Genomic DNA, 57,671 nt, shown 5'->3' with positions numbered 1-57,671 from the left:
GCCGATGGCCACGCCGGCCATTTTCACGGGGTCACCGGGCTTCAGGTCCTGCACGTTATTGAAAAGCGCTTTGACCTGCTTGCCTTTCTTGAAGAAATCGGCCCCGCCTGCCATTTCGAGCAGAACGGCTCCGGCAATGAGAGCCAGGGCAAAAAAGATACCGAGACGGGTTTCCAAGGTGTTTTTCATAAGGGTCGCTTGGTCTTGCAGAGTTTCAGATCGGCATTCAGGAATTCCTTCACAAAGGTATCTTCGTTGCTGCGCACTTCATCCGGCGTTCCCACACAGACAATGACGCCCTGATGGATGATGGCCATGCGATCCGCGATGCCAAAGGCGAGGTCGCGATCATGGCTGACCACGACCGAAGTGACGCCAATGCGCTGGTTGAGGTTGTAGATTTCCTCGCCGATGACGACGGACATGACGGGATCGAGTTCGCTGGTTGGTTCATCGTAGAGGAGCAGTTGCGGTTCGATGACCAGGGCGCGGGCGATGGCCACGCGCTTTTTCATCCCGCCGGACAATTCGCTCACCAGGCGGTTGGCCATGCCTTCCAGACCCACGAGACCGAGTTTCTCCACCACGATCCTCTCGATCTCGTCCGGGGGCTTCAGCCGATGTTCCGAAAGGTAGAGTCCGACGTTTTCACCCACGGTGAGGGAATTGAGCAGGGCGCCGGACTGAAAGACCATGGCCAGGCGGTGCCTTTCGTGGATATTCGAGGCGAGGATGGAGACATCCTCGATCAGGATCTCCCCTTGATCAGGAACCTCCAGGCCGATGAGGTGTTTGAGCAGGACGCTCTTGCCGCTTCCGCTCGGTCCCATGACGACGAAAATCTCGCCGCGATCCACGATCAGGTTGATGTCCTGAAGCACGGAAGTTCGCCCGAATTGCTTGTGCAAGCCGCGCACCTCCACCTTGACTCCGGTGGCGGGCGAGCGGACAGGGGCGGGGTCGGAGAGGGTCATGGCTCGAAGTGCAGCAGGAGACGCGTAATGAAATAGTCGAGAATCAGGATCAGCACGATGGAATTGACCACGGCCTTGGTCACCGATCGTCCGATGCCGCGCGGCCCCCCGATGGTCTGCAACCCTTGATGGCAGGAAACCGCGCCGATGACGACGGCGAAGACGAAGGCTTTCAGCAAGCCGTGGGCGATGTGCTTCGCCTCGACCAATTCTCCCAGGTTGCTGAAGTATCCTTGAAAAGTGATCGCGATCTGTTGGTTGTAAACCGAAACGATCGCGCCTCCCATCCACCCCACCAGGATCGAGAAGATCACCAGCGTGGGCAACGCCAAGCTGATGGCGGCGATGCGGGGCAACACCAGGTAGTGAATGGGATTGATGTTCATGGTGCGCAGGGCATCGATCTCCTGATAGACGCGCATCGATCCGATCTCGGCGGCCATGGCGGAACCAATGCGGCCCGCGATGAGCACCGCCATCATGACCGGGGCCAGTTCCTTGCACATGGATAACCCCACCAGTCCGCCGATCGAACTGGAAAGGCCCCGTTCGACCAGCACCGGCCCGGTTTGAAGCGCGATGACACCGCCGATGAACATGGAGAGAATGCACGCCATGAGCAGGCTGGCGTTGCCGATCTCGAAAAGTTGCTCCGCCACCTTGCGTCGTTGGCGCCACAACTGGCCGCCCGCACCCAGCGTGCGCCAGAGCAAAAGCAGCATTTCGCCGATATTTTGGAACATGCGATTGGGTGACGGACCGAGTGAAGCAGGTCAGCGGCTCTCGGGCGCGGCTTCCGAGGCTTCCGAGGCTCCGGGACTCCAACCCGCCCAGCGCCAACCCGGCGCGCCAAGGCCGGTTTGATAGCGGACCAAACCGAACAAGAGCGAGACTTTTCTCTCGTCTCCGGAGCGCTCGTAGCGAAACAGGTTGTACAACCAGGAGGCGCGGACGGTCCGGGCCTTGGCGTCCTCCTCCCGCCGGTAAATCGACCAGACCGGCGACCAATTTCGTTCCACGCTCTTGTTCCCCGGCAGGTAAGACTCGATCAAGGCGGGGAACTGAAGCGCCGATTTCCCCTCGGCGTCGCGCCGGGCATGAAGCAGGGGCCACAGATCGGTCCGTCGCATTTCCGCGCCCGTGAGCTTGTTGCGCTCACGCAGATCGGAGTACGCGAACATCAACACGCGCGAACGTTCCCGTTCCAGTGCTTCCGTTTCAGCGTGGTCCCTCCGAAACAAGGGCCAGAGGTAGATTTCGCGGAAGACCGTGGGAGTACGGGTCCGGCTGAACAGCGGCCAGACCCGCACGGCGTTCTTCCCCTCGCCTTCGGCCCACACGATGAAGGGATAGAGCACGGCCTGCTCGCGATATTTTTTCTCGCGATCATGCGTGAGGGTGTAGCCGAACGGCCAAAACCAGGTGGTGGAATCGCGCTTGGCGGATCGCTCGAAGTTGAAAAGCGGAATCGCCGCCAGCCTGCGTTGGGGGTCGTTGGTTCCCAGACCCAGGTGTTGAGAAAAGAACAGCGGCCAAAGGGCCATGGACTTCTCGTGGCCCGGCACCACAACAGTCTCCCCGAATCCGTTCGTCCGGGTGGAAGGCTCTCTCCGCTCGTGGCCGAACAAGGGCCAGAATTGCCAGCCCCGAACATGTTCCCCGTGGCGATGATGAAAGAAGGGGAGGAGGAAGTTGTCCGTCACCACATCCTTCTTCAACGTGCGCACGTAAAGCGGGGCCAGGACGGCCTTGAACTCATCACGAAACAACCGTCCTCGGACCGTGCCGTAAAAGGGCAACAACGCCGTGTAGTTCTTGGAAGGGTCCGAGGATCGTTGCTGGAAATAAAAAGGGAAAATCGTGAATCGACGCGCCTCCTGATCCTCCGCCACCCCGCCCCCTGCCCAACTGATGAGCTGAAACAGATGGCATCGATACTCGAGTCCAAACCGGTCGATCGAAAAAAACGGGTAGAGCACGTCCCATTCCTCGCTGTCCGTTCCAGAATCCGCGACATGGGACACGAAGGGCGACAGCGACCATGCGCGCAACTCCCCCTGGAGTTTGTATTGAAAAAGAGGCCCGTCGATCCGTTCCGAAGGGACGGGAATCGGCGGGGTCGACGTGGGCGCGTCCACCGCCGCCCCGGAAAGCCGAAGCCACGCCACTCCCAAGAAAAAAACCAAGATTGTGAAACGCATAACGTGGCGGTCCTGTCTTCGCTTACCGGACCGGAGTCGTCAAGCCGACTCCCACGAAAGGAGAAGGGGCGCGGTAAACAACAAGAGCTGCCGAGCAAGGGAAAAGCACCAGGATTCCGTGATGTCTGAGTCTCAACCGCCGTGACAAAACTCGGTTCGAAGGCGATGAACGGGGAGCCCGGGGCGTTCGGGCTTGAGCCGGAGAGGGAAGATTGCGTTCAATCGTGCCGATGGCCGAACGCCCCCAAGACGACGCAGAGCATGAAGGATCGCTTCGGCTGCCCGGACCCGGACCGGAGGCAAGGCCGGGTCGGATCTCGCCCGAAACGGCGTCGCTCTGGCATCATTGGAACGATCTCGCCGCGGAAACCTTGATCTACGCGGCGCTCTTCCTGGCTTCCTGGGGGTTTGGCGCAACCCAGCGATGGTGCATTGATACGATCAACGCCCTGGGATGGGCGATCGGAGGCACCGGATTGGTGAGACGGCTCCTGTCGTGGGCGGCGGGACACTCGCCGCCGCGCTGGGGAGACCCACCGGTCAAGGATGAGAGCGAACCGCTCCCGGGAGCTTTCATCCTGCGAGCGGCGGTAATGAAGGCCATGGCCGGGCTCACTCTCGCGATTCTGGGTTATGTCGCGCTGGGACTGGCGAATTCCCGTGTGATCGAGGGCCAACTTGTAAAAGAGAGCGTGGCTTGGCTGCCGCACACCTATAACGCGCCGCAAACATGGTTCGCCTTGCACGAATACTTGGGATTGGCGTGCCTCTTTTGGGCCGCTTGGGATTGGATGCGCGGGAAGACCCGGGAAGAGCAAGAATCCTACTTCGAGAAGCTGCCCGAACGATTCAATGCGCAGGTCCCCATGATTCCCAGCCGCGCGGCGCGTTTTCTGGCGTTTCTGACCGCGAATGGAGGAACGCTGGCCGTGGCGAGCATTTTGCAGCGCCTTTCCGGGACGGGAGAATTGCTCTGGATCATGCCTTCGACCATCGGTGACGCGTCGTTTCATTTCGGTCCCTTCAATTACCGGGCGAATGGAGCGCAATACTTCAACCTTCTTTGGCCGGTGTGCCTGGCGTTCTGGTGGCTGTCCCGCGCCCGTCATCTGGCGGGAACGCAGCTCAATGAACGAACGGGTACGGGTGCATACGAGGTGCTTTTTCCGTTTGCCGCTCTCATGGGCGCCTGCCCCATCATATCCACGAACCGAGTGGGCGCGGTGCTCTTAATCATGGCGGCGCCCATCCTCTACGGGCTGCTGGCTTGGGATGCGCGCCGACGCAACAACCAGCATCGAACGAGCCTGCACGCGCTCTTCGCCTGTCTGCTCGCGTTGGGACTTTACCTGGGATGGATGCCACTGGAGAAGCGCTTGGGACGAGTCAGCCACGAATTGCGGGTGGATCCGGCTTGGGCCCAAAGGCAGGAACAGTATCGCTCCACCACGCATCTTATTGAAGATCACTGGATTTTCGGAACGGGACCGAGGGCTTATGAAACCGTGTATCGATTTCATCTGGCGCCGGGACAAGCGGCGTATCCCTACGCGCATTCGGACTGGATTCAAACCGTGGCCGAATGGGGGGTGACGGGCGGCATTCTGGTGTTCGCCTTGCTGGCGCTTGCCGTGTTGGGACCGGGCTGGATTGGCTTGGGCGAGCCCTTGTTGATTCAGGCAGCCTGGGCAGGCATGGGATTGGTTTTGGTCCATGCCCTGGTCGATTTTCCGATGCAGATTCACGGAATTCTTGTGACTTTCACGCTGCTCGCCGCCCTGACACTTTCCCTGCCACCACGCCATGAATCCGAATGATTCCTCCTCCTCCATGAGCGGGCTGATGCGCGGGCGCGCTTGGTGTATCGCCTGCGGCCTGGTCCTGCTGTGGGTCGCATGCGGATGCCGCGCCCCGCGTTCAAACTTCGTCGTGGGCTTGTATGGCGTGGACCGGATCGAAGATCTCTCCGTGGCCAAAGAGGCGGGGTTTGACGTGGTTGTCGGACCTGCTTCCCGCCCTTATTTTGACGCCGCCCACGAACTCGGGATGCGGGTGTTTGCCTTCCCGGGCACGAGTGCCGGACCCTCCTTCGACACGAACGCGGCGGCTCGTGCGGTCGCCTCGCTCGATCGCCACCCCGCCCTGTTCGCCTGGTATCTTGTCGATGAACCGGACTTCAACCACATCCATCCTGCCTGGGTCTTGGAGGCACGAAGAAGCCTGAGGCGGATGCGGGCGCGCGCTCCTCTCGCGGTGGTTTTCCAGCATGGAGCCGAAGTCAGCGACTATCGCGAAGCGGGAGATCTGCTGATGGTGGATCGGTATCCTGTGGCGTGGCAACCGCTGTCCGTGTTCGAACAGCACGTCCGGATGGCGCAGCGAAGCGCGGGGGGGAAACCGTTTTACGCCATCCTGCAGGCGTTCGATTGGAGCGCATTCCCACACTTGCTTCCGGGTGAATCGGGGTTTCGCGAACCGACGTTTCAAGAATTGAGATGCATGACCTATGGCGCGCTCGTGCAACGCGCCCAAGGCCTATTTTATTACTCCTACCGGGCGAACCGTTGGCAACTGGATCAGCATCCGGAGCTTTGGGCATCCTTGAAACGGATCGTGGCGGAAATCCGCGCCTGGCAGCCGCTATTCGAAGCCGAGCATGGCTGGTGGCCGTGGCGGCAATCCTTGATTTACGAAGAAGCCTCCCGACTCAATGAAGTTCAGGAAAGCCGTGTGAGTCTGGCATGGCTGAGGGTGTCCGAGGGGAACGAAGCGGTTCCCCCCGGCGAATATATTCTGGCGGTGAACAATACTTCGACCGAGGCCAAGTTTCGCATCAGCCCACCCGTGGTTTCCACAGCGAGAATGCCTGTGGTCGGATCGAAGGAAACCAAGCTCGTCCAGCAAGGATGGTTTTCAGACACGCTCGAAGGTTATGGAGCCCGCGTCTACGGACCGGTCCCAATTCACCCGATGTTTGCGCCCCGCATGCGTTGACGCCGCCCTCAACCTCAAGCGTGCACAATCAAATGAATGTCCTCCGGCAGAATGCGCGAGACTTCAGTGATGATGTTGCCGCGCAGCATCGTGATTAAGGACCCCCGCTTGGGCGAACCCAGCATGACACGCGAAACCCCCAGTGTCGCGGCAATATCGACGATTGTGTCGGCGGGAGATTCGCTGACGGCATAACAGTAGCGAACCGGACGATCGCCCGCCTTCTCCTTCGCGTAAGAGAATATCTTCCGCGCGTCCGCGTCGGAATGCCAAGTGCGGGTCCGATCCTGTTCGGTCAGGACTTTCTGCTCCCGCACGTAGAGCAAATAAAGGGGACGCTTGGTTTCCGCCATTTCTGCCAACGCGAAGTCCAGGGTGCGTCCAACGCCCCGGACCGCGCAGAGCATCGGGGGACCGTCGAAAGCCTCGGAAGGTTCCGAGGCGGACAGAGCGTCCTGTTCAGGCTGTTCCGGGGCGGTGGTCGGGGACGGACGGCGTTTCTGTTCCCACTCCTTGGCGATGCCGCGAAGGATCAATCCAATGGCCAGAATCGAGGCGGCGAACACGCGCGCATTGGGTTTGTTGATAAAGAGGGTGATCTCGATGGCCGCCATGACTGCGAAGGTGCCGAACATCAAGGCGCGCTCCCAAGTGCGAACCTGGGCTTTGCGATCCGTCGCCGTGGCAATGAGATTCACGGCGATGGCACCCACCACGCCCACCGCGTAGAGATCCGCCAGGCCGGAAACGTCGCTGACGAACATGACCAGCAATGCGGGTACGACCGTGGCCAGGACAATCGGCAACACCGGAACGCCGAACGCATTCAATTTTTGCATGCCCCTGGGAATCTCCCCGTCCCGCGAAAGCACGAATTGCAAACCGATGAGGGCGCCAATAGCCGTGTTCACCGCGGAAAGAAGAAGAAGCGCCAGCACGATGCTGATCACCGCGCCGAAGACCTGTCCGGCGGTGGGACCCAAAACATGCCCCACATACACGTTCCCCATGTAACGGAGCATGTAATCGCGCACGCCGGGATTCCCCGGAGCGTCCACTTGCGCTCCGGAGCCATGGTGGCCGCCGCTGTTCCCGCCCGGGCTGATGGTCAATCCATCCAGCCCGTGCATGGCGAGCCCAAGCAGCGCTGTGAACACGCAGACCTCGGCCATCACCCAAAGAATGGCCTTGGTCGAGGTCTGGGTGACCAGAGGCCGTTCGTCCGTCGAGCCACGGTTCAACTTCATCACCCCCGTCGCGCTGGCGATTGCCTCGACGCCGGACAAGGCCAAAATGATGCTGACGAAGCCGGCCCATACAACGCCCCAATCGTCCGGCAAAGGTCTGATATTCTGGACCGCCTTCCCGAAATGGGGAGCGGCGAAAAGGATCAGCAGACCCACCACGGCCACAGTGGGAATCGTCACCAAAAACGCCAGGCTTCCGGTGTGGCGGGGTCCGAAATAATTCAAAGCTCCGATCACGAGAATGGCGAGGCCGGCGAACTGATGGGGATTCGGCACCCCCAAATACTCGAAGGCCGACAACGCACTGAGCGCCGCCGTCACGATGTAATCCGCCAGAAGCAGAAACGCGCCCACGATCGACAGGATTTCCGACCGGTGCCGGACGCTCCCGTACACCCCCCCGCCGTCGGGATAAAGGCGGCAAATGGTGATGTAATTGATCCCCACCAGCGCGGTGAGAACACACATCGCGGCGATCAAACCAAAGGAACTGTAACCGGCGGCGGCGAATGCCAACCCAATGACGTAGGCCTTGCTGGTGCCCCAGTCGCCATAGAGGATCGCCGTAGCCCGGCGCGCATCCACATTGCGAGGACGCCTGGTGCTGCTGATGACGGACATCGATTGGCGGCGGTTCTAACCGGAAGCTCCGTCCTCCGCCATTCTAATTGTGAATGGAACGTCGCGTTCCGTGTATCCCGATGTTGTTGGTAGGGCGGGCCTGTCCCAGCCCGCCGCCCACGGGATGCAAAACATCATGCTCCGGCGGCGCGCCGGGACGGACGCGCCCTACCTGCATCACCGGCAACATCGGGATGCACCGCGTCGCGTTCGGTGTCTCCGCAAGTTGTCGGGGCGCGCCGCGTCGGGTGAAGAACGAAGCCATTCCATGCTCTCCACGCGCCAGGGAGCCACGGCCGCCTTGGATCTCCCGGCCGGCCAGGGACAATCTTCAAGGCAGGGACTCGGCGCGCAGCAAAAACCCCAACAGATCCGCGAAGTCCTGAATCGTCAACCCCGCCTCCAACCCTTCCGGCATCAACGATCGGCCCGAAGCGCGCATGGAAACGACCCACGCTCGCGCCACCGAAATGTCCGGCCCTCCTCCGTGGCGCAGGGTGATGCGCGTGTCGGATTCGCTGGCGATCAACCCCGCCACGGTTTCGCCATTCGTCATCACGACCTCGTAGGATTGCGCATCGGGCGTCACTTGACGGCTGGGGTCCAAAATATCCACCAGCAAAGCCTCGGGCGACTTGCTGGCCAATGAGGTCAGATCAGGTCCCACCCTCCTGCCCTGCCCGCGCCAAACATGACATGGGAAACAGAGGTTCCGCGCCAACTCGAGACCGTGGCCGGGCTTTCCCTCAAGCGCAAGCGCAGGCATGAATCGCTTCACGACTTGCTCCCGGTCGGGATCCGCCCCGCGGGGCGACGGAGCCGGGCGGGACAGGGCTGGTTGTTTCACACGATCAAGCCACGGAACCGGACTGCGACTCGTCGCCAAGGCCGCGGCCACGAGGATCCAACGGTCCGAGTCAGCCATCGCAACGGCATCCGCAATCGCCTTTTCCTTCTCATCGCTTTCCGACACACGTTGGGATTGGAGGATCGCCCGCAAACGCACGCGAGGATCCGGGTCACGCATCAGCTCCAAAACCCGTTCCGCTCGCAAACCCTGCTGCAAACTTTGCTCGCGCACGCGAGGATGAGACGACCTGCTGGCGACAAGGAGATCGTCGGGCGTCAGCAAGCCCAATCCATCGAGGGTGTGAAGGGCGTGAACCGCCGACCGGGCGCTGCCCGACCCTTTGAGCAACAGGCGAAGGCTTGCGGACGATCCCGCCGCACGCCGCTCCACGATCAAGCGCTGCGCGGTGTCCCGCAACCACCCGTTTGGATGCTCCAGCAACGACACCCAATGGCGCGGGTTGGAATCGCCCGGCCAAGGCCTCAAGGGGGTTCGATCGAGGGCGAGATCCTTTCTCGAGACACGCCAGATGCGCCCATGGGCCTTGCCGGTGTCCCAAGGGGTCCTGGTCCTCAATTCCTTTGAAACCCAGTCAGGGTGCTCGACGAATTCTCGATAGAAATCCGCCACGTAAAGCGCGCCATCCGGCCCCGTGGCGAAGTTCACGGGATGGAACCAGGGATCACGGCTGGACAGGAACTCCCGCCCGTGTTCCATGCGCTCCGCCACGAAACTCGCGCCCTGAGGCGTCAACCGGCGGCGATGCACGAGATTTAAAAGGCTTTCTCCTGTAAACGCATCGCCCGCGTATTCTTCCCCAAGCGCGTCGCCTCGATACAGGTGAAGCCCGCTCAGCGCGTTGAAATGCGTGCTGGATTCATTGTTGAAAACGCGCGGGGCAGGCGCGCTGGGAAACACCGAACCATCGTCTTTAAGCGGCATCGTGTCCGCCAGGACCTCCAAAGGCACCCCGGTCACCCGCGCGGGAATCCACCGATCGGGAAATACTTCGTGCCGCAACGGGATCGTGTTCCATGATAAAAACCGATTTCCCCAGTCGTCCAATCCCAGACCGAATTGACTGCGACCAGCCAATGTTTCGAAGGATTCCCAATGCCCCGGACGGAACCGGAAGTCGCGGCCCCGAAGTGAAACCGGTGCGGATCCATTTGTCCAAGTGATGAGGCCGTCACTGCGCCCATTGGCGCCATACACCCAGTGGTCCAGCCCCCAGGTGAGCCCGTTGGCCCGCAATTGTTGATTCCCGGTTCCAAATCCGCTGTAAACCCGCTCCTTGTGTTCGGCAACACCGTCCCGGTCGGCATCTTTGAAATACCATAAGTCCGGCGCCGCCATGACCAGGATGCCGCCGTTCCAGGGCAAGACCGAATTGGGATAAGGAAGGGGTCCGGCAAAAACGGACGATCGATCATAACGTCCATCACCGTCCACATCGACCAGCCGCCGAATGTGGCCTCCAATGTCGGACCGCGGATAATCCGTCATCTCCGCGACATAGAGAATGCCCCATTCGTCCCACGCCATCGCCACCGGGCTGGAGAGGAGCGGTTCGGCGGCGGCCAGTTCGACGCGCAACCGGGGATCCGCCAGGGAGAATAACCGTGCCGATTCCTCGGGAGGCTTCGGCCCTCCTGCGGCCAACCGCGGCGCGAGGGCCGCCAGCAAAAACCAAACCCAACGCGCGCAAAAACAGGAACTCACGGACGCGCCAACTCCTTCAAAAGTTCCACCGCCACCTCGGCGATTCGTTCCCCGGTTCCCGGCTCCGCATAGCTGTGATATCCGGTCCACACCTGGTATCCCCCCAATTTGTGTCCCTCCAGATTTGGAAGATACCCAATCCAGTCGTTTGCCAGTTCGGCCACGTACGTGTGCCGGAAGGGGCTCCGGTTCTTGATATCGAGTCCAAGCTGGGTGAAGTATTCGGCGGGCACCCCGACCAGAGCGAGATCGCCAATGCGCATGGCTTGAACCCAGGTTTCCCGGGGTTGGCCTTGCTGGCTGGAAAGTTCGCGCCGCATGTTCTGAAACACTTTCCGAATGATTTCATCGTGCGGCGGTCCCGCATACTTCGTGACATATCGGCGAACGGCCGCGTCCTCCGCCGCGTCGTCAAAGGTTCTCACGCGAAACGAAACGGCGCGCTTGCGCGACGCCAGCGGAGTGGTCCTCGCGGGACGCGCCTGAGCGAGCGCCGTCTCCACCGTGGCCTTGATTTGGGTGACGCATTCCGCCCCGGTCAAGTTGAGGTTGTGCGTCGAGCCGCTGGCTCCCTCCAAGAACGAGAAAACACCGCCCCATTGCTTTTCAAGCTCCTGCGCCGCCAGTCCGTAAATGCTCGGGGAACGGCGCCCCCCCGTGCGCACTCCAATGGTGTGCGTGCTGTGATTGAAAAGCACGGCTTGGAGATTTTGCGCGGGATCGCGGAACGCGAACACAGGCAGATCAGGATCGAAAGGACCCGTCGGACGGACCACGTTCGTGCGCGGACCAATCCAGTAGATTTGCCCGTCGTCCAACAGCATCCGGCTGTTCTGGCCGACCGTGTCATTCTTGCCGAGGGCGAAGCTGAGCGAGGAGGGCGCCAGTCGGGATTGCGCCAGGCGCACGGATTCCACTAGGCCTCTCTTGACCCGTTCGGTGAAAACAGCGTCTGGACCGTAATCATGCACCCGGACCGTGCTGGGCGCGTGATGAGTGTGAGTGCAATTCACGAGCACGTGGGCGGATGGTATTTGGGTCACGCGCTCGATCTCCGCCAGAACCGGATCCAAATCCTGTCGTGTGAGCATGAGTACATCCAGGGTTACAATCGCGACTTGGACGGGCGCGTGTTCCAACACCACGGCAACGGCGCGCAGAGCGCCTTCCTGCCCGTTTGCCTTGCCGGCGGTGATGCCTCCGGCGATGACCATGCCGTCATCCGCCTCGAACGTCACGGCGGAGGCGCCCACCCGGAAATCTTGTGCGATTCCCTCCCCCTCAATTCCAAACGAGAAGGCGAACAGCCACGCGCAAGGAAGCAAAGCGCCTGAAAACCAGCCCCCAAAATGGAATCGAAGGAAGCGTTGCATGGATTGGCGAGGAGCCTAATCCCTCTCCAAAGGCAGGAATAGAAAAAAGGCGAGAACGCGCTCCCCGTCTCAAACACGATGGTTCATCATTTCAACGATCTGTTGATAGACCGTCTCGACAGGAAGGCCGGACAACCCCGCGTCATGCCGCAACAATCTCACCGCGCTCCCCAGGGGACGCCAGACGTGTTCGTTCGTCGGGCCCCACAAAACCAGGCAGGGAAGCCCGACGGCGGCGGCCAAATGGGTAATTCCCGAGTCATGTCCCACAAACAACGCGCTGCCCGCCAAAACGCGGGCCAGTTCTTCCAGTGGCAGATGGAGATGAAACTCGCATCGATCCTTCGGCAGAGCCTCCGCCAAAGAGCTCATCACCTCCCCTTCGGCCTCTCCCCCGACAACGACGAGGCGCCAGTCGGTTTCGCGGATCACTGCACGGGCGAGGGCCAGCCAGGCGGGAAAAGGCCAATTCTTCCGCACTCCCCCGCTTCCAGGATGCAAAGCCAGCCGGACCGAGCCTCCCGCTTCAAGCCCCGGGACAACGATGCGCGGATGCGTGTTGGCATTGAAGATCGCAAGTTGACTCAGCGGTTCGAGCAGCGCATGGGCTGCGTGCTTCGTTCCCGCCTCCTCCGGCCGATGCGGACCTTCGATGAAGTGGCGCACACCGCATCGGGTCAGATTGGTTCGGAACACGCCATCCGGATCGTACAGGAATGAAAGCACGATGCTGAATTGGCCAAAGTAATCCCTCCACGTTTCATCCAACTCGCCGCCCCGGGCAAAAAACCGCGCCAAGGGACGCGCCTCGATCGGACGAACCGCGTCCGCGCTCCCGGCCAGCAAGGCCAGTCTCGCGATATGCGGATATCCCAGGACTTCCAAATGGGTTTCGGGAAATTGGGCGCGAAGGGCCGCCAAAACCGGCAGCGTGAGGATGAAGTCCCCGATGGCGCCTCCCCGAACCACCAGGATCTTGCCCCGATCGCGCATGGGCTCCGCCGGGCGGCCGATCAGGATGTGGGAGTGCGAAACACGGTGGCCCCGAGGATGGCCACCACCGCGCCCAACACGGTCCTCAAGGCGCAAGCAACGCGGGTTCGCCTTTCGTCATGCGTCCACCATTCAATCCAATCCCGCATGCGCCAGGGCGAAATGCTGAACCAAATGCCGGCAATGACCCAGGCATAGACCCAGCACACCACCACAAGCCGCAAGTCAGATTCGATCCAGCGCACCCGTTCCAGCGTGACGGCGGCCAGAATGAGGCTCAACACGGCGAAACCTCGAACCGCCAGGAAATCTTTAACATACAAACACGTGCCCAGGCCGATGCCGGCAAACCCCACATACATCAAATTCTTGTAAGCGGCGAAATCCGAAATCTCCGTCTGCTTCACCCTCCACAGAAACCAAAGGGTTCCCGTCAGCATCAGCACCCAGCCGATCCCCTCGTGACGGGGAAAGGCACGCGCCTTCAAGCGAAAGGCGGCGGGCTGCAAAACACCCCAAACATGGAGCAAGGCGTATCCCATTCCGATCCCAATAGCGAGTGTCGAGGCGGTCATGGTCGAGTCATCGGTGCATCCCGATGTTGCCGGTGATGCAGGTAGGGCGCGTCCGTCCCGGCGCGCCGCCGGAGCATGATGTTTTGCATCCCGTGGGCGGCGGGCTGGGACAGGCCCGCCCTACCAACAACATCGGGATACACGGTCGTTTCATCAAGGCCTCAATCCAGATTCACAATGGCAGGATCCCCGTAGAGGGTAAAGGAGCCCGCCCGCGTGACGCGAACGTCGAGGATCTGCCCCAAATGCCTCTCGGCCCCTTCGAAGACAACGATCATGTTCGAGCCGGTGCGGCCTTCAAGCCGGGACGAATTCCGCCGGCTCGGTCCTTCGACCAAAATCCGCACCACCCGCCCCACTTGCGCTTCATACTGTTCCATGCCCAGGCGCGTCACGAGATCGAGCAACTGCCGATGACGGCTTTCCCGCACCTCCAAGGGCACCTGATCCGGCATCGTCGCCGCGGGCGTGTCGCGTCTCGGGGAATACTTAAAAATGAACGCGTTCGTAAATCTCGCCGCGCGCGCCAAGTCCATCGTCGCCTCAAAATCTTCCTCCGTCTCTCCCGGAAATCCCACGATCAAATCCGTCGTGAGGCCCAACCCGGGCGACACACTGCGAAGTTGGCCAACCAACTCGAGAAAGCGCTCACGGGTGTATCCCCGGCGCATCGCCTTGAGCACGCGGTCGCTGCCACTTTGCGCGGGGATGTGTGCGCTCGGGCAAAGTTTGGCCAGCCGGGCGTAGGCTTCCACCAAATCCCCGCCATAACCCTTGGGATGGGGTGACGTGAAGCGAATCCGCTCGATGCCCTCGACTTCATGAACCGCGTCCAGCAACTGAACGAAGCCAGACCGGCCGTCGCGCACCGGAATCGTTCGCCGCCCGTAACTGGTCACGATCTGACCCAGCAAGGTGATCTCCCGGATGCCCTTGGCCGCCAAGTCCCGGCATTCCTCCACAATTTCACCCATCGGACGGCTGCGCTCTTCGCCCCGAGTCTGCGGCACGATGCAAAACGAGCAGTGCTGATTGCACCCCTGCATGATGCTCACGAAAGCCGTCACGCCGGCCGCTCCCTTCGCCGCCGGGAGATGCTCACGAATGGCGGACTCACTGCCTTGCTCCGGCTCGACATCCACAATCGAGGCCCTCTGATTTCGCAGCAAAGCCTCCAAATACTCCCCCGTCCGATGAAATTTCTGGGTGCCGACAACCAATTGCACTTGCGAAGACAGCAGTTCCGCTCCCCGGCTTTGAGCCATGCAACCCAAGTAACCCAGGACTTGCGGATGCCCCTGCTTGCGGGCCTGGCCTGCCACCGCCGCCATCTTCCCCAAGGCCTTCTGCTCCGCCGCGTCACGCACGCTGCACGTGTTCAACAAAACCACGTCCGCCCCGTGTTCGGAGGCCACGATGGAAAAGCCGCGCGCCGCCAGTTGCGCCGCCACCGCCTCGGAGTCGCGCTCGTTCATCTGGCAGCCGTAGGTCTTGATATAAACACTCGGCATGAAAAAACAGGCCGGAACGTTATCTGCTGGTTCCCGCCGGTGGCAACTCTTCTCGGTCCGGCCCCAAACCCAGCGCACGCATCCAGAGGTTGTCGGGCGCTCCGTTCACGGCGCTTCCGCTCGCGCCCATCGGCCGCGGCGATCTCCTCCCGCTCCATGGCCCGCCCTGAGTAGATGCCTTCGCCCTGGCAGAACCCTTGCCCGTTGAACTCGCCATGCCCCTTTGAAAACATGCCCTGAAGCGGCGTGAACGCCGCTTCCCGGTGCTGGCACGCGCGTGCAGCCTCCTCCCCTCCCATCGTCATCCCACTCTTCCTCGAAAACACGGAGGCCGGCGTCACGCCCAGAAAAGGGGGGCTCGCCAGGTCTCCCTGGCTTGTTCAAAGCCGGCTCAATTCAAACCAACGGATGCTCGCGCCGTGACATGGGAATACGGCAAGGCTTCCCGCTCAAGGCCGATTCGTAGGCGGCCATGGCCATTTCCACCGCTTTCATCGCATGGTGACCGCTGCATCGCGGCTCCCGACGCTCTCGAATCGCCGCCAGCCAATCGTCCACCACCCTTCGGTTGGCCGCCGGAAATCCCCGTTCGGACTCGGCCAGGGATGCCGATGGATCCCCCGGCAAAGGAACCCAAAGCTCGCGCCGATCCCGGGCACCCTGCTCCATGCTCGAGCGCCACAGCACCTTCGGAAAGATATCCATCAGCACCCACACGGCCCCGCGGGTGCCGAGAATCTTCAATCCCCAGGGGCCGAGAGAATCTTTTAGCTTCGCCCGGCTAATAAAACGCCCCGTGACGCCTCCGGCAAACTCGAATCGGGCTTCCACTTCATCCCCCAACACGGGGCCAATGGCCTCGGTCGCTTTCCGCGCCATGGCCTTCTCCGCCGTCTGGCCCTTCTCCCGAATCCATGCCTGACAGCTCGTGGCGTCTCCGGTCACGTGCCGCATCAGGTCGAACAGATGAGTTCCCAGCACGATCATATCCTCCCCCCCGGCTCGCGCATCCTGCTTCCCGTGGGCCTCCAGGGCCACCACCTCCCCAACCAAACCCTCCCTCAACCTGCTCAGCAGGTTCAGCACCTGCGGTGCCAGGGACATTTGATGCGCAACCGCGATCCGGAGCTCGCTCCGCCCGGCCAGCGCCAGTAATTCATCGGCTTCCGCCAGGGTGGTGGTAAACGGCTTTTCGCAATAAAGGTGAGCCCCGGCCTGCAGCGCCGCCATCGCCATGGCGTAACGCTGATCCGTATGGCGTGGAGCGATGGACACCAACTCGGGTTTCTCCCGCCTCAGCATTTCCCGAAAGTCCAAGTACCGTCCGGGCGCCCTGGTCTTGGCGGCGGCCTTCTCGAGCCCAGCCGGGTCCGCATCCGCAATCGCCACGAACTCGACCGCCGGATGATCCATGAACACTTCGTCCAAACCATGGCCGTAATTCCCCCGTCCCGTGTGCCCGATCACCGCGGCCCGCAAACGCTTGCCGCCGGCAACTGGAGCCGGCGCGGCCCAGGCACCCGCGGCGGCAGCCATCCACGCGGTTTGAAGAAAACGGCGGCGAGGCCAGGTTCGGAATCGATTCGCAGGCATGCCGTAGCAAAGGCAACCCCGCGCCGGGGCGCAATCTTGAAATCGCCAGCGGCCACCCGCCCCTTGCCAACGCACGAACTCTCCGCAAACTTAGGTCATGCTCGCGCGCATCGCTGCCCTCCTCGCCTGGTCCTGGATTCCGCTCCTGGTCGTCGCCCAACACCGATTGGAGAATGCCTCCACCGTCCATACTTCCCCGGCCGATCTCGCCATCAAACGCTTTCAACTCGCGCCCGGCCTCAAGGCCGAACTCTTCGCCGCCGAACCCCTTCTCGCCAACCCCGTGGCCATTCATCTCGACGACCAGGGCCGCTGCTTTGTCGTCGAAACCCACCGCTTGCTCCGCGGTGTGCCGGATATCCGCGGCCGACGCGGATGGCCCTCGCAGGAAGTCCTGCAAAAACTGCCGCCGTCCACGCTGGAAAACCTGGACGAAATCCTCCTCGTCGAAGACCTGGCACTGCGGACCGTCGAGGAACGCGTCGCTTACTTTCGCAAATGGAAGGGAAGCGAGGCGGCCAGCATGGAGAAGAACAGCGAGGCCTTGCGCCTGGTGGTGGACACCAACGGGGACGGACGCGCCGACCGCAGCACCGTCTTCGCCACCCATTTCAACACTCTCGCTGATGGCATCGCGTCCGGCGTGATTTCACGCGGCCCGCGCGTATGGTTCGCCAACATCCCTCACCTCTGGCTCCTGGAGGATTCAAACGGGGACGGCGTGTCCGACCGACGCGAATCGCTGCACCATGGCTTCGGAGTGCGCACCGGCTTTCTGGGCCACGACCTGCACGGGCTCATTTTTGGCCCGGACGGACGTCTCTACTTCAGCATCGGCGACCGGGGATCGAGCATTCGCCCGGCGCAAGGAAAACCCATCGAGTTGCCCGATACCGGCGCGGTGTTTCGTTGCGAACCGGATGGGTCGCATCTCGAAGTCTTCCACTCCGGATTGCGCAACCCACAGGAACTGGCCTTCGACGAGCACGGCAACTTGTTCACGGGCGACAACAACTCGGACGGCGGAGACGAGGCGCGCATTGTCCATCTCGTTTCCGGGGGCGACAGCGGGTGGCGCATCGGATGGCAATTCCTGGAGCGTCCCAATGCCCGCGGGCCCTGGAACAGCGAACGCATGTGGCAGCCTCAAAATGCCAGCCAGCCCGCCTATATCCTCCCCCCCATCACCAACATCACCAGCGGACCGTCCGGCTTCGCCTTCAATCCCGGAACCGGCTTGGGACCGTCCGAGACCGGGCGCTTTTATCTCGCCGACTTCCGCGGGGCGTCAGCCAACAGCGGCGTTCATTCCTTCCAACTGAAATCGAGGGGCGCGAGCTTCGAATTGACGGATCACCAACGCCCGATCTGGGGTGTCCTGGTCACAGACGTATGCTTCGGCCCCGACAGCGCCCTCTACCTCTCGGATTGGCTCGAAGGCTGGGAAATGACCGCCAAAGGCCGTGTCTATCGGATCCAGGACCCCCGCCAGTCCACCAACCGCTGGGTCGCGGAAACCCGCCAACGGCTGAACCAAGGTGTGGCCGACCTGGATTGGGCGCGTCTCGGCGAATTACTGGCCCACCCCGACTATCGAATTCGGCAGGCCGCTCAGTTCGAATGGGCGGACCGGCTTGCGCCCATCAAAGGACCATCGAGAACAGGACCCGAGGCTCGCGCAGCCCTGGAACGCATGGCCTTGGAATCGGCTGATCCATTCGCCCGCTTGCACGCGCTCTGGGCTCTGGGCCAAACCGCGCGGCGAGGGCTCCCCGTTCAGAAGACGATACGTGCGGCTCTCCAGGACCGGGATGAATGGATTCGAGCTCAAGCCGCGCAAGCGCTTGGAGACATCGCCGCCTCCACCGTGGCACTCGAAAACCCAGGCGAAGTGTCCACTCTTCTCATCCGGCAATTGCAGGATGCCAGCGCTCATGCGCGCAGGCAGGCAGCCCATGCCCTCGGAAACGTTGGAAACGCGGCCGCCGTGCCCCCCTTGCTTGCCATGCTGGAATCGAACCGAGATGCAGACCCTTACCTTCGCCATGCGGCGGTCATGGGCTTGGCAGGAATTCAAGATCGGGAAGCATTACGAGCCGCCGCTCGGCATGCCTCCATCTCCGTGCGCATGGGGGCGCTCCTGGCCATGCGCCGGCTGCGCATGCCGGAACTGGCCGAATTCCTCCGCGACGCTTCACCCAAACTGGTTTTAGAAGCCGCCCGCGCCATCCACGACACGCCCATGCCCGAGCTCGCAACGCGTTTGGCCGATCTGATCTCGAGGCGCCTCGATTCCGCTCCGCTTGTCCGCCGCGTCCTCGCTGCGAACTTCCAACTGGGCGGCCCTTCTCATGCCCAAGCCCTCGCCCAATTTGCCGCGGCTTCCGCCCACGCGGATTCCTGGCGAACCGAAGCTTTGGAAATGCTGGCCCTCTGGTCCAAGCCGCCCCAACGGGATCCCGTGCATGGACTCTGGAGACCTCTCGCTCCACGCTCCGCTCAAGTCGCCGCCGACGCTCTCGCTCCCCACGCCCTGGACCTCATCCAGCGGGCCTCCATGTCCGTTCGCATCGCCGCCATGGAAACCGCGGGCCAGTTGGGCATTTCGAGTGTGAAGGACACGCTTCGAGAAGTCGCCGTCGATCCAAATCGAGACCACACGATGCGGGTCGCCGCCTTGCGTGGATTGGCCGCCCTCAAAACTCCAGACGCCGGGTCCGTGCTGGCCGGCGCATTGAAGGATTCAGACGAACGGGTTCGATTGGAAGCCACGCGCCTGATCTCGCGCACGGGTCCCGCAGCCCTCCCCGAATTGCTCTCCATGATCCAACGAGGCGCCCTGGCCGAGAAACAGGCCGCCATCACCGCTCTGGGCGCCATCCCTGGGGCGGAGTCCGACCAGGCGCTCCTGGCCTTGCTGCAACAATTGATCGAGAAGCAGGTCGATGCCGCGCTCGCCGTCGAAATCCTGGAAGCTGCAGAAGCGAGAATGTCTTCGCCCGCCACCGCCGAAATGCTCGCCCAATACAAAGGGAGTTTTGCCCAAGCAGATGAACTCGGGGACTACCGTGTGGCATTGCACGGCGGCAACAAAGTCCATGGCATGCGCGTTTTCAAGGAAAGCGAGGCCGCTTCATGCGTTCGCTGCCACAAACTGGCGGGCGTCGGAGGAGACGCGGCCCCAGCCCTCGACGGCATCGGCGGACGCTTCGGACGCGAGTACCTGCTCGAATCCATCGTCCTTCCCAACAAGGTCATCGCCGAGGGATACGAGAACGTGATCGTCAGCCTCAAGAACGGATCTTCCTACGCCGGCGTGCTCAAACGGGAAACGCCCGAAGAACTGGAAATCAACTCACCGGAGGACGGGTTGGTCACCCTCAAGAAATCCGATCTTACCGGACGCGAAAAAGGATCTTCGGGCATGCTGCCCGACATCGCCAAAGTCCTCACCAAACGAGAACTGCGGGACCTCGTGGAATTCCTGTCCAGCCTCAAATGAACGGCCGGGAATGTCCGGTGCATCCAGAGATTTTCGGTGACCGGGTTGTCTTGGTGACGCAGACAGCCCTGTCTGCTGTTTCGCAGGCTGCCCAGCCTGCGGGGCGATGAAGGGAACCCGGCGCGTGGAGATCATGGAAGGACCTCTTTCTTCACCCGCCGGGCCGACGGGCCGTCGGCGATACGGCAGGCTGGGCAGCCTGCGCCACACGCGAGGCGCCGTGAGGGGTCGCGCCAGTTCCTACCACTCGATCACGGCCGCGCCCCAGGTGAATCCAGCCCCAAATACCAGCAGCAAGAGCAAGTCTCCCCGCTGGATGCGTCCGCGGGTCACGACCTCGTCCAGCGCGATCGCCACCGACGCCGCCGAGGTGTTTCCGTACGATTGCAGGTTCATGAACACCTGATCCTCCAGGGCACCCAAACGATCGGCCACCGCGCTCAAGATCCTCTGATTCGCCTGGTGCGGAATGACACACTTGATGTCGCTCATGTGGAGGCCGCATTTGGACAAGACTTCCTTCGCGGCGGTGTTCATCGCATTGACCGCGTGTTTGAACGTCTCCTTCCCGTCCATGCGCAGATAATGCAAGCGCGAGGCCACGGTCTCCGCGGTGGCCGGATGCTTCGAGCCTCCGCCAGGCATGCAGAGCAAATCTCCTTTCGCTCCGTCCGCTCCCATCGTGGTCGCCAGCAAACCATGCGAGTCGCTGCGATTCTGCAATACCGCCGCTCCCGCGCCGTCCCCGAACAGCACACAGGTGTTGCGATCGGTCCAGTCCACGATCGAGGAAAGCTTTTCGGCCCCAATCACCAGCACGGTGTCGTAGGTCCTCGACATGATGAACTGTTGTCCAATCTCGAGCGCGCACACGAATCCGGAACAAGCGGCCTCGATGTCGAAGGCGGCGGCGCGTTTGGCCCCGATTTTTTGCTGCACCAGGCAGGCCGTGCAGGGAAAGGGCATGTCGGGAGTGATCGTCGCCACGATGATCAACTCGATCTGATCCGCGGTCACGCCCGCCCGCTCCATGGCTTTCCGGGCCGCGGCGGACGCCATGTCGGAGGTCAACTCGCCGGGAGCCGCGATCCGCCGCTCCCGAATACCCGTGCGGGTTTGGATCCATTCATCCGACGTATCAACCAGTTTCTCCAGGTCGGCGTTGGTCAGGATCTTCGACGGAACATACGACCCCACGGCGGTGATGGAACATGTCCGCCCTTTGAAGTCGTGGACGGATCGCGGATGTTGAATGCGTTTGGATGAGGTGCTCATGGGACCGGGGAACCGGCGGGTTCGGATTCCAAAGCCTTCGCGGCTCGCGCCACCGCATCGCAAATGTGGCGGTTCAATTCGTGCTGGACGGCTTCCGTCGTGATGCGAACCGCGTTGCAAATCGCGCGCTCCCGCGCCGAGCCGTGAGCGATGGTCACGGCCCCGTTTAATCCCAACAACGGCGCCCCCCCCCGCGCGTCGGCATCCAATCGCGTCTTCAAAGATCGAAAAGCGCCCCGGGCCAGCCAAGCCCCGGCCTTGCGAACCGGCGTGGCCGTCAATTCGCGCTTGAGCCACTGGAACACTCCCTTGGCCAGGCTCTCGCAGGTCTTGAGCACCACGTTCCCCACAAACCCATCACACACCACCACATCCACGCGGTTCGAAAAAAGGTCGTGCCCCTCGACATTGCCAATGAAATTCAAATCGAGCTTCCGGCACAGACGAAAAGCACCCAAGGTCAGCTCGTTCCCTTTGATGTCCTCCGTCCCGTTGCTCAAAATGCCCACGCGCGGACGTTGATACCCCAGGACCCGCTCCGAATAAAGGCTTCCCATGATGGCGTACTGGGCGAGGTGAATCGGACGGCATTCGACGTTGGCCCCGGCGTCCAGAAGCACGAACTCGTTCTCCGGAGCGGGCATCACCACGGCAATCCCGGGACGATCCACCCCCTCCAGCGGACGCATCCGAATGGTGGACGCGGCCACCACCCCCCCCGTGTTGCCTGGAGAAACAAGGGCTTCCGCCTTGCCTTCTTTGACGAGATCGACCGCCCGCAGAATGGAGCAGTCCTTTTTCTTGCGCAGCCCCACCACCGGCTTGTCTTCCATGCTGAGGACCTCGCTGGCATGCACAATTTCGACCCTCGAGTCCCGGCAGCCGATGTCACGCAGCCCGGCCTCAATGGCCTCGCGCTGGCCCACAAGGTAAACTCCGTCGATGTGACGCAGCGTCGCGAGGGCCTGGGCGACGCCACCCACCACCACCCCCGGGCCATGGTCGCCGCCCATGACATCCACCACGATTCGCATAAAGAAAAAGAGCGCAGGAGGGGCGAAAACCTTCCGCGCTCTGGGAAAAATTAAGCCAGCGCCTGGACCGTGATGACTTGGCGCCCCTTGTAAAACCCGCAAGCGGGACAAACACGGTGAGGCACGTACGGGGCCGCGCACTGCGGACACGTGGTCAATTGCGGCAATTTAAGAACGCTGTTATACGCACGCCGCATTCGCTGCCGGCTGCGCGATGGTTTGCGCTTGGGAACACCCATAATTCACTCTAAAATTTTAAATTGTCCAATGCAGCCCAAGCAGATCCGTCAGCGGATGGCTGACGATCACCCTTCTCCTGATCGGAGCGGGCTTGCGGCGGGCTGGCCATGCCGCGACACCCGTCGTCACACAACGGATGTTGCGGAAACGAAAGAACGACATCCTCCCGGACGAACGGGGTTAAGTCAACCAAATCGTTGACAACACTCACTTGTTCCTCGCCCTCAAGGGGTAACAACACGTCCCACGGCTGAATTTCAATCCGCAGTCGAAAGGGCTTCAAACACCTCGCGCATTCGCATTCCAACTCCACCCCCAACCCTCCCTCCACGTGAATCTCCCCACCCTGCCGCGTCGCCGTCAGATCGTAGGCAATCCCCGAAACCGGTCGCACCAACTCGTCCAACCCCGCGATCTCCGCGTCTTCCTCAGGCAATACCCCCTCGACCCGCACCGGCTTCTTCTCCAGATGCCGGACATTGAGTTCAATCTTGGCAGAAGTCTTCATAGGTTCACTCGTTCGAACCGGTTTTCGGACAACGTTGCGATCCGCGCAGTCTCAACCACTGACCCCGCCTTGCTGCGACGGATCTCAGCGCTGTCGTGCGGGTCCGGACCGGATGCACTACGACTTTCTGACCTTTCGCCCCAGCTTTTTGTTCAACGCGGTTCTCACGGGCCCGGGCACAAACGCCGAGATGTCGCCGCCCAACCGGGCGATTTCCTTCACCATCCTGGAACTCAGAAACGTGTAAGTGTCCTTCGGCATCATAAAAATCGTCTCAATGTCTTCCGCCAGCTTGCGATTCATCAACGCCAATTGAAACTCAAACTCGAAGTCGGACACCGCACGCAACCCCCGAATCACCGCCCGGCTCTGCCGCTTCCGCGCGTAATCAACCAGGAGTCCCGTAAAAGTGTCCACCTCCACCCGATCCAAACCGGCCAGAGAAGCACTCACCAAGGCTTGCCTCTCCGCCAGAGAAAAGAATGGCGACTTGGACTCGTTCTCCGCCACCGCCACGATCACACGGTCAAAGAGCTTCACCGCCCTTTGCACCACATCCAGATGCCCGTTGGTGAAGGGATCGAAACTGCCGGGATAGATCGCCGTCCGCATGCCCGCATTCTCCGAAGTTGGTCCAAAGACACCACGAAAAAATGGCGGCCGGAAATCAGGGCCCCATGACTTCCCTCCCCCTGGCTCAAGAATCCTCACCGTCCGGAAATTTCGTGCTTGTTCCGCAACTTGGATATTCCGGACTGTGGAAACCGCAACTTGATTGCGCGAAATGCGTCCCTTCGTCTTGCTCAACATGTCGATGACGGCCGATGGCAAGATCGCCTCCGCCAATCGCCGCGTCTCATCCTTCGGAAGCCCGCTGGATCAAAACCATCTTTACGCCTTGCGCGGCGGGGTGGACGCGATTCTTTGCGGCGCCCGCACGGTCGATCTCAACCGCGTCTCCCTGGGAGCAGGCACCCACCGTCATGTGGCCAGGCGAATCGCCCAAGGACTCCGTCCGCATCCGATCCGGGTGATCGCCAGTGGTCGAGCCACCTTGAACCCCGATTCCCACCTTTTCACAAAATCTCTGGGTCCCGTGGTGCTGCTCACGACCCGGCGAGCTTCCAAAAGGCATCTCGAAGCTTTGCGTTCGAAGGTTGATGATGTGTTCGCCTCCGGAGAATCGGAGATCGACTTCAACGCTGCGTTCGCGTGGCTCCACGATCGCTGGAAGGTGCGGCGGCTGCTCTGCGAAGGCGGAGGCCATCTCAACGAGGCTTTGTTTCGCGGTGGTCTGGTGGATGAAATGCACCTCACTCTTTGTCCACTCATCTTGGGGGGACGTTCCGCTCCCACCCTCGCCGATGGGATCGGTCTTGGCGGACTGCAACGCCTGGCTCGATTCAAAGTCTCGCGCCGGAAACAAGCCGGCGGAGAACTCTTCCTGGTGCTGCACCCGGCTTCCGCGCCCCGGGTTCCACAAACGGATGCCATTCCCATTTCATAAACTGTTGGAAGAAGTTCTTCCTCGGACCACGCCTCAAGGACTCCTTTTCGTGCAACCAGGGCGCGGTTTCGCTAGCCCGGAAGGTCCCTGACGCGAAACAAGGATGAGATCTCCGGTCTAGCCGGCATATTTCATGCACGGGACTCCCGGTGAGAACACCGGGCCTACAAACACAGACGCAGGCGCGATTGTAGGCCGCGTGCCCTCACGCGGCTCACTGTCGCGCATTCAAGCTTAGCATAAAATTTCCGAGCTGGGCGGCAAATCGGTGCCTCCAGAGGTTGTCGGTGACCGGGTTGTCGTGGTCACGCAGACAGCCCTGTCTTCTGTTTCGCAGGCTGCCCAGCCTGCGGGGCGACGAAGGGAACTAGGCGCGTGGAGAGCATGGAAGGGCCTCGTTCTTCACCCGCCAGGCCGACGGGCAGTCGGCAATACGGCAGCCTGGGCCGCCTGCGCCACACGACAGACCACTTCGGGATGCACGGGCGGGAAATCGGAATTCGAACCCCGGCTTGACTGGCCAGGGTTCGTTTCTATCATGCGCGCCGCTTTAGCCCTCACCGGGCAAGGCCCCTTGATCATCCATGAGCACCATTCAGGACCTACAAGCCCGCGAAATCTTGGATTCCCGCGGCAATCCCACCGTCGAAGTCGATGTCGTTCTCTGCAACGGCGTCTCCGGGCGAGCCGCCGTGCCCTCGGGAGCCAGCACCGGCGAACACGAAGCCATCGAATTGCGCGACGGCGACAAGAAACGTTACCTCGGCAAAGGCGTGTCCAAAGCGGTGCGCAATGTCAAAGCGATCATCCTGCCCGCATTGCGCGGACTGGATCCCATGGACCAATTGGCCGTCGATCGAACCATGCTGGAATTGGATGGCACCGAAACGAAATCCAAGCTCGGCGCCAACGCCATTCTGGCCGTGTCCCTCGCCAATGCGAAGGCCGCCGCCCAGGCTTGCGGGCAGCCTTTATACAAATACCTGGGCGGACCGAACGCAAAAGTCCTTCCCGTGCCCATGGCCAATGTCATCAATGGCGGAGCACACTCGGACGCCCCCATTGATTTTCAGGAGTTCATGGTCATGCCCCACGGCTTCGGCAGCTTCAGCCACGGGCTCCAGGCGATCACCGAAATTTTCCATGCGCTCAAAAGTGTCTTGAAAAAGAGAGGCTTGAGCACCGCCGTCGGGGACGAGGGCGGATTCGCCCCGAAACTCGAAAGCGCCGAGGCCGCGATCGAAGCCATCCTCCAAGCGGTCAAGGACGCCGGATACAAGGCCGGGAAACAAATTTTCCTCGCCCTCGACGTGGCCAGTTCCGAGTTTTACAACAAGGACGGCACCTACACGTTCAAGAAAAGCAGCGGACGCAAACTGTCGGGTGACGAGTTGGTCGATTTCTACGTCGAACTGTGCGGGAAATATCCCATCGTCAGCATCGAGGACGGCTGCGCCGAGGGGGATTGGAAGAATTGGAAAACTTTAACCGATAAATTGGGATCGAACGTTCAACTGGTCGGAGACGACCTGTTCGTCACGAACGTCAAATTCCTCCGCAAAGGCATCGATACCGCAACCGCCAACGCCATCCTGGTTAAAGTCAACCAGATTGGATCCCTCACGGAGACGCTGGACGCGGTGGAACTCGCCCAGACCAATCGTTACCGGGCGGTGATCAGCCATCGTTCCGGGGAAACGGAGGACGCCACCATCTCGGACATCGCCGTCGCCACCAACGCCGGCCAGATCAAGACGGGCTCTCTGAGCCGCACGGATCGCGTGGCGAAATACAACCAGCTCCTGCGCATCGAACAAGCCCTGGGCAAGCACGCCGTGTACGCCGGATTAACCGCATTGCCTCCCGGGCGCTAAACTCCTGATTCTTACACTGAAGTTCGGGGCGCGGATGTGTCGGTAGGCCAGCCGCAGCAACGCATGTTTTCACGACTCTTGGAGGTGCGATGGACAGGTTCGCATCATCGACATTCCATCGATCACGACCACGACAGCGGGCATTACTAACCCGCATATTTCATGCAAGGGACGCCCGGTGAGGGCACCGGGCCTACAAACAAAGAGGCAGGCGCGATTGTAGGCCGCGTGCCCTCACGCGGCTCACTGTCGCGGATTCAAGCTCAGTATGAATTATCCGGGCTAAAACCGCGCATCTTTCAACCGCGGGAACCACCTTTCCCGACCCCGTCGGAATTCTTACGCGCGGATTTAGGTTCTCATGGGCTTGATCATGGCCGCGGATTCGCAGATGTTTTCCGACGCCATGAGCCTGAACATCCAAATCGAATATTGCACGGCTTGAAACTACGAGCCTCATGCCGTCGGTCTGACGGAAAAACTGCTCAAATTCAAACAACAGATCGCCTCGCTCAAACTCGTCCCCTCAGGTGGCGGAGCGTTCGAAGTCTCGGTGAACGGAGAAATCATCTATTCCAAACTCCAAACCGGAAAATTCCCGCAACCGGACGCCATCCTGAAAGCCGTTCGATCCAAGTTGGGGTCCGCTTAGCCCGGAATCTTCATCCTTGTTTCGCGACTGAGATTTTCCCGTCTGGTCAAACCGCGCCCTGGTTGCACGAAAACGTATCCTTGAGGCGTGGTCCGCGGAACAACATCTTCCAACTCGGAACGCGGCGTTTACGCTGCTTCGTCGTGGGCAAGCACACCAGCAAGCGGTTGTTCTGGCGTCGCCCAGTGCTGAACCGGCGTCAACGCCGCGCTCCGGTCGTCGCCGTCAACCAAGCCTCGGAGAGCCTGTCATGAGTCTTCGTGGATTTTTCCGAACGATTTCCACCCGGATCGTACTGGGAGTCCTGGCGGTCTGGTTGAGCGAATCTGCAGGCTTGCGCGGTCAAACACTGGATTCCGCCGTCACTCCACTGCCCCCCCTGACTCTTCGAGGTGTTCCCGCTCGCGCCCACACACAAGGCATCGACTGGTCCGGACCCCACCTTTTCGTCACCGCCCGCCGCGACGATGTCACACCGCGCCGCGCCCTCCTCCTGCGGACGGGTCCGGGACGCGCCGATTGGGACAGTTGGGATCTGACGCGCAAGGCCGCTTCCACGGGGGAACAGATCCTGGATCACCCCGGGGGATTCCAGATTTCGAGAGGCATTCTGTGGGTGCCGCTTTCGACCAGCACACGCGCCGGCCCCTCGCAAATCCATGCCTATCGCGTGGCCTCACTGAGAACGAATGGCTTCGCGCGTCCGGAAGTCACTTTCCCGGTGGACGATCACATTGGGGCGCTGGCGGTCTTGGAAACCCGAAAACTCCTCCTCGGGGCGAGCTGGGATACGCAACGCGTCTTCGTGTGGAATTTTCAAGGTGTGCTTCAGCGCATACTGACCGCGGCCGATTTGGCGCCGCTCGAACTCGGCTTCGACGCCAGCGCCCCGTCCCAAGCCGGCTTGGCGGTGCAGGACTGGAAATTTCTGCGGGGCAGATTGCACGCCGTGGGATTGCGCAAAGGAGGCGATCCGTCCGCGCTCGAACCCAAAAGCTTGCTCATGGTGTTCGAAGATTTCCTGGAATCCACGGCGCGAAAGCAGGCCCACCCCTTGCGTCCCGTTCAGGAATTGGAGCTCGGACGCGAAGGATTCTCCATCAAGGGCGAGTTCGCCTACTTCCTGCCCGAGGATTTGGGCGCCAGCAACCGTCTCTTCCGAGCCAAAATTCCTGGCAGCTTGCAGCCCGCGCCGGCGGCCGACTCGAAACCGTGATCCCATCCTGATGCGGCGTCAACGCCGCGCTCCGTCCCCGGTCCGCGCCGTTCACGGCGCTGCCGCGCGCATCCTCGACAACTTGCGGATGCGCCGTCAGGCGGTCTGAGCCGATTTCGCGCTTGCAGTGACCCGGGTCATCCCCATTCTCGCCCGGATGAGCGCCACGTTGCCTTTTGCTCCAAGTCCGCCCCACGTCCCCCGCTGCTTCCTGCCGACCGATCTAGACCTTGGGCATTGGACTGAAATCGCGCCCTGGTTCGACACCTTGGAACGGCGCGCCGCCTCCTGCCAAAACGCAGCGGACTTTGAACGTTGGATCCTCGATTGGGGGGAACTTTCCGCGGCGCTGGATGAAGAGGGCTCGAAGCGGTACATCGCCATGACCTGCCACACCGACGATCCCGAGGCGGAAAAGGGGTATCTTCATTTCGTCGAACAGATCGAACCCGAGTTGAAGCCACGCCAGTTCACGCTTTCGCAATTGTTCCTGGATCATCCCTTGCGAAACGTGCTGCCGCAGGATCGTTACCGGGTGTTCGAACGAAGCAACCGGGTTCAAGTCGAACTCTTCCGCCCGGAAAACGTGCCGCTCGAAACAGAGGAATCGAAGCTCTGCCAGCAATACCAAAAGATTTCGGGCGGATTGTCGGTCTCATTTCGCGGCCAAGAACACACTCTGGTGCGTATGGGGCGTTATCTCGAGGAACCCGACCGCGCGACCCGGCAGGAGGCCTGGGAGTTGGTCGCCGCGCGACGCCTCCAGGAAGCCGCGACATTCGAGTCCCTGTTCGATCAGTTGCTCGGCTTACGCTCCCGCATCGCCCGCCACGCGGGATTCGCGGACTATCGCTCCTACGCGTTCCGAGCACGCGGACGCTTCGATTATACCCCGGCCGATTGCGAGTGCTTCCATCAAACCGTCGCCGAGGAGTTCATTCCGTTGCTCGCCGAGCTGCACCAAAAGCGGCAGCGGCAAATGGGCTTGGTCCAATTGCGTCCGTGGGATCTGGCGGCGGATCCCTGGAACCGCCCGCCGCTCAAACCCTTCCAGCAGGTGGAAGAATTGACGTCAAAATCCCAAGCCATTTTCGATGGTCTGGACTCCGAACTGGGCGCCGGGTTCAGGCAGATGCGTGATTTGCAACTGCTTGATCTGGCGAATCGCAAAGGGAAAGCACCCGGCGGCTATCAATCCACCCTGTCCGAATCGCGGCTGCCGTTCATTTTCATGAACGCCATCGGTGTGCAACGTGACGTCGAAACACTGCTGCACGAGGCGGGACATGCGTTCCACACGCTGGCCACGCGTGACGAACACCTGCACGCCTATCGCAGCGCGCCGATCGAGTTCTGCGAAGTGGCTTCCATGAGCATGGAACTGCTGGGACAGGACCGCATCGAGGCGTTTTACACCGCGCCCGAAGCCGCCCGCTCCCGCCGTACTCATCTCGAGGGCATCGTCTCGATCTTCCCCTGGATCGCCGCCGTCGATGCCTTCCAACACTGGATTTACACCCATCCAAACCACTCGCCCTCCGAACGCGCGTCCGCCTGGATCGATTTAATGGAGCGTTTCGGCGGAAGCGTGGATTGGCATGGATACGAGACCCAGCGCGCGGCGCTGTGGCACCGCCAGCTCCACATCTTCATTCACCCTTTCTACTACATCGAGTACGGCATCGCGCAATTGGGCGCCTTGCAGGTCTGGTCCAACTCCCGGCTCCGTCCCGCCGAGGCACTGGCGCAATACCGCCGCGCCCTGGCCCTCGGAGGATCCCGTCCCCTGCCCGATCTTTTTGCCGCGGCCGGCTGCGCTTTCGACTTCTCCTCCAAAGCCGTGCGTCCCCTGGTCCAATTGATCCGGGACGAACTGGCCAAGCTGCCGGAGTCCTGAAACCCTCCCCATCGTCGCCGACCATGCGCGTTCTTGAAGTTCCATTGCCCGGCCGCAACTACCGCATTCATGTGGGCACCCGACTCCTCCCTACGTTGGGACGCGAGTGCACCCAATTGGAACTCGGCCAGCGTTGCGCCGTGATCTCCGATACACAAGTGGCGCCCCGCTACGCGGAAGCCACACTGGATTCCCTCCGTTCGGCGGGATTCGAGCCCGTGCTGGTTCGAGTGCCTTCGGGCGAACGCGCCAAAAATCTGGAAGTCGTGGCGCGCTGCTACGACCGCCTGGCCGCACATCGCCTGGAGCGACGGTCATTCATCGTCGCGCTGGGAGGCGGCGTCGTGGGCGACTTGGCGGGATTCGTCGCGGCGAGTTATCTACGGGGCATTCCGTTCGTCCAACTCCCCACCACCTTGCTTGCGCAAGTGGACAGTTCCGTCGGTGGCAAAGTGGGGGTCAATCTCAAGGCAGGCAAGAATCTGGTCGGCGCTTTTCATCAGCCGAAACTGGTGCTTTGCGATCTGGACACACTGTCCACCCTGCCCCCGCGCGAGTACCGGGCCGGCTTGGCCGAAGTCATCAAATACGGCATCATCGACGACGCCCGGCTTTTTCGCCGTCTTGAAAAGTCGATGGAGAAACTGCTCGAAAAAGATCCCCACGAACTCGAGCCGGTGGTCGCACGTTGCTGCGAAATCAAAGCCGCGGTTGTCCTGGAGGACGAGAAGGAAACCGGACGCCGGGCCATTTTGAATTTTGGCCACACCATCGGACACGGGATCGAAGCCAGTGTGGGCTATGGCCGGTATCGGCACGGCGAAGCCATTTCGATCGGCCAGGTCGCAGCCGCCAAACTGTCGGTGGCTCTGGCTGGACTGACGGCTTCGGAATCAGACCGAATCCGGCATCTCTTCGAGCGGGCCGGACTTCCCGTGGCGCTGCGACTTTCCGAGAGGCAATTCAAGGAGTTGACGGCGGCCATGCGGCTGGACAAGAAGGTGACCGCGGGCTCCGTACGGTTTGTCTTGTCGCCCAAGCTCGGCCAGGCGATCTGGGGACAGGAGGTGCCGGAGGAGCTGATCCGGGCCTCCCTTGGACTCTCAACCGGCACTTGATCCCCATTGGGGAGGCATGACAACGTCCGGGCGAGCATCATTCCCGCAACCCATGATTCTTTCTTTTTCCAGGCCCATGAAAACCCGGCCTCCTTTATCGAGGCTGCCGCTTCCGGCCGCGTCGAAGAGGAATCGGCGCTGAGTTGAAAAGAGGGCGCTTCAGCGAGGAATTGGCCGGGAATCCCACCCTACGCGTCCGCCGGAATCATGCGAGGCCCTTGGAACAAGTATCTCCAGGTCATCCGCGTGGGGATTCAAAACACCCTCGCTTACCGGGTGAATTTTCTGGCTCGCGCCTGCTTCGGCCTGATCCCTCTGATGGCCACCATCAGCCTGTGGAAGGCGGTCTATGCCGGCAAGGGACCCGACACACCGATCGGTCCCTACACGCTGGCCGGGATGATCTCCTACTACCTCTATGTGACTTTTGTGGACGCCTTGACGTCGGTGACTGAGGACGACTGGCAGGTGGCGTCCGACATCAAGGACGGGCGCATCAGCCAGTTTTTGATCAAGCCCATCGAGTATCTGCCCTATCGGTTGTGCCTCTTTTTTTCGGGCAGGCTCGTGTATGCCTCGGTGGCCTTGATCCCGGCTGTGGGGTTTGGCATCTACTTGAGGGAATATTGGGTTTTGCCGGCGGATCTCGAGACCTGGCTGGCACTGATGATTTCCCTGGCCATGGCGGCGCTGTTGCAGTTCTTCATTTCCTGCACGGTGGCGTTCCTGGCGTTTTGGGTCGCCGAAGTTTCCACTTTCATCTTCATCGTCTTCGCGATTGAACATCTCGCGAGCGGACATCTGTTCCCGCTCGATATTCTCCCTCCGGCGGTGGCGAAACTCGCGGCTTGGACTCCTTTTCACTATCAACTCTTCTTCCCGATCAGCATCGCTTTGGGAAACACGCAAGGACTCGATCTCTGGAGGGGGTTGGCGGCCCAAGCGGGCTGGGTGTTGGCGGCTTGGGGACTGGCACGCTGGGTCTGGGCGAGAGGCATTCGAAACTACACCGCGGTGGGCGGATGAACCTCGAGGAATTTCGATGACCCCATCCCCATCCAGCATGGAAAGGTCGGCGCCGCCTGCTTGGTGGCGACGTTACCTTTCGCTCTACGGTGCTCTGTGGAGAAACTCCGTGGCGCGAGAGATGGGATTCAAAACCAGCTTCCTGCTCTGGATTGTGGTGGAATCCGTGTGGTTTGTCCTTCAGCTCAGTTTCATGGGCGTGATGTTTCTGCACACGAAGGAGATTGCGGGCTGGAATCAGTGGCAGGTCGTCATGCTGATCGGAGCCAGCCAGGTGATTCAACAAACGTTCCAGGCGTTCTTCCTGATCAATTGCGCCAATGTCTCCGAACTCGTGCATACCGGGCGCCTGGATTTCATGCTGCTGCTGCCGGCCAACACGCGCTTTCTCGTGTCCTTGAGGCAGGTCGATTTGGGGGGATTCCTCAATGCCCTGATCGGGCTCGGGGTGATGGCTTACGCGGCGGTGAAACTCCAACTCCATCCCACCGCCTTGCAATGGGCGGGATTCGCCGTGCTGATCGGGGTCGGCATCTCGGTCCACTACAGCCTCATGTTCGCTTTGGCGTGCGTGAGTTTTTGGACCGTCAAGGCGCAGGGCATCATCTGGGGTTACTACAACCTGTTCCACATTGCTCGGATGCCGGAATCGGCGTTTCAGGGCGCTTTCCGCATCGTCTTCAAATTCGTTCTGCCTGTGCTGCTGGTGTCGAACGTGCCGGTCAAACTCTTGACCGACAAGCTGAACGACCCCGCGGAGTGGGTGGGATTGCTGGCGCTGGGAGTTCTCTGTTTCCTGTTTTCGGAGAGGCTCTGGCGGCTTTCGCTTCGCCGCTACGCGAGCGCGAGTTCGTAAGCGAATCAAAAAAATGTTCATTTCCTGAAAGCTTCCCCTTGGCTGAAACGGGATTCTTCTTTAAGAATTGGCGATGCGTGCGAAGACCAGCGCCGGGCTGCTCATGTATCGCTTCAAGGATGGCGCTTTGGAGGTCTTCCTGGCCCATCCAGGAGGCCCATTCTTCGCGCGCAAAGACAACGGGCATTGGACGATTCCGAAAGGGGAGGTCCATCAAGGCGAGGAATTGATCGCGGGAGCCATCCGTGAATTCGCCGAGGAAGTGGGCAAGCCCCCGGAGGGCGAGTTCATCCCGCTCGGCTCCGTCCGGCAAAACCGGGGCAAAACCGTCCACGCCTGGGCGTTCATGGGAGAGTGGGAGCCGGACCGTGTGCTCAGCACCACTTCTTTCGAGATGGAATGGCCTCCGTTCTCCGGCCGTCGTCAGATGTTCCCGGAGGTCGATCAAGCCCGGTTCTTCTCGATCCAACAAGCCCGCCGGAAAATCAAGCCCGCCCAATGGCCATTCATCGAGCGGCTCATGGGCAAAGTGGCAGACATGACACCCGCGGCGCCCCTCGAACCCCTGGGCTGATCCGGGAGGCGTGCTCAGGCGCCCGGGAGGCGCGCTTGACGCTGTCCCCGAGAGCCTTTAGCTTGCGCTGGCATCGGACAAATTGTCCCATGCGTGGGTCCTGATTCCGACCCGTTTTCCCTTCCACCCGGGTGGCCAGGGTAAATTGGTGCTTCGTACCCTGACCGAAACTGCCGATCCTAAGCCTATGTCAGCAAACAATTTTCTGGTCCCCATGGTGGTTGAACAAACCGGCCGGGGGGAACGCGGTTACGACATCTATTCCCGTCTGCTCGTCGATCGCATCATTTTCCTGGGCACCCCCGTGGATGACACGGTGGCCAATGTCATCATCGCCCAGTTGCTCTTTCTGCAAATGACGGACCCCAAAAAGGATATTCATTTGTATATCAATTCTCCCGGGGGAAGCGTCACCGCCGGCCTGGCCATCTACGACACCATGCAATTCCTGACCTGCGATGTGAATACCTACTGCATCGGCCAAGCCGCGAGCATGGGTGCAGTCCTGCTCGCCGCGGGCGCCAAGTCGAAACGGTTCGCCCTGCCCAACGCGCGGATCATGATTCACCAGCCCTGGGGTGGAGTGCAGGGACAGGCGACCGACATCAGTATCCAGGCGCGCGAGATTCTGCGGCTGAAAGATCGATTGAACGAAATCCTGGCCAAACACAGCGGACAGGCTCTCGACTCCATCGCCCGCGACACCGACCGCGATCGGTTTATGTCCGCGGAGGAAGCCAAGGCCTACGGCCTCGTTGATCAGGTCGTGCTCTCGCGGAAGGAACTTGTTTCCGCGACGGAAGAAAAATCCAAGTGACCGTCCCCAGCCATGGCGCGCCCCACGCAGCTCACGCTCTGTAGCTTCTGCGGTAAATCCCACGCGGAAGTAAAAAAACTCATTGCCGGACCCGGCGTTTACATTTGCGACACGTGTGTGCTCGTCTGCAAGAGCGTGCTCGACAAGGAACTGCGCACCGAGCAGAAGAAGTCATCCCCCCAACTCGGGGTGCTGAAACCCGCTGAAATCAAGCGGCAGCTTGATTCCCAATGCATCGGGCAGGATCACGCCAAGAAAACCCTGGCGGTGGCGGTTCACAATCATTACAAGCGCATTCTCTCCGACACCCAACCGGGTGAAGCATTAACCTCCCGCGACAACCCGTCCCCGGAAGTCGAACTCGAGAAGAGCAATATCATGCTGGTCGGCCCCACAGGCTCCGGCAAAACCCTGCTCGCCCGAACGCTCGCGAAAGCCCTCGATGTGCCGTTCGCCATGGCCGACGCCACCACCCTCACCGAGGCGGGCTACGTCGGTGAGGATGTCGAAAACATCATCCTGCGCCTCCTCCAAAACGCGGATTACGACGTCAAACGCGCCCAAATCGGCATCGTCTATATCGACGAAATCGACAAGATCGCCCGCAAAACCGAAAACGTGTCCATCACGCGCGACGTTTCGGGTGAAGGCGTGCAACAAGCACTGCTGAAGATCCTCGAAGGAACCGTCTGCAATGTCCCCCCCCAGGGCGGACGCAAACACCCTCAGCAGGAATACATCCGCATCGACACCAGCAACATTCTGTTCATCTGCGGCGGCGCCTTCGTGGGCCTCGATCGCATCATCCAACGCCGCATCGGGCACAAAGTCATGGGCTTCGGGGCCGAAGGCGCCCGCGGTGCAGATTCTGAACTGGAACTTCCGAACGTCACTCGGATGCTCGAACCCGAAGACTTGTTATCCTTCGGCTTCATTCCGGAATTCATCGGCCGCTTGCCCGTGGTCAGCGTCCTGGAGGAACTCACCGAAGAACAATTGGTCAATGTGCTCACCGAACCACGCAATGCCCTCACCAAACAGTTCAAGAAACTCATGGCCATGGACGGCGTGGATCTCCAGTTCTCGCCGGACGCACTGACTGAACTGGCCGCCCAAGCCCGCAAGAAAGGCACCGGCGCACGCGCCTTGCGCGGGCTTATCGAAAAATTGATGCTCGAAATGATGTACGAAGTGCCCGCCGACGAGTCCATCGCTTCGATCACCATTACCCGCAGCGTCGTGCTCGGAGAGAGCAAGCCATTGGTCGAGCGCCGTCCCAACGCCGAAGCCGCCTGACCGGAACCTCTCCTGCCTCGTTCCCCGGAACGCGTGCCCCCCACCGTTCCGAGCCTCATTTCGTAACAAGCCGGTGGTCCTCTCACGACACCACGCCCTGATTCCACGCCTGGAGGGAGTCTCCCGCCCACGGATCGAATCAGCCCCCCCTCCGCTCCGTCTCAATCCGAACCGGCCAGGAAAGCGAGCAGATCCCGTAGCTCCTCCTCGTTCAATGGATTCAATAAACCTGAAGGCATCGTGGACACCGGCTCCGCCCGCTGCCTCAGAATTTGACCCAGAGAGATCTCGATGAACTCAAGTGGACGCATCAGATCCTCGGCCAGCCTAAACACTCGATCATCGCGGGACACCAGCCTTCCAGACACCGCCTTGCCGGATTTCAGTTCCAACGTCACCACTTGGTACTGGTCGGAAATGGCCTTGCTCGGCTGGAGGGTAGCCTCGATCAAGTCCCGCGTCGTAAACCGTTTCCCCACGGTGGTCAAATCGGGGCCGATGCCTCCCCCCTCCCCACCGAACCCATGGCAGAGCGCGCAACCGGTAGCCTCGTAAAGTTCGCGACCTCGAACCTTATTCCCAGTCTTCCCTCTCGCCCCCGCAACCTTCAACGCTTCTTCCAAAGTCCACTCCCGCCCCGGACCCACGGGTCCCGGGGCACTCTTGGAAAAAACGCCCGCCGCCGGTCCTAAGGCAGACATCGCCTTCCGTTGGGACTCCGGAACGGACTTCAATGCCAAATCCCGCAGTTTTTCCCAGGATTGACGGTATTGGTGTCCTCCACGGGATCGAGCCTGAGCGTCCGCCACGAGCTCGAAATACTTGCGGTGCTGGCTTTCAGTCCATCCCTGCTCAATCCACAGCAACATTTGAGCATAATGGAGACGCCATGTTCGTGGCGCCGACTCCAACATGTCGCGCACCGCCAATCCATACTTTGGGTTGCGCACAAAATACCCGGAGCCCAACGCCGGACGCTCACCTCGATCCTCGGCCATCCAGGCGAGCAACGGATCGATCGCGGCCGGCTCGCCCAAGAAACAGAGCAAGCGGGCCAGATCCTGCCGCACGATGGGGTCCGGCTCGATGAGTTTTGATCTGAGGTCCGCCTTCAAGTCCTCCCGCCATTCCCTCGAAGGCAGGCCGCCACGAGCCAGCGCCCACTCGCAGATTCGCATCCATCTCCCTTTCCATTCGCTGGACGCCGCAGTCCATAAAAACGCCCGGAGCCTTTCCAAAACGGCGTGCTGATCGGCCACGCTTCCCTGCCGGGCCAAGGCCAGCAAAGCCCCCAGCGCCACTTGAGGATCGGCTTCCGCCAAAGCCCTTCCCTTCCACGTGTCCACGGGCTGGTGCTCGAGCGCGACACGCGCGGCGAAACGAATCAGCCGGTCACCGTGACCGAGATGCCGCCAAACTCGCTCCGCCGCGCCAGGATCCACTCGCCCATGAAGAGTCTCGATCTCCTTCCGAAGGGCATGGGCACGGGCCTCGGGCTCGGCCCACGTGGGCTTCTCCGCCGGACTCGTATTTTCAGTTCCTTGGTAACGAACCCGATAAAGGGCGGACCCCAACCTGCGCCCTCCCACCGCGAAATAAAGGGCTCCGTCGAGCCCCACCACAATGTCCGTCACCGGAAGCCCCACACCGCCGACGAATTCTTCCACCTCCGCCCGATATCCCGCGCCCTGGGGGTGCAAGTGAGCGGCATGGATGGTTGCGAAGGTCCAATCACAGGCAAACAATGCGCGCTGGTACCTCGCGGGGAATCGCGTTCCTTCTCCAAACGCCACCCCAGTCGGTGAAGCCGGGCCAATGTTGATCACCGGCGCGACACCATCCTCGTAATGCTCGGGCCATACTCCGATCCCGCCGCGCCATCCGAACTCGGCCCCGCTGACGAGGTGGCAAATGCGTGTCGGCCGATACCAAGGCGCGCCTTGATCCCATTCCATGTCGGAATCAAAGGTGAAAAGCTCGCCCCGGGCATCGAAGGCCAAATCGTAACTGTTGCGCAATCCGCTCGCCATCAATTCGCGATTCCCGCCTTCCGGATCAAATCGCAAGACCCAGCCCTCCAACGCATGCCGGGATGTTTCGTAACCGGGCGGCAGCAAACGATCCGCCCCGCTCGTGGCCACAGGTCGCCGCACTTTCACATCCGAAGGCAACGCCGTCCCGTTGCCCCCCATGAGATACACGGAACGTCCGTCAGGACCGGGCGCAAGACCGTGAGGACCATGCTCCCCGCCGCCCTTGAGTTCGAAAAGCAAATCGATGCGATCGAATTGATCCTCACCCCGCGTGTCTCGCAGTCGGTAGACGCCGATCTTGGCCGTCGGATTCCCCTCCGCCACCGTCACATACAGGCTGTCGAAAGCCCAAAGCAATCCGTGACACCATCCAACCTGGCGGGCAGCGCCCCCAAGTTTCTCCACGCGCGTCTCGCCTCCCGCCACCTCCGCGGGCGGTGGAGTGATCCGGTAAATCCCCACCTCATGTTGGGAAGCCGCAAGCAGCCGTCCGCGCGGATCGACCGCCAGTGCGGTGAAGGATCCAAAATTCGTGGGCACGGTAAGGACGCGATCCACCGCGAAACCAGGAAGCGCGCGAACCGTCGCGGCGTCCGCGGGATGCAAGGGATGCCCGGGCTTGTACCAGTAGGGGCGGTCCCGGTAAACCGTCTCATCCGCCGTTTCGATTTCAAGCGCTCGGGCCGGGGCCTCGGCACCGAAGGCGGCGGGAACGAAAGAAATCCAAGCGCTGAGCATCAGCCGCGCTGGCACACCGAAAGGGAGCATGACGGCACTGTAATCGGCGGCGCGCCGGAGACAACTACGAATTCTTTCGTTGACACTACGAATATCTTCGTACATTTTGCCGCCATGCCCGCGAAATCCGATCCCCCCAAACCCACCGAGGGCGAACTCGCCATCCTCCGCTGCCTCTGGCGCCACGGACCCGGCACGGTTCGTGACGTCGTCCTCCGCCTCCGCCCCCAACCCGGCTACACCACCGCCCTCAAAATGATGCAAATCATGACGGAGAAAGGCCTGCTCGAACGCGATACCTCCCAGCGCGTCCATGTCTTCACCCCTCGCGTCCCCCGCGCCCAAACCCAAAAGCAACTCGTGGCGGACCTGCTTCACAAAGCCTTCGACGGCAGCGCGAGTTCCCTGGTCCTTCAGGCCCTCTCCAACACGCGCGCTTCCAAACAGGAACTGGAGGCCGTCCGAAAGCTGCTGAACTCAATCGAAGGAAATCCTCAGCATGAATGAATCCCCGCTCTTCGCTGGCCGAATTGATGAACCGCATCGAGGCAGAGGAGAGCAGCCTCCGGTCCATGCGATCGAAGCTCGATGAGGACCGATGGCGCACGGTCGAATCCGTGCAAGTCTTGGGCTCCCGCTCCTTGGCCCGCCCTGGCTGGATGCCTTTGCCCTGGCATTACCCTTGCCCGTTGAACCTGCTACGCCCCTTTGAAAACAGGCCCTGAAGCGGCGTGAACGCCCCGCCGCCGCCCTGCCGCGCGCATCGCCGATAACCTGTGGATGCGTTGCCCCACCGCGCGAGCCTCAGGGAAGATTTGACTTTAGAAGACGCCCGAAGACCATTGCTCCTTCTCCATGAAGATTATCCGCTACCAGGACACTTCGGGTCACACCGGCCTCGCCGCGCTTCAACCCGACGCCACCGCACTCAAAATCAAAGGCGACCTCTTCGGCGCTTTCGACATCACCCCGGAACCCGCGCACGTCGCGAAACTGCTCGCCCCCATCGCCCCCGCAGCCATCCTTTGCATCGGGCTCAATTACCGCCGTCACGCCGAGGAAAGCAAAGCCACCCCTCCCCAGCATCCGGTCCTGTTCATGAAGACGCCGACCGCCGTGCAGCATCCCGGCGATCCCATCATTTTGCCCGGCCAACTCGCCAGCCATGAGGTGGACTACGAGTGCGAACTGGCCGTCGTCATTGGCAAGACATGCAAGAACGTGCGTCGCGAGAATGCCCTCGACCATGTCCTCGGTTATACTTGCGCGAACGACGTCAGCGCGCGTGACTGGCAAATCAAATGGGGCGGCAGTCAATGGTGCCGGGGCAAGACCTTCGACACGTTCTGCCCGCTCGGCCCGTGTCTCGCACTCAAGGACGAAATCCCCGACCCCTCCGACCTGAAGATCAAAACCGTGCTGAACGGCGAAACCATGCAGGATTGGCGGTGCGACGACATGATCTTCGACGTGCCCACGCTCATCGAATTCTTGAGCGGCAGCACCACCCTCGTCCCCGGCACCGTCATCCTCACCGGCACGCCGCATGGCGTCGGCTTCGCCCGCAAACCTCCAGTCTTCCTCAAGCCGGGCGATCGCGTCTCGATCGAGATCGACAAAATCGGCGTGCTGGCGAACCCCGTCGCCGCCGAATCTCCCTAAGCTCGCCCCGTCCGGATTGAATCCCGCCATGATGCAAAACCTGTTCGATCTTTCGGGCAAAAACGCGCTCGTCAGCGGCGCCGCGCAGGGCATGGGTCGTGCCATGGCCCTCGCCCTCGCGCAAGCCGGCGCGAATATCATGGCCGTGGACCGCAACCTGGCCGGCGCAGAAGAGACGGCCGCAGCCATCCGAGCGCTCGGGCGCCAAGCCTGCTCCAGCCCTGCCGATGTGTCGCAACCCGCCCAGATCCGCCAACTCTTCGAAGAGTTTGATCGCTCCTTCAGCCATCTCGACTTCCTGGGCAATGTGGCCGGCGAAGGCGTGCTCGGCCGCCCCGAAAACATTACTCTGGAGGAGGTCGAGCGATGCTGGCGCAATTTGGTTCTCGGACGTTTTTGCATGTGTCAGGAGGCCGGCAAACGAATGCTGTCAGCCGGGCGCGGAAGCATCGTGAACATCGGCTCTCTGGCCAGCATCACCGCCCTGGGCCGCGGCCATGTCGCCTACAGCATGGCGATGGGTGCGGTGGCCCAAATGACCCGCGAACTCAGCACCGAGTGGGCCGGCCGCGGCGTCCGGGTCAACGCGATCCTCCCAGCTCAGGTCATCAACCCGAGCCTCGAGCAGCGCCTCTCGGCCAACCCGTCGCTCCGCCAAACATTCCTGCGCGGTATCCCTGCCGGCCGGCTCGGCAAACCCGAGGATATTCAAGGGCTTGCCGTCTTGCTCGCATCCGATGCCTCGAGCTGGATCACGGGCGCCTTGATTCCCATGGATGGCGGAAATCTGGCGGTGAATGCGGGCGGTTCCGTCAAGCCTGAGCCCTAAGCGCTCCCGCGATCAGTTCTTCCAACTCTTTTCAACCTTCACTCACTTCGATCCCCAGGTCCGATGAGATTCGAGTTCTCCCAACAGGAACGCCTCTCGCTCTATCAAGTCATGTGCCGCATCCGGCAATGTGAAGAAGGTCTCGCGAGAGCCCATGCTCGCGGCTTGATCCATGGCGCCTGCCACACCTACGTCGGCCAGGAAGCCATCGCCGCCGGCGTCTGCTCCCACCTGCGAAGCGAGGACGTCGTGTTCAGCACACATCGGGGACACGGCCACGCCCTTGCCAAAGGCCTTTCCGCGTTCGAGCTGGCTGCGGAGCTGTTCGGTCGAGCCCCAGGGTGTTCGCGCGGACGCGGCGGCAGCATGCATTTGTTCGCTCCTGAAATCGGGCTGATGGGCACCAGCGGCATCGTGGGACCCTCCATTCTACAGGCGGTCGGCGCGGGATACAGCTTCAAGCTCCTCCAAACAGATCGCGTCGCGGTCGCCTTTTTTGGTGACGGCGCGGTCAACAACGGCGCGTTTCACGAAGGCCTCAACCTGGCGAGCATCTGGAAGCTCCCGGTGCTGTTCGTCTGCGAGAACAACCAGTTCGCCACCGAGGTTCCCTTCCAATACGCCGCCGGCAACCCCAACGTGGCTCAACGCGGACAGGCCTATGGCATCGAAGGCATCGAACTCGACGGCAACGATGTCGCCGCCATTCACGAATCTTCCGCCCGTGCGATCCACCGTGCCCGCCGGGGAGAAGGCCCGACGCTCCTCGAATGCAAAACGTATCGCACGCGCCCCCATTCGGAGGGCATGGGCGACTACACCTACCGCACCCGGGAGGAGGTCGCCGCCTGGCGCGAACGCTGCCCCATCAAACGCTGGCGCTCCGCGCTCCTGGAGCAAGGCTGGGCCACCCCCGACCAACTCAACGCCATCGATCGCGAAGTTGAAGCGGAAGCCGCCCAGGCGCTTCGCGAAGCGGAAGCCGCGCCCTGGCCTGCCCCCGACTCGGCGACCACTCATGTCCACGCCGAGGATCCAGCCCGGAAACCCCCATCCGAGCCGCCGCCCCCATCAACCCCGGGGCGGCTCCTGAATTGGTCCGCCGCCACGCTCGAGGCTCTCGACGCCGAAATGAGCCGCCAGCCCGGGCTGTTTGTGCTCGGCGAAGGCATCGGCGTGCGCGGAGGCAACTTCGCCACGACCACCGGACTCTTCGCCAAATACGGACCCCAGCGTTTGTGCGACACCCCCATCTGCGAGCGCGGTTTCGTCGGCCTCGGCTGCGGTGCCGCCATGACCGGCACCCGCCCCGTCATCGACTTCATGTTCGTGGATTTTATCCACGACGCCTTTGGCGAGACGGTCAATCAGATCGCCAAAATGCAATACATGAGCAGCGGACGCTTGCGCATGCCCATCGTGCTGCGAGGCTGCGTCGGCGCCGGCCACAGCGCCGCCACCCACCATTCTGGCAGCTACTACTCCATCTACGCGCATATCCCCGGCCTCCGCGTCGTCATTCCCTCCACCCCTCGCGACGCCAAGGGCCTCCTCATGCACGCGCTCCGTTCGCCAGATCCCGTCCTCTTCCTCGAACCGCGCGAACTCATGGCGATCAAAGGCGACGTGCCCGTCGGTGATTATGAAATTCCGTTCGGCCAGGCACGTGTCGCCCGGTCCGGCGAACACCTGACCGTGGTCGCCCTCGGACTCATGGTCCATCGCAGCCTGGAGGCCGCCGAGATGCTGGCCCGGGATCACATCCAAGCGGAGGTCATCGATCCCCGAACGGTCTCGCCCCTGGACTTCGATTCGATTCAACGTTCCGTCGCCAAAACCGGACGACTGCTCATCGTGGATGAAGCCTTCGGTCCGTGCGGAATGGGCGCTGAAATTGCCGCGCGGGCAGCTGACACTGCCTTCGACTATTTGGACGCGCCCATTCGACGTCTCAACGGCGCCTTCGCTCCCACGCCCTACAGCCCGGTGCTGGAAAAGGAAGTGATTCCTCAAGTCGAAACGATTCTGCAATGCATGCGTTCCCTCCTCGACGAATGAGCGCCGAGATCCTTGTGCCCCGGCTGGGTTGGTCGATGGAAGAAGCCACCTTCTCTGCATGGCTGAGGAAGGAAGGCGACACGGTCCGTCCCGGAGATCCCTTGTTCGCGCTTGAAAGTGACAAAGCCACCCAGGAAGTCGAGGCGCTCGACGGCGGAGTTCTCCATTTGCCGTCTGACGCTCCGAAACCCGGCGACATTGTTCGGGTCGGGCAACGCATCGGTTTGCTGATCCCACCGGGAGCATCTGCCCGTGGTGAAGCCGCGCCACAGGTTACCCATGAAGTTCCAGCCCTCCCGGCGCCGGTTCCTGGAATGTCGGATCCTATGGCGGCTGCAAACCCGGAGCCAGCCTCCGCCCTGGAGGCTTCGACGAAGCCCGGCTTCCCCATCTCCAAATCCCGCGCGCCCGTCACCCCGCGCGCCCGCCGGGTGGCCCGTGAATTGGGCGTTGCTTTGGAGGAGTTATCAGGCACCGGACGCGGTGGCAGAATTCGCGAACACGACGTTCGACAAGCGGCATCGAAACCACAACCTGGACTTGGCCGTTGGCGCAAAGCCATTGCCGCCCGGCTTTCGGAAGGAGCCCGGCAATCCGTCCCGGTGACGCTGCACACGAGTGTGGATGTCTCCCGTTGGGTCGAATGGCGGAATCACCGCAAAACCGTATCGTCACCTCATGAAGTCCCCGTGCCGAGTTTCACCGTGATGATGGCGTGGCTCTGCGGCCAGGTCTTGCCGGACCACCCTGCCCTCAACGCGCGCTGGGACGGGGACCGTCTTCATCGACTGGCCGAGATTCATGTCGGCATCGCGGTGGACACGGATGAAGGATTGGTGGTTCCGGTGATCCGCCATGCCAACCGGCTCAAACTGCCCGAGTTCGCCGCCGCCTTTGCCACCCTCGTCGAGAAGGCGCGGAATCAGAAGCTGGCTTCGTCGGAGTTCGGTGGCGGAACATTTACGGTCAGCAGCTTGGGCGCGTTTGGGATCGAGTTTTTCACGCCGGTCCTGAATTATCCCGAGTGCGCCATCCTGGGCCTGGGCCAAATCAAGCGCCAGCCGGTGTTTTGTGGAGACCAAGTGCAAGCCCAAGACCGCATGGCTTTGAGTTTGACCTTCGACCACCGCGCCTTGGATGGCGCCCCGGCGGCCCGCTTCCTGCAATCTCTCGCCGCCGCCATGGAATCTTGGGGAATGGAATGAACGTGTGTCCCTTCAGATTTCGAACACCGTCACCTCGGGACGGCAATTGAAGCGCACTGCCCAGTGGAACCAACCAAGACCGGGACTCACATGGAGTGGCCCCGCAGGAGTCTGATACATCCCGAGCTCATATTTCCCAACACCTCCGGGTAAAATCAGGGCTCCATACAGAGGCAGGCGCACTTGACCCCCATGAGAATGCCCGGCGAGTAATAAATCGTACTGAGCAGGCATCAACTGATCCGCCCACGACGGGTAATGCATCAGGAATAGATGTCGAACCCCGGCTGGAGTGGGCGGCGTCCAAGAGTGCTTGCATGAAGCACCAGAAATAAGCACGCGACCGCCGGCCGCGGGCATGCTGCGGTCCATCAGCCACCCGCCTCCGGTTTTCGCCAGGACCGATTCGACGCGCTGAAAGTCGGAGTTGCTCCAGTAATCATGGTTGCCAGGAACGCCAAAAAGCGGGACGCCGATGGATTGGAACTGTCCCAATGCCTCGTCGAGATGTTTAGACTCCTCAACCCAATCGCCGGTGAAGCAGACAAAATCAGGCGAGACTGAATGGATGGCGGCAACGATCCTGGAAAGGTAGTTCGCGTCACCTTTGTGATGCAGATCGCTGCAATGAACAAAACGATGCCGGGGAGTATCCGCGCGTGTCCGCCTCCACCTCAGTTTCAGCCAAGTGGGTTCGAGGAGAAATGCCTGACCCGCAGCGAGGACGGGCAGCGCGAAAATCATTCGCCGCATCCACGCCCTGCGCCGAATCCTTCGTTCGGTGTCCGGTCGCCGGGAATCATCCATGGCGAGTTCATTCATGATCTTTTCTCACTGATGGTGCAAGACTGGCAAAAGCTCCAATTTGAACAGTGTTCTGGAAGTAGAAATCCCAACTGCATGACCAGCCTCCTTTTCGGGATTGCAGTTTTATTCATAATCTGCATAATCTGTACTAATTCACGAAAAAGCGTCTTATGAAAATTCAATCTCTCTTCCTTCTCGCCCTGCTCGGAATGTTCGCAGCCTTGGACACCCGGGCCGCCTCGGTCACGCTCACCGGCACCGTGCGCGATTTCAAAGCCTTCGGAACGCCAGGCGGCCACGCGGATTTCGAACATTTCCTTGGTTTCGACCCCGGCATCGTCAAAACCGATCTCGGCCTGGACGGTAAACCCGTCTATACCGGCACAGCCGGCAATCCCACCACCACGGGCGCAACCGAATTCGATCAGTGGTATCGCGACACCGCCGGGGTGAACCTCAGCACGCCGCACTCCATCACCCTGACGGAACTCGTCCCCGGTTCGGGGGAGTTCGTTTTCGATTCACCAAGCTTCTTCCCCATCGATGGCATGCTCTTCAATACGGGAATCCCCGGCCCTAACTACCACTTCACTTTCGAACTGCATACCACGTTCACTTACGTCCCTGGCCAAACATTCGAATTCCGCAGCGACGATGAACTTTGGGTTTTTATCGACAAGAAACTCGCCATCGACCTGGGCGGCGTCCACGGTGCGATGACCGGTTCCGTTGCATTGGACACCCTCAGCCTGACTGCAGGTTCGACTTACAGCTTGGATCTCTTCTTTGCCGAGCGCCACACGGTGGCCAGCAGCTTCAAGGTCACCACCAGCATCCCCCTCGTGACAGTTCCGGTTCCTAACGCTTTCCCGTCCGTTTATGGCGCGATGGTGCTTGGTCTGGCCGCGCTCGCTCCGGGCTTGCACCGACGGATCTGAGGTTTTCCTTCCTCCTTGGCCAGCAGCAACCGCCCCCTCTCATCAGGAGGCAGGGGATGGTAGCCGCGGCAATGCGATGGGAGAGGGTGATAAGCGAGCGGTTGAGCTCCGCGGGAGCGGAGCGACGCGACCTTGAAGGCGCTTCAGCAATGGACTAACCTCAGTGGATGCCGCCGGTGGACGCCTTGCATTTAGGCGGCCTAAACACCGTGCTCCGCTTGCGATCAGTCGAAGGCCGAATCGAAGTCCCCTTTGAGGAATCGATTCACGGACGAAACGGCACAGTCGTCCATTGGGACTCAAACTGGGCCTGCCGTTTGTGGGTATAGCCGTACTTCATGTACCAAATGTCCTGCTTGTCCAGGGCGGTGGAGGCAGTGGCGCCGAATTTCAAAGCTCCTTTGACATCCGAGGCTTTCAACATGGCGGGCCCCAGCCACCGTTTGGTCACGGCATGCCCGTCGGCAAAACTCAAGGTGCTCTTCTTATTGTGCCAAATCGCCACGGCATCCACCCACGTAAAAGTCGTGGGCGTGGGATCGATCAGCCAGGATCCAAGGTTCCAGCCCCGGTCGTCAGCCTCTTCGACAAAAACGTAATTACGGGTCGGAAACGCTATCTCGCTGTATTTTTTGATCGAATTACTTTCGTCCTCGCCGTCCAGACCGCCTGCGCCACCGTAGCTGTCGTAGGCAAACCCGCGGCCGGGCTGTAGCTTGAGCCGTCCGTCTCCTGGACAATGCCAGGCATCGACCGCGTTGGCGTAGGGGAACAGCTTGCCCTGCCGCAAACCCTCGTGCGCCTCCGCCAGGGCCCGCTCGCGGCCAGACCCGGTGAAGTTCCGCACCGGTTTGGGCCCGGTCCAGAAATCCCGTCCCTGTCGGTAAGTGCTCATGCCGACGATCTGGTCTTGGTTGTCGTCGGCATACATGAGGAAGGACAAGCCCAGTTGCTTTTGATTGCTTTGACATCGGGCTCCGGTCGCCAACTGCTTCGACTTCGCCAGCGACGGCAGAAGAAGGGATGCCAGGATGGCGATGATGGCAATGACGACCAAGAGTTCGATCAGCGTGAATCCAGTTCGGCGGTGCAGATGGGAAATGGCGGTTTTCATAGTTGGAAACGGCCCCGCGAAAACAGCACCTCATGCGGGATCCATGGATTTTGGGTTCGCCACCTATAAAGCCGAGTGAAGCTTCTGAAGTCAAGGGGGGATCAACTCCCCAAATCTACGGATAGGGGAGTTGATTGCCCACGAATCACACGAATCACACGGATGAAAACAGGCTTTCAGTCGGTTCGATGAGAACCAGGATTGTCGACCGTCTGTCTGGAACTCCAGGACAGGGAGGAATTCTCCACTCATCCGTGTCATCCGTATGATCCGTGGTTGCCCCAAAAAAGGCTCAACCGTTATCTGTGGGACAAGGAACCCTTGCTACCGCCGTTCTGAGAACCCGAGTCATGCCAAACTCCGGCATTGAGGATTAAAACGGTCATTGACCTTGATGAATCTTCGCAAGATCCTGGCGATAAGGCCATTCCGAACCATTCACCAGTTCCAAAACCGGTGCACCCGCAAGTTGTCGGGGCGCGCCGTTCACGGCGCTTCCGCTCGCGCCCATCGGCCGCGGCGATCTCCTCCCGTTCCATGGCCCGCCCTGAGTGAATGCCTTCGCCCTGGCAGCACCCTTGCCCATTGAACCTGCCATGCCCCTTTGAGGACACGCCGCACCCCGGCGCTGCCGCGCACATCATCGACAGCATGTGGATGCACGGTTCCAAAACCGAGTGGCAGATCAAGACCCGGAAACGGGACCGTCACCGCCCGCCCGCGATCCCATGCGCAACAATTGAAACAAGGTGACCGCCGAGGCCAGTGCCATGAAGGTGATCAAGCAGGCCGCGAAGAGTTTATCGGTCATGCCCGAGACCACGGACGACCAACTCATCCACGACCGCCACGCAAACACCGCGAGCAAGAGCAACGCGGTCGTCAACGCCACGCCGCGCGCCCACGCCGCTCCCCTCAGGAGCCGCCACCCCAAGAACGCGGAAATCGCCCCAAAGAGGCCCCCCGAGATCAAGGCGGTCACAGCTTTGGCCGGATTGGAGAAATACCCCAGCAATCCGCAGAGCACCAAGACGACTCCGTAGCCCAGCATCCAGCGGCCCGCGCGGACATTCGAGCCGTTCATTCGTTGAACCAAGTTTGAGCCATAACTCGACCATCTTAACTCTGTTTTCCAAGCGGCGACAAGCACGACTTTCCGATTGAATACTTCGGAAAAACCGAATGATAGGCGTAACATCCCATCGAAGGGTTGCATGCTCCTCACCCGCGACACCATGGGGACGCCGCCAAAGTGGCCAGCCTCGCACACGCCTCGGCCAAACTGCGCGTTTCCAAGCCTTCCATGTCTGAGCGGTTGGCCGCGCTCGAGGACGCCCAGGGCGAAGAGCCGTTCCGGTGCGATGGACGACGGAAGAAGCTCCCCGAGGCAGGCTTCATCGCCATGACTTCGGCCGAAGAAATCTTCGCCCGGGTCAATCTCGACTCCCAGCATCGCTCCTGCCAGCCTTGGTCATGCCCTCTTCCTTCTTCTCGCCCGCCGGCGATGTCGCGGGCGACACCTCCGGGCTCACGACCCGCTTCCAACTTTTCCACCGCCCGCGATTCATCCCCACGCTTGTTTCCAAGTGGACCATTGCCGCCATCTTGTTCGGAGCGGGGTCCACGTTGTCGAGAGCCGCCGACACGGGGGAGGATCATCGAACCCACGCCGGCGCTTTCCACGTCGAGCGACCCACCCTTCACAACCTGGGATTCGAGTGGGCCATTCGAGGGGATGCCAATCGGAATGCCACGGTGCAGGTTCACTACCGCACGCTTGGCGACACAGCCTGGAGATCGGCACTGCCCCTGGTTCGAGTCGGTGGAGAGAATGTCTTTCGCCGGCGGGAGAATCTCGACTACACGGTTCCTCACGGCTTCGCCGGTTCCATCCTCAATCTCGCCCCCGAAACCGAATATGAATGCCGATTCGAGATGTCTGATCCCGATGGCATCGACGGACAAACTTCGCGTCTCGCTCGCGTGAGAACGCGCGCCGAACCCAAAGCGCACCCCGGGGGGAGGATTCTCCACGTGTATCCCCCGGACTACTTCGGCCCCCGGCAGGAGCCCTCGTTCACCGGAATCTTGCAAGCTTACTACGGCGCAGGACTGGGCGATTGGTCCGTGGTTTGGGAACGCCGCGCCCGCCCCGGTGACACGCTCTTACTCCACGCGGGACTCTATCGACCGGAACGATTCAACTACGTCGATCCCATGATGGCGCCCTTTGATGGCTCCATGTCGCTGACGTTGAAAGGCACGGCCGATCAGCCCATCACGATCAAGGCCGCCGGCGATGGAGAAGTCGTCCTCGATGGCGACGGCAACCATCGACTGTTCGATGTCATGGCCTCAGCCTATCACCTGTTCGAGGGACTGACGTTCCGCAATACGGACGTAGCGATCTTCGCGGGTCAGAAGGAAGTGCTCGGTGCCGTGGGTCTGGCGGTCAAGAATTGCCGTTTCGAACAGGTTGGATTCGGGATCTGGACCGAGTACGCGGGTTCGCGCGATTTCTATATTGCCGACAATTTGTTCCTGGGCCGCGAAGATCGATTTCGCCTCGTCGGCTGGGGCGGCGCGGCCAGGGAACCCGGCGGGATTTCCTGGCCGGTTCCTGCCTACGGTTCACATCGGCTGACAAGCTACTATGCCATCAAGGTTTACGGACCCGGCCATGTCATCGCGCGCAATGCCATCGCTTACTTCCACGACGCCATCGGGATTTCCACCTATGGCACCCCCGAAACCGATCCAGACCGGCGGGCTTCGTCCATCGACATTTATGGGAATGACATGCATGTCATGAACGATGATTTCATCGAGACCGACGGCGGCGTTCACAATATTCGCGTTTATGGAAACCGGGGGATCAATGCGGCACAAGGAGGCTTCAGCGCCCAACCCGTGTTCGGAGGCCCCGCCTATTTCTATCGCAACGTCCTTTACCACGTCCCTTCGGGAGTGGCGTTCAAATTCAGCGCCAAACCCGCCGGCCTCTATGTCTGGCACAACACCATCATCAGCGAACACCGCCTCCCCGATCCCTCCGCCAACCTCCATTTCCGCAACAATCTCTTCCTGGGCCGGGACACTCCAGACCGGGGTATTTTGACCATGTCTCATTCGACTTCCTGGAACACCTCCGACTACAACGGCTACCGCCCCAATCGGGGTGCGCCCGAGCAATACCGGTTCTTTCAACCCAAGCCGGGTTCCAACATCTATGAACCTTCCCCGGGGGCCTGGCGCATCTTCTCGACCTTGCGCGAGCTGCAAATTGGCACCGGACAGGAAGCGCATTCCCGGGAGATCGATTACGATATCTTCACCCGGCTGTCGCGTCCAGATCCCCAACACCGTCACACCCTCTACCACGCGATGGACCTGGATTTCAGCCTCAAATCGGAATCCCCCGTCATTGATGCCGGAGTGCGCATCCCCACGGTCAATGAGGACCACTCGGGAAAAGGGCCCGACCTTGGAGCCTGGGAACACGGCAAGCCCCTTCCGCACTATGGTCCGGCTTGGCTGACATGGCAGCCCTTTTACCGGTAGCCTCTGCGCTTGAAACCCCTGACCCGGAAGTTTCAAACTCCTTCCGCGAAAGCCACTTTGTGCGCGAGGTGTGCCCTGAAAGTCGCGTTGCTGAAATGCACGGCAATTCTATACGATTGAAGAAATCGAAGATTTTTGGCACCTTGAAATCCCTCCAGAAAACGCTTATGAAATCGACCACCTCCAACTTCCTTTCCCGCCGGGGATTCACGTTGATTGAACTCCTCGTCGTCATCGCCATCATCGCCATCCTGGCCGGCATGCTCTTGCCGGCCTTGTCCAAGGCCAAAACCAAAGCCCATGGCATCAGTTGTCTCAGCAACAACAAGCAACTCGTCACCGGCTGGACGCTCTATGCCGGGGACTTCAACGATGCTTGCGCCAACAACTTCACCATCCCCGGCACCCAGGAAGCCATCCAGTCCAAGAAATTCAACAACTGGGTCAACAACGTGATGACCTGGTCCGCCGGCACGGACATCGACTCAGTCAGCGTCACCAACCTCTTGTGGGTGCGCAATGGGGTGCTCGGGCCGTACACCGCCGGGGCTGTGGGCATCTACAAATGCCCTGCGGATAACTACCTGAGTCCCACCCAACGCCGGGCCAATTTCCCCCAACGCAATCGCAGCATGTCCATGAACGCGTTCTTCGGACGCTCCAACAATGATGCCAACGACAACAGTGCCCGCGGCGCCAGTTGGGCTTTTAACGGCGCCTTCCGCCAGTTCCTCAAGGTGTCCGACGTGGTGTCGCCCACCAAAACATGGCTGACCCTCGACGAACATCCCGATACGATCAATGACGCCTTTTTTATTGCCGACCACAATGGATCCCAGTGGGGAGACGTCCCCGCTTCCTACCACAATGGCGCTTGTGGGTTCAGTTTTGCGGATGGCCATGCCGAGATCCACAAGTGGTTGAGCGCCGCTTCGAAATATAAAGTGAAATACAGTTCCGTCCCCGTGCGAAACTTTGATGCCGCCGGCAAGCTCGACATGGCCTGGTACAAGGAAAATGTCGGCCTCGTTCCCATCCGCTGATCGGAGCGCAGCCGGTATTTAGCCGAATCCCCAAAGGTCCGGAGCCCCGCTCCGGACCTTTTTTATTCCGAGGGCGGGTCTTCCAGGAATTTCCCCACGCGGCGAATCACGTATCCTACCACCGCCAAGACAAGAAGGGCGCAAAATGTGCCCACCAAAAAATCATGGCGCTTCTCGGCAGAAACGTCTTTGAGCGAATAGAGAAAACTCGACGCCAAAGCCAATGCCACCAGCACCACCAGCCCAGCCGCCACCCTCCGGGTCCGTTTTCCCGCCTGAGTATCCCCGCCTTGCTTTTCAATCCATCTCCACGCCACCAACGTTCCAACAAAGCAAACAAGCCCGGACAGCACCGTAAGCGCGTCGATTTCGAACCGAAGCTTGGGATTGACCTGCCGGAGCGAAACCAGAAATCCACCCATCCCGCCCAAACAGAGCGCGCTGGCATACTCCACCCATCGGACGAAGGACTTCTCCGAACTTCGCTCGGCCTGGGGGGAGTCGGGCATGACGGGAAAGGCTACGCCGTGAGCTTCGAGCAGATCACCAGCCGGATGGCCAGCCCTCAGTCAAACATTTTGCCTGGGTTCAAAATCCGGTTCGGATCAAGCGCCTGACGCAAGCAACGCATCACTCGCATCTGCGTGTCCCCGGCGAACTTCGGCAAGAACGATTTTTTGGCCACCCCCACGCCGTGTTCCCCGGTAATGGTTCCTCCCAGCCGGATCGCTTCCTCAAAAATCTCGTGAAACGCCTGCTCGATTCGATGCATTTCCTCATGGTTCCGCTCGTCCGTCAGAAACGTGGGATGCAGATTGCCATCGCCCATGTGACCGAAGGTTCCAATCCGCAGGCGATACTTCCTGGCCACCGCTTCGACAAACCGAATCATCCGGGCCAACTCGCTTCGAGGCACCGTCGCGTCCTCCAAGATCGTGGTGGGAGAAACCCGGGCCAAGGCCGAGAAGGCGCTGCGTCGGGCCGTCGCCAAACGCGTGGCCTCGGCATCATCCTTGGCCACCCTCACTTCCAAACAACCGTTCTTCCGCGCGCATTCCTCCATCCGCGCCGCCTCCTCCGCTACCGCCGCTGGATGCCCGTCCGTCTCCATCAACAACAAACTCTCGCAATCCAGCGGCAGCCCCACTTTGGCGTAATCCTCGACGCAATGAATGGTCGTTCGATCCAGAAACTCCAGGGTGCAGGGAATAATCTGAGCTGCGATGATGTCGGACACGGTTTGCGCCGCCGACTCCATGGACGAAAATGTCGCCACCATGGTCTTCTTCGCCGCGGGCTTGGGAATGAGACGCAAGAGCACTTTCGTGATCACCCCGAGGGTGCCTTCGGATCCCACGAACAAATCCTTGAGTGAATAACCGGCCACATCCTTCACACACTTGTTGCCGGTCCACAAAACCTCCCCATCCGGCAACACCACCTCCAGTCCCATCACGTAATTGCGCGTGATGCCGTACTTCAAGCCACGCAAGCCGCCCGAGTTTTCCGCCACATTCCCGCCGATGGTCGAAATCCGCATCGATCCCGGATCGGGCGGATAAAACAGTCCCGCGGCGGACGCCGCGTCGGCCGCCTGCAGAGTCGTCACCCCCGGCTCCACCAGCATCGTCAGGTTGGCTCGATCCACCTCCAGAATCTTCGCCATGCGCACGGTGCAAAGCACCACACAGCCCGGAACCGGAAGGCTTCCCCCGCTCAATCCCGTTCCGGATCCGCGCGTGACGATGGGAATCTTCTCCGCGTTGGCCCACTTCAGAATCGCCGCGACTTCATCCGCCGTCTCGACGAAGACCACCGCGCCCGGAGCCTGAGTCAAAGCGGCCGTCCCATCGAAGGAATACGGGATTAAATCCTCTCGCGCTGTCAACACGCGGTCGGAAGAAAGGATCCGGACCAACTCCGTCCATGTTTTCCCAGCTGATTCCATAGCGGCCCCAGGATGAAAGTCACTGGGCCCGGATGCAAGCCCCGGCGGTCGCGTCACCGGCCGGAACCGTCCGCCCCGGGGATCCGGCTCAGGATGGTCAGGCCGGAGCACGTCGACGTGTGCCGGATCATCCAGCCTCCCGCGGCATCCACGAAATCGCGGCGCTCATCGAAACGGCGCCCGAAGTAATCCTCGATGGCTCGAATCACCCCGCGCTCGTTCCACCATCCCAATCCGGCCGTCCCATTCCTCCGCCAGTAAAAGCGCCGCTGATTAGTGTCGTGAAAAAAGACTTTGCCGCGCGCCCCCACCCAAGGCAGCCATGACTTCATCTCCTGCAGCGTGTGTTCGTAAACATGGCTGGTGTCGATGAACAGCGCGTCGATCTCCGCCGGCAATTGCTTTTCCCGGCACCAATCGGGAAAACGCTGGGAGAACTCGATGTCGTCGGCTCGGACAAAATTCCACCTCGGGTAATCGAGCACCTTCGAGCAATCCTCCAGATCGACACTGACCAACGCCGCGCCCGTTCTGCGCGCCACCCGCTCGAACACAAAAGTGCTTTCCCCGCCTCTCACTCCCAACTCGACAATGAGCTTGGGCGCAAGCTCCAGCGTCTCATAGTACAATGGCACCAAATGATCGCTGATGTCGGACAAACTCCTCGCCCGTTCCGCAATCTCGAAAAGCTCCGGCACCGCCGGACCCGGCGTCCAGGGCGGCTGGAGCGCGACGACCACGGCGTTGTAAGCGTCCACGACGCCATGCGCCAGTCGCCGCACCCAAAGAGGGGTCGAGGAATGCGTCTCCGCAGTCAGATTCGTGCCCATCTTAAGCGCAGGCCTTTCCGGCCGGGATGGGTGGCATGGACCAGGCCGATGCCGCCTCGCTGAAGATCTGATCCCAAGCCAGCCCGGGAGGCAGATAATGACGTTCCATGTGTGCAGCCATCGTGGGAACAGGGGCCGCCAATGTCCACCGCTTTCCCCGCGCGTTTTGTCCCGGATGAAACCACCAGGACTGCGCGAGGAACCTCAGCAGCCCGGGCTGCCTCCGGGCCACCCTCAAGGCACCGGGTGGAAAAAGCGTGGGATGACGCGTCACACTGAGCCACAACGCCAGATCCGTGTTCCCTCGGCAATAACTGCGAAAAAGCGGGGTGGTTTGCCTCAAGGTTTCGCGCCCCGTCATAAACGTCAGGCAGGAGGAACCGGCCGGACGCCACACGCGGTCCTTCGCAGGCCGTGGCTTTGAATACGCTTCATGAATGGGCGAAGTATAATAATCCAAATGATCGTAGGGCGTCACGAAATCGGGACCGTCCTGGCGTTGAAGTTGCCGCAGCATTTCGGCGAAAGCGCCGGGAAAATAGAAGTAGTCGTCCTCGGCGAAATACACCCAGTCCGCATCAGCCTGTTCCGTCAACAATTCGATCTGACGTCCGAAGGTGGGAAGATTCCCAACGCCGGGGAGTTCCTGAATGACCAGATTGCCCTCGGGAAACATGCGCTCGAACAGGCGGCGATACGTGGGCGGACATCCATCCAGAAGCACCCAAATCTTGGCCTTCACCCCTTCCATCGCTTGCTTGAAGGAACGCAGGCAGAAATCGGACAACATCAGCTTGTCATCGCCGTAACAAGGCGGGGGTCGTCCGATTCCGGGGTAGATTCGGTAGGCGACCGCGAGATCCCAGGGTTTTGCAGGAGGAACGGATGGGATCGAGGCCGGCATGCGTTTGAACGGCGTTGCAAACTAGGGAGCCCCCCCAACGCTGTCGAGCAAAACACCCGGGCAAGAAACTCGAGAGCAGGGAAAGTTCAAAAGGGAAGGGTGTTGCGAGGGCGCAGGCCTCCACCCCTGGGCGGGTCATAGAGGGGAGGAGATCGGTGCGGCCGATGGGCGCGAGCGGAAGCGCCACGAATGACGCGCCCCGGCAACTTGCGCATGCACCCCTCGCCTTGCGGCGCATCCGAAGGTTGTCGGCAGTGTGGCGCAGGCTGCCCAGCCTGCCGTATCGCCGACTGCCAGTCGGCCCGGCGGGTGAAGAACGACGCCGTTCCATGCTCTCCACGCGCCTGGTTCCCTTCGTCGCCCCGCAGGCTGGGCAGCCTGCGCTACAGCAGACAGGGCTGTCTGCGCTACCACGACAACCGGTCACCGACAACCTCTGGATGCACCCCTCGCCTTGTCGGTGAGCAAAAAGGGATTGCGAACGGGCAGATCCAGGGCGAGACTGTCTGGGCTTGGCAGGAGAGATGGCTGAGTGGTTTAAGGCGCACGCCTGGAAAGCGTGAGTACCTAAAAAGTACCGTGGGTTCGAATCCCTCTCTCTCCGCCATTGAATCCCCACTGTTCAGCATTCACGGTTTTGGATGTCAAACGGGTTCGAAAGCACTTTCCATGATGCAGGTAAAACGGCAATCGTGAATGCCAAGGATTGCCTCGACTTGCACCCTCCTCAGCGCTAGACACTTACGTTATGAGCACGGCGTTGGAGCAGACGAAGCGCGTGTGGACCGAGGCCGATTTGGAAGCATTGCCCGGAGAAGGTTATACTCACGAAGTGATCAACGGCAAATTGATCATGAGTCCCAAAAATCACTTTTTCCACGAACGTATCTGCATGCGATTGTCCATGGCCATGAACACGTTTGCCAACGAACGTCGGTTGGGGGTGGTTCTTGGATCGAACGCCGGATTTTGGATGCGGAATCGGAATTGCCGGGCGCCCGACTTTTCGTTCGTGACCAAGGACCGTCTGGACAAACTCGGTTTCCAACCCCGCAGCCGCACTTTCTTCCCGGGTGCGCCGGATTTGGCGGTCGAAGTTTTGTCGCCGTCAAACACCCCGGCGGAAGTTCAAGACCGCCTTGATGACTTTTTTGACAGCGGCAGCCGGCTTGCGTGGATCATTCATCCTGAGGAGGAGTTTGTGGAGATCTGTCATTCCCCCACCCGCCGCCAAATCCTCGGTCGAGGAGCCTCGCTGGCCGGCGAGAATCTCATGCCTGGATTCACTTTTCCTATCGCCGATTTATTCAAGGAATGGGACTGGGATTAGCTTGTTGCCGATGGTTTGGGACCTCCGCGAATCAAAGCGCGACTTGAGATTCCGGCGATGATTTTGGTTACTTCGTTGCGCGAAGTGGCAGTTCAATCTCTGAATGGAGGACTAAGCCGCGAAGCGATGGAGAGTGATGGGTGGCTGGTGTCCCCCGCGGTCTTCAAAACCGTTGTCGGCCCGTTCCACGGGCCGGGGTGTGGTTCGATTCCCACCCTCTCCGCCATCTCAGTTTCGTTCCACTTGCGATCGGAAACATCGCCCGTCGAACAGATGCGGCCCGTGTATCCCGATGTTGTTGGTAGGGCGGGCCTGTCCCAGCCCGCCGCCCACGGGATGCAAAACATCATGCTCCGGCGGCGCGCCGGGACGGACGCGCCCTACCTGCATCACCGGCAACATCGGGATGCACCGAGATGCGGCCTGGCCCGCTATTGTGCTGTTCATGAATTGGGTGGGCCTTTGCGGCGAAGGATTTTGGCCGTGGGCGAGGCGCGACGAGCCAGAACCGCCCAAGCGGCGCAACAAAGGCCCGCCCAATTCATGAACAGCACACGATGAACTACTCGGCCTCGTCGTCCGAAAGCTTGCGGTAGAGGGTGGCGAGACTGACGCCCAGCATCTG

General features: G+C 61.0%; 47 protein-coding genes and 1 tRNA gene (1 of these 48 running past the window's edge). 24 read left to right on the top strand and 24 right to left on the bottom strand.

Annotation, left to right across the window (positions count from 1 at the left end; all coding sequences use genetic code 11):
- The 4 genes in view from FJ404_03025 to FJ404_03010 are tightly spaced (at most 30 nt apart) and all read right to left on the bottom strand, a layout consistent with a single transcriptional unit that may run on beyond the window.
- Positions 1–189 carry the 5' end (the start) of an MCE family protein gene (locus FJ404_03025; GenBank protein ID MBM3821858.1) on the bottom strand. It extends 786 nt beyond the left edge of the window, so 189 of the gene's 975 nt are visible here — the first part of the coding sequence; the start codon lies at positions 187–189; its stop codon lies beyond the left edge, outside the window.
- Positions 186–974 (bottom strand): ATP-binding cassette domain-containing protein, encoded by a 789-nt coding sequence (locus tag FJ404_03020; protein ID MBM3821857.1) that lies wholly within the window; start codon positions 972–974, stop codon positions 186–188. Before FJ404_03020 ends, FJ404_03025 begins: the two co-directional genes overlap by 4 nt.
- The gene (locus FJ404_03015) at positions 971–1,717 is read right to left on the bottom strand and encodes an ABC transporter permease (protein ID MBM3821856.1); all 747 of its coding nucleotides are present in this window, start codon (positions 1,715–1,717) and stop codon (positions 971–973) included. Before FJ404_03015 ends, FJ404_03020 begins: the two co-directional genes overlap by 4 nt.
- A gap of 30 nt (positions 1,718–1,747) precedes the next feature.
- Positions 1,748–3,175, bottom strand: a complete 1,428-nt coding sequence (locus tag FJ404_03010) for a hypothetical protein (GenBank protein ID MBM3821855.1) — start codon at positions 3,173–3,175, stop codon at positions 1,748–1,750.
- A 230-nt stretch (positions 3,176–3,405) separates the two neighbouring features.
- Between FJ404_03010 and FJ404_03005 the strand changes: the two genes are divergently transcribed.
- The gene (locus FJ404_03005) at positions 3,406–4,992 is read left to right on the top strand and encodes an O-antigen ligase family protein (GenBank protein MBM3821854.1); all 1,587 of its coding nucleotides are present in this window, start codon (positions 3,406–3,408) and stop codon (positions 4,990–4,992) included.
- Positions 4,979–6,169 (top strand): hypothetical protein, encoded by a 1,191-nt coding sequence (locus FJ404_03000; protein MBM3821853.1) that lies wholly within the window; start codon positions 4,979–4,981, stop codon positions 6,167–6,169. The genes FJ404_03005 and FJ404_03000 overlap by 14 nt, the downstream gene beginning before the upstream one ends.
- A 14-nt stretch (positions 6,170–6,183) precedes the next feature.
- Here FJ404_03000 and FJ404_02995 read toward each other — a convergent pair whose 3' ends face one another.
- The 7 genes from FJ404_02995 to FJ404_02965 all read right to left on the bottom strand — a co-directional run bounded on the left by FJ404_02995 (position 6,184) and on the right by FJ404_02965 (position 16,654).
- On the bottom strand, positions 6,184–8,037 hold the full coding sequence (locus tag FJ404_02995) for an amino acid permease (protein ID MBM3821852.1): 1,854 nt from the start codon (positions 8,035–8,037) through the stop codon (positions 6,184–6,186).
- Between the two features lie 331 nt (positions 8,038–8,368).
- Positions 8,369–10,609: a hypothetical protein gene (locus tag FJ404_02990; protein MBM3821851.1), complete on the bottom strand. Its 2,241-nt coding sequence runs from the start codon at positions 10,607–10,609 to the stop codon at positions 8,369–8,371.
- Entirely contained in the window at positions 10,606–11,982 is a 1,377-nt protein-coding gene (locus tag FJ404_02985; GenBank protein ID MBM3821850.1) for a hypothetical protein, read from the bottom strand. The genes FJ404_02990 and FJ404_02985 overlap by 4 nt, the downstream gene beginning before the upstream one ends.
- Positions 11,983–12,051: 69 nt before the next feature.
- Complete coding sequence (locus tag FJ404_02980) at positions 12,052–12,975, bottom strand: glycosyltransferase family 9 protein (protein MBM3821849.1); 924 nt, start codon at positions 12,973–12,975, stop codon at positions 12,052–12,054.
- A 20-nt stretch (positions 12,976–12,995) separates the two neighbouring features.
- A complete protein-coding gene (locus FJ404_02975) occupies positions 12,996–13,550 on the bottom strand; it encodes a hypothetical protein (GenBank protein ID MBM3821848.1) in 555 nt (184 codons plus the stop codon).
- Between the two features lie 161 nt (positions 13,551–13,711).
- The gene (miaB, locus tag FJ404_02970; protein MBM3821847.1) at positions 13,712–15,061 is read right to left on the bottom strand and encodes a tRNA (N6-isopentenyl adenosine(37)-C2)-methylthiotransferase MiaB; all 1,350 of its coding nucleotides are present in this window, start codon (positions 15,059–15,061) and stop codon (positions 13,712–13,714) included.
- Between the two features lie 396 nt (positions 15,062–15,457).
- Positions 15,458–16,654 carry a Gfo/Idh/MocA family oxidoreductase gene (locus FJ404_02965; GenBank protein MBM3821846.1) on the bottom strand — a complete coding sequence of 399 codons (1,197 nt, stop codon included), beginning with the start codon at positions 16,652–16,654 and terminating at the stop codon, positions 15,458–15,460.
- A gap of 97 nt (positions 16,655–16,751) precedes the next feature.
- Here FJ404_02965 and FJ404_02960 point away from each other — a divergent pair, with 97 nt between their 5' ends.
- Entirely contained in the window at positions 16,752–20,156 is a 3,405-nt protein-coding gene (locus FJ404_02960; GenBank protein ID MBM3821845.1) for a heme-binding protein, read from the top strand.
- A gap of 240 nt (positions 20,157–20,396) precedes the next feature.
- On the opposite strand, the gene FJ404_02955 is transcribed toward FJ404_02960, so the two are convergent.
- From FJ404_02955 to coaD, 5 genes are all read right to left on the bottom strand, one after another.
- On the bottom strand, positions 20,397–21,431 hold the full coding sequence (locus tag FJ404_02955; protein MBM3821844.1) for a ketoacyl-ACP synthase III: 1,035 nt from the start codon (positions 21,429–21,431) through the stop codon (positions 20,397–20,399).
- Positions 21,428–22,465 carry a phosphate acyltransferase PlsX gene (gene plsX, locus FJ404_02950; protein ID MBM3821843.1) on the bottom strand — a complete coding sequence of 346 codons (1,038 nt, stop codon included), beginning with the start codon at positions 22,463–22,465 and terminating at the stop codon, positions 21,428–21,430. Before plsX ends, FJ404_02955 begins: the two co-directional genes overlap by 4 nt.
- Before the next feature lie 50 nt (positions 22,466–22,515).
- Positions 22,516–22,704 (bottom strand): 50S ribosomal protein L32, encoded by a 189-nt coding sequence (locus tag FJ404_02945; GenBank protein MBM3821842.1) that lies wholly within the window; start codon positions 22,702–22,704, stop codon positions 22,516–22,518.
- 8 nt (positions 22,705–22,712) lie between these two features.
- Positions 22,713–23,213 (bottom strand): DUF177 domain-containing protein, encoded by a 501-nt coding sequence (locus FJ404_02940; GenBank protein ID MBM3821841.1) that lies wholly within the window; start codon positions 23,211–23,213, stop codon positions 22,713–22,715.
- A 117-nt stretch (positions 23,214–23,330) separates the two neighbouring features.
- Positions 23,331–23,825, bottom strand: coding sequence for a pantetheine-phosphate adenylyltransferase (coaD, locus tag FJ404_02935; protein MBM3821840.1), 495 nt, complete (start codon positions 23,823–23,825; stop codon positions 23,331–23,333).
- Between the two features lie 172 nt (positions 23,826–23,997).
- On the opposite strand from coaD, the gene FJ404_02930 reads away from it, so the two are divergent.
- The 11 genes from FJ404_02930 (at position 23,998) to clpX (ending at position 36,046) form a co-directional block, all read left to right on the top strand.
- A complete protein-coding gene (locus FJ404_02930) occupies positions 23,998–24,720 on the top strand; it encodes a hypothetical protein (protein MBM3821839.1) in 723 nt (240 codons plus the stop codon).
- A 584-nt stretch (positions 24,721–25,304) separates the two neighbouring features.
- A complete protein-coding gene (locus FJ404_02925) occupies positions 25,305–26,594 on the top strand; it encodes a phosphopyruvate hydratase (GenBank protein MBM3821838.1) in 1,290 nt (429 codons plus the stop codon).
- 469 nt (positions 26,595–27,063) lie between these two features.
- A complete protein-coding gene (locus tag FJ404_02920) occupies positions 27,064–27,246 on the top strand; it encodes a SelT/SelW/SelH family protein (protein MBM3821837.1) in 183 nt (60 codons plus the stop codon).
- Between the two features lie 250 nt (positions 27,247–27,496).
- Entirely contained in the window at positions 27,497–28,462 is a 966-nt protein-coding gene (locus FJ404_02915; protein MBM3821836.1) for a hypothetical protein, read from the top strand.
- 157 nt (positions 28,463–28,619) lie between these two features.
- On the top strand, positions 28,620–30,359 hold the full coding sequence (locus FJ404_02910; GenBank protein ID MBM3821835.1) for a M3 family oligoendopeptidase: 1,740 nt from the start codon (positions 28,620–28,622) through the stop codon (positions 30,357–30,359).
- A 23-nt stretch (positions 30,360–30,382) separates the two neighbouring features.
- On the top strand, positions 30,383–31,477 hold the full coding sequence (locus tag FJ404_02905; GenBank protein MBM3821834.1) for a 3-dehydroquinate synthase: 1,095 nt from the start codon (positions 30,383–30,385) through the stop codon (positions 31,475–31,477).
- A gap of 207 nt (positions 31,478–31,684) precedes the next feature.
- Positions 31,685–32,503 carry a hypothetical protein gene (locus tag FJ404_02900; GenBank protein ID MBM3821833.1) on the top strand — a complete coding sequence of 273 codons (819 nt, stop codon included), beginning with the start codon at positions 31,685–31,687 and terminating at the stop codon, positions 32,501–32,503.
- Positions 32,504–32,540: 37 nt separating this feature from the next.
- Positions 32,541–33,359, top strand: coding sequence for a hypothetical protein (locus tag FJ404_02895; protein MBM3821832.1), 819 nt, complete (start codon positions 32,541–32,543; stop codon positions 33,357–33,359).
- Positions 33,360–33,432: 73 nt separating this feature from the next.
- Positions 33,433–33,933 carry an NUDIX domain-containing protein gene (locus FJ404_02890; protein ID MBM3821831.1) on the top strand — a complete coding sequence of 167 codons (501 nt, stop codon included), beginning with the start codon at positions 33,433–33,435 and terminating at the stop codon, positions 33,931–33,933.
- A gap of 187 nt (positions 33,934–34,120) precedes the next feature.
- A complete protein-coding gene (gene clpP, locus FJ404_02885) occupies positions 34,121–34,750 on the top strand; it encodes an ATP-dependent Clp endopeptidase proteolytic subunit ClpP (protein ID MBM3821830.1) in 630 nt (209 codons plus the stop codon).
- A 12-nt stretch (positions 34,751–34,762) separates the two neighbouring features.
- Complete coding sequence (clpX, locus tag FJ404_02880; GenBank protein MBM3821829.1) at positions 34,763–36,046, top strand: ATP-dependent Clp protease ATP-binding subunit ClpX; 1,284 nt, start codon at positions 34,763–34,765, stop codon at positions 36,044–36,046.
- 161 nt (positions 36,047–36,207) lie between these two features.
- Here clpX and FJ404_02875 read toward each other — a convergent pair whose 3' ends face one another.
- Positions 36,208–38,922: a c-type cytochrome gene (locus FJ404_02875; protein MBM3821828.1), complete on the bottom strand. Its 2,715-nt coding sequence runs from the start codon at positions 38,920–38,922 to the stop codon at positions 36,208–36,210.
- 9 nt (positions 38,923–38,931) lie between these two features.
- On the opposite strand from FJ404_02875, the gene FJ404_02870 reads away from it, so the two are divergent.
- The 5 genes from FJ404_02870 to FJ404_02850 all read left to right on the top strand — a co-directional run bounded on the left by FJ404_02870 (position 38,932) and on the right by FJ404_02850 (position 44,571).
- A complete protein-coding gene (locus FJ404_02870) occupies positions 38,932–39,324 on the top strand; it encodes a BlaI/MecI/CopY family transcriptional regulator (GenBank protein MBM3821827.1) in 393 nt (130 codons plus the stop codon).
- Between the two features lie 348 nt (positions 39,325–39,672).
- Positions 39,673–40,479 (top strand): fumarylacetoacetate hydrolase family protein, encoded by an 807-nt coding sequence (locus FJ404_02865; protein MBM3821826.1) that lies wholly within the window; start codon positions 39,673–39,675, stop codon positions 40,477–40,479.
- Between the two features lie 31 nt (positions 40,480–40,510).
- Positions 40,511–41,308, top strand: coding sequence for an SDR family oxidoreductase (locus FJ404_02860; protein ID MBM3821825.1), 798 nt, complete (start codon positions 40,511–40,513; stop codon positions 41,306–41,308).
- 63 nt (positions 41,309–41,371) lie between these two features.
- Positions 41,372–43,366, top strand: a complete 1,995-nt coding sequence (locus tag FJ404_02855; GenBank protein ID MBM3821824.1) for a dehydrogenase — start codon at positions 41,372–41,374, stop codon at positions 43,364–43,366.
- Positions 43,339–44,571, top strand: coding sequence for a 2-oxo acid dehydrogenase subunit E2 (locus FJ404_02850; GenBank protein MBM3821823.1), 1,233 nt, complete (start codon positions 43,339–43,341; stop codon positions 44,569–44,571). Before FJ404_02855 ends, FJ404_02850 begins: the two co-directional genes overlap by 28 nt.
- A 12-nt stretch (positions 44,572–44,583) precedes the next feature.
- Here the strand turns inward: FJ404_02850 and FJ404_02845 are convergent, their stop codons facing one another.
- Entirely contained in the window at positions 44,584–45,393 is an 810-nt protein-coding gene (locus FJ404_02845; GenBank protein MBM3821822.1) for a hypothetical protein, read from the bottom strand.
- Positions 45,394–45,548: 155 nt separating this feature from the next.
- Between FJ404_02845 and FJ404_02840 the strand changes: the two genes are divergently transcribed.
- Positions 45,549–46,316 (top strand): fibro-slime domain-containing protein, encoded by a 768-nt coding sequence (locus FJ404_02840; protein MBM3821821.1) that lies wholly within the window; start codon positions 45,549–45,551, stop codon positions 46,314–46,316.
- Positions 46,317–46,581: 265 nt separating this feature from the next.
- Here the strand turns inward: FJ404_02840 and FJ404_02835 are convergent, their stop codons facing one another.
- Together FJ404_02835 and FJ404_02830 are read right to left on the bottom strand one after the other, a co-directional pair.
- Positions 46,582–47,430, bottom strand: a complete 849-nt coding sequence (locus FJ404_02835) for a prepilin-type N-terminal cleavage/methylation domain-containing protein (GenBank protein MBM3821820.1) — start codon at positions 47,428–47,430, stop codon at positions 46,582–46,584.
- A 685-nt stretch (positions 47,431–48,115) separates the two neighbouring features.
- Positions 48,116–48,628 carry a hypothetical protein gene (locus FJ404_02830; GenBank protein MBM3821819.1) on the bottom strand — a complete coding sequence of 171 codons (513 nt, stop codon included), beginning with the start codon at positions 48,626–48,628 and terminating at the stop codon, positions 48,116–48,118.
- 275 nt (positions 48,629–48,903) lie between these two features.
- On the opposite strand from FJ404_02830, the gene FJ404_02825 reads away from it, so the two are divergent.
- Together FJ404_02825 and FJ404_02820 are read left to right on the top strand one after the other, a co-directional pair.
- Positions 48,904–50,991 (top strand): hypothetical protein, encoded by a 2,088-nt coding sequence (locus FJ404_02825; protein MBM3821818.1) that lies wholly within the window; start codon positions 48,904–48,906, stop codon positions 50,989–50,991.
- Positions 50,992–51,086: 95 nt separating this feature from the next.
- Positions 51,087–52,034 (top strand): type II secretion system protein, encoded by a 948-nt coding sequence (locus FJ404_02820; GenBank protein ID MBM3821817.1) that lies wholly within the window; start codon positions 51,087–51,089, stop codon positions 52,032–52,034.
- Between the two features lie 62 nt (positions 52,035–52,096).
- Here FJ404_02820 and FJ404_02815 read toward each other — a convergent pair whose 3' ends face one another.
- From FJ404_02815 to FJ404_02800, 4 genes are read right to left on the bottom strand one after another with little or no spacing between them, the layout of a single operon-like run.
- Positions 52,097–52,543: a hypothetical protein gene (locus FJ404_02815; GenBank protein ID MBM3821816.1), complete on the bottom strand. Its 447-nt coding sequence runs from the start codon at positions 52,541–52,543 to the stop codon at positions 52,097–52,099.
- A 56-nt stretch (positions 52,544–52,599) separates the two neighbouring features.
- The gene (locus FJ404_02810) at positions 52,600–53,982 is read right to left on the bottom strand and encodes an FAD-binding protein (protein MBM3821815.1); all 1,383 of its coding nucleotides are present in this window, start codon (positions 53,980–53,982) and stop codon (positions 52,600–52,602) included.
- Between the two features lie 53 nt (positions 53,983–54,035).
- Positions 54,036–54,812, bottom strand: coding sequence for a class I SAM-dependent methyltransferase (locus tag FJ404_02805; GenBank protein MBM3821814.1), 777 nt, complete (start codon positions 54,810–54,812; stop codon positions 54,036–54,038).
- Between the two features lies 1 nt (position 54,813).
- Positions 54,814–55,716: a glycosyltransferase family 2 protein gene (locus tag FJ404_02800; GenBank protein MBM3821813.1), complete on the bottom strand. Its 903-nt coding sequence runs from the start codon at positions 55,714–55,716 to the stop codon at positions 54,814–54,816.
- Between the two features lie 518 nt (positions 55,717–56,234).
- Between FJ404_02800 and FJ404_02795 the strand changes: the two genes are divergently transcribed.
- Positions 56,235–56,323, top strand: a tRNA-Ser gene (locus FJ404_02795).
- Positions 56,324–56,464: 141 nt separating this feature from the next.
- Positions 56,465–57,046, top strand: a complete 582-nt coding sequence (locus FJ404_02790; protein MBM3821812.1) for a Uma2 family endonuclease — start codon at positions 56,465–56,467, stop codon at positions 57,044–57,046.
- Positions 57,047–57,671: the final 625 nt, after the last annotated feature.

The sequence above is a fragment of the Verrucomicrobiota bacterium genome, assembly GCA_016871495.1.
Classification (GTDB): Bacteria; Verrucomicrobiota; Verrucomicrobiia; order Limisphaerales; family VHDF01; genus VHDF01.
This window is presented reverse-complemented; position numbering and strand designations above follow the sequence as displayed.

Excerpts from the sequence above, each read along its gene's own strand:
- FJ404_03020 (MBM3821857.1), bottom strand. The coding sequence starts at position 974 with ATGACCCTCTCCGACCCCGCCCCTGTCCGCTCGCCCGCCACCGGAGTC.
- FJ404_03015 (MBM3821856.1), bottom strand. The coding sequence starts at position 1,717 with ATGTTCCAAAATATCGGCGAAATGCTGCTTTTGCTCTGGCGCACGCTG.
- FJ404_03010 (MBM3821855.1), bottom strand. The coding sequence starts at position 3,175 with ATGCGTTTCACAATCTTGGTTTTTTTCTTGGGAGTGGCGTGGCTTCGG.
- FJ404_03005 (MBM3821854.1), top strand. The coding sequence starts at position 3,406 with ATGGCCGAACGCCCCCAAGACGACGCAGAGCATGAAGGATCGCTTCGG.
- FJ404_03000 (MBM3821853.1), top strand. The coding sequence starts at position 4,979 with ATGAATCCGAATGATTCCTCCTCCTCCATGAGCGGGCTGATGCGCGGG.
- FJ404_02995 (MBM3821852.1), bottom strand. The coding sequence starts at position 8,037 with ATGTCCGTCATCAGCAGCACCAGGCGTCCTCGCAATGTGGATGCGCGC.
- FJ404_02985 (MBM3821850.1), bottom strand. The coding sequence starts at position 11,982 with ATGCAACGCTTCCTTCGATTCCATTTTGGGGGCTGGTTTTCAGGCGCT.
- FJ404_02980 (MBM3821849.1), bottom strand. The coding sequence starts at position 12,975 with ATGCGCGATCGGGGCAAGATCCTGGTGGTTCGGGGAGGCGCCATCGGG.
- FJ404_02975 (MBM3821848.1), bottom strand. The coding sequence starts at position 13,550 with ATGACCGCCTCGACACTCGCTATTGGGATCGGAATGGGATACGCCTTG.
- miaB (MBM3821847.1), bottom strand. The coding sequence starts at position 15,061 with ATGCCGAGTGTTTATATCAAGACCTACGGCTGCCAGATGAACGAGCGC.
- FJ404_02965 (MBM3821846.1), bottom strand. The coding sequence starts at position 16,654 with ATGCCTGCGAATCGATTCCGAACCTGGCCTCGCCGCCGTTTTCTTCAA.
- FJ404_02960 (MBM3821845.1), top strand. The coding sequence starts at position 16,752 with ATGCTCGCGCGCATCGCTGCCCTCCTCGCCTGGTCCTGGATTCCGCTC.
- FJ404_02955 (MBM3821844.1), bottom strand. The coding sequence starts at position 21,431 with ATGAGCACCTCATCCAAACGCATTCAACATCCGCGATCCGTCCACGAC.
- plsX (MBM3821843.1), bottom strand. The coding sequence starts at position 22,465 with ATGCGAATCGTGGTGGATGTCATGGGCGGCGACCATGGCCCGGGGGTG.
- FJ404_02945 (MBM3821842.1), bottom strand. The coding sequence starts at position 22,704 with ATGGGTGTTCCCAAGCGCAAACCATCGCGCAGCCGGCAGCGAATGCGG.
- FJ404_02940 (MBM3821841.1), bottom strand. The coding sequence starts at position 23,213 with ATGAAGACTTCTGCCAAGATTGAACTCAATGTCCGGCATCTGGAGAAG.
- coaD (MBM3821840.1), bottom strand. The coding sequence starts at position 23,825 with ATGCGGACGGCGATCTATCCCGGCAGTTTCGATCCCTTCACCAACGGG.
- FJ404_02930 (MBM3821839.1), top strand. The coding sequence starts at position 23,998 with ATGCGTCCCTTCGTCTTGCTCAACATGTCGATGACGGCCGATGGCAAG.
- FJ404_02925 (MBM3821838.1), top strand. The coding sequence starts at position 25,305 with ATGAGCACCATTCAGGACCTACAAGCCCGCGAAATCTTGGATTCCCGC.
- FJ404_02915 (MBM3821836.1), top strand. The coding sequence starts at position 27,497 with ATGAGTCTTCGTGGATTTTTCCGAACGATTTCCACCCGGATCGTACTG.
- FJ404_02910 (MBM3821835.1), top strand. The coding sequence starts at position 28,620 with ATGAGCGCCACGTTGCCTTTTGCTCCAAGTCCGCCCCACGTCCCCCGC.
- FJ404_02905 (MBM3821834.1), top strand. The coding sequence starts at position 30,383 with ATGCGCGTTCTTGAAGTTCCATTGCCCGGCCGCAACTACCGCATTCAT.
- FJ404_02900 (MBM3821833.1), top strand. The coding sequence starts at position 31,685 with ATGCGAGGCCCTTGGAACAAGTATCTCCAGGTCATCCGCGTGGGGATT.
- FJ404_02895 (MBM3821832.1), top strand. The coding sequence starts at position 32,541 with ATGGAAAGGTCGGCGCCGCCTGCTTGGTGGCGACGTTACCTTTCGCTC.
- FJ404_02890 (MBM3821831.1), top strand. The coding sequence starts at position 33,433 with ATGCGTGCGAAGACCAGCGCCGGGCTGCTCATGTATCGCTTCAAGGAT.
- clpP (MBM3821830.1), top strand. The coding sequence starts at position 34,121 with ATGTCAGCAAACAATTTTCTGGTCCCCATGGTGGTTGAACAAACCGGC.
- clpX (MBM3821829.1), top strand. The coding sequence starts at position 34,763 with ATGGCGCGCCCCACGCAGCTCACGCTCTGTAGCTTCTGCGGTAAATCC.
- FJ404_02875 (MBM3821828.1), bottom strand. The coding sequence starts at position 38,922 with ATGTACGAAGATATTCGTAGTGTCAACGAAAGAATTCGTAGTTGTCTC.
- FJ404_02870 (MBM3821827.1), top strand. The coding sequence starts at position 38,932 with ATGCCCGCGAAATCCGATCCCCCCAAACCCACCGAGGGCGAACTCGCC.
- FJ404_02865 (MBM3821826.1), top strand. The coding sequence starts at position 39,673 with ATGAAGATTATCCGCTACCAGGACACTTCGGGTCACACCGGCCTCGCC.
- FJ404_02860 (MBM3821825.1), top strand. The coding sequence starts at position 40,511 with ATGCAAAACCTGTTCGATCTTTCGGGCAAAAACGCGCTCGTCAGCGGC.
- FJ404_02855 (MBM3821824.1), top strand. The coding sequence starts at position 41,372 with ATGAGATTCGAGTTCTCCCAACAGGAACGCCTCTCGCTCTATCAAGTC.
- FJ404_02850 (MBM3821823.1), top strand. The coding sequence starts at position 43,339 with ATGCATGCGTTCCCTCCTCGACGAATGAGCGCCGAGATCCTTGTGCCC.
- FJ404_02845 (MBM3821822.1), bottom strand. The coding sequence starts at position 45,393 with ATGAATGAACTCGCCATGGATGATTCCCGGCGACCGGACACCGAACGA.
- FJ404_02840 (MBM3821821.1), top strand. The coding sequence starts at position 45,549 with ATGAAAATTCAATCTCTCTTCCTTCTCGCCCTGCTCGGAATGTTCGCA.
- FJ404_02835 (MBM3821820.1), bottom strand. The coding sequence starts at position 47,430 with ATGAAAACCGCCATTTCCCATCTGCACCGCCGAACTGGATTCACGCTG.
- FJ404_02830 (MBM3821819.1), bottom strand. The coding sequence starts at position 48,628 with ATGTTACGCCTATCATTCGGTTTTTCCGAAGTATTCAATCGGAAAGTC.
- FJ404_02825 (MBM3821818.1), top strand. The coding sequence starts at position 48,904 with ATGCCCTCTTCCTTCTTCTCGCCCGCCGGCGATGTCGCGGGCGACACC.
- FJ404_02820 (MBM3821817.1), top strand. The coding sequence starts at position 51,087 with ATGCACGGCAATTCTATACGATTGAAGAAATCGAAGATTTTTGGCACC.
- FJ404_02815 (MBM3821816.1), bottom strand. The coding sequence starts at position 52,543 with ATGCCCGACTCCCCCCAGGCCGAGCGAAGTTCGGAGAAGTCCTTCGTC.
- FJ404_02810 (MBM3821815.1), bottom strand. The coding sequence starts at position 53,982 with ATGGAATCAGCTGGGAAAACATGGACGGAGTTGGTCCGGATCCTTTCT.
- FJ404_02805 (MBM3821814.1), bottom strand. The coding sequence starts at position 54,812 with ATGGGCACGAATCTGACTGCGGAGACGCATTCCTCGACCCCTCTTTGG.
- FJ404_02800 (MBM3821813.1), bottom strand. The coding sequence starts at position 55,716 with ATGCCGGCCTCGATCCCATCCGTTCCTCCTGCAAAACCCTGGGATCTC.
- FJ404_02790 (MBM3821812.1), top strand. The coding sequence starts at position 56,465 with ATGAGCACGGCGTTGGAGCAGACGAAGCGCGTGTGGACCGAGGCCGAT.